This is a genomic window from Actinomadura barringtoniae (assembly GCF_017573505.1).
Classification (GTDB): domain Bacteria; phylum Actinomycetota; class Actinomycetes; order Streptosporangiales; family Streptosporangiaceae; genus Spirillospora; species Spirillospora barringtoniae.
The window spans coordinates 229,361-284,215 of the sequence record NZ_JAGEOJ010000008.1 but is presented as its reverse complement, the minus strand read 5'-3'; the positions used below and the strand labels follow the sequence as shown (position 1 = coordinate 284,215).

The 54,855-nt window shown below is 70.9% G+C and carries 59 protein-coding genes (2 of these 59 only partly in view); 31 read left to right on the top strand and 28 right to left on the bottom strand.

Annotated features, from left to right (window positions below; genetic code table 11):
* From J4573_RS21190 to J4573_RS21175, 4 genes are all read right to left on the bottom strand, one after another.
* Positions 1-53: the 5' portion of an ArsR/SmtB family transcription factor gene (locus J4573_RS21190; RefSeq protein ID WP_208257508.1), read on the bottom strand. 739 nt of this gene lie to the left of the window's left edge; the window shows 53 of its 792 coding nt (coding positions 1-53); its start codon is at positions 51-53; its stop codon lies off the left edge, out of view.
* A 141-nt stretch (positions 54-194) separates the two neighbouring features.
* Positions 195-602, bottom strand: coding sequence for a VOC family protein (locus J4573_RS21185; protein ID WP_208257507.1), 408 nt, complete (start codon positions 600-602; stop codon positions 195-197).
* A gap of 25 nt (positions 603-627) precedes the next feature.
* Entirely contained in the window at positions 628-1,098 is a 471-nt protein-coding gene (locus tag J4573_RS21180) for an SRPBCC family protein (protein ID WP_208257506.1), read from the bottom strand.
* Positions 1,095-1,445 carry an ArsR/SmtB family transcription factor gene (locus J4573_RS21175; protein ID WP_208257505.1) on the bottom strand — a complete coding sequence of 117 codons (351 nt, stop codon included), beginning with the start codon at positions 1,443-1,445 and terminating at the stop codon, positions 1,095-1,097. The genes J4573_RS21180 and J4573_RS21175 overlap by 4 nt, the downstream gene beginning before the upstream one ends.
* Positions 1,446-1,595: 150 nt before the next feature.
* Here J4573_RS21175 and J4573_RS21170 point away from each other — a divergent pair, with 150 nt between their 5' ends.
* Positions 1,596-2,768: an NAD(P)/FAD-dependent oxidoreductase gene (locus J4573_RS21170; protein ID WP_208257504.1), complete on the top strand. Its 1,173-nt coding sequence runs from the start codon at positions 1,596-1,598 to the stop codon at positions 2,766-2,768.
* A 28-nt stretch (positions 2,769-2,796) separates the two neighbouring features.
* On the opposite strand, the gene J4573_RS21165 is transcribed toward J4573_RS21170, so the two are convergent.
* Positions 2,797-3,375, bottom strand: a complete 579-nt coding sequence (locus J4573_RS21165; RefSeq protein WP_208257503.1) for a TetR/AcrR family transcriptional regulator — start codon at positions 3,373-3,375, stop codon at positions 2,797-2,799.
* A 73-nt stretch (positions 3,376-3,448) separates the two neighbouring features.
* Here J4573_RS21165 and J4573_RS21160 point away from each other — a divergent pair, with 73 nt between their 5' ends.
* Together J4573_RS21160 and J4573_RS21155 are read left to right on the top strand one after the other, a co-directional pair.
* Positions 3,449-4,267, top strand: a complete 819-nt coding sequence (locus tag J4573_RS21160; protein WP_208257502.1) for a class I SAM-dependent methyltransferase — start codon at positions 3,449-3,451, stop codon at positions 4,265-4,267.
* Positions 4,268-4,278: 11 nt separating this feature from the next.
* On the top strand, positions 4,279-4,920 hold the full coding sequence (locus tag J4573_RS21155; protein WP_208257501.1) for a nitroreductase family protein: 642 nt from the start codon (positions 4,279-4,281) through the stop codon (positions 4,918-4,920).
* Positions 4,921-4,923: 3 nt separating this feature from the next.
* Here the strand turns inward: J4573_RS21155 and J4573_RS21150 are convergent, their stop codons facing one another.
* Positions 4,924-5,865 carry a LysR family transcriptional regulator gene (locus J4573_RS21150; protein WP_208257500.1) on the bottom strand — a complete coding sequence of 314 codons (942 nt, stop codon included), beginning with the start codon at positions 5,863-5,865 and terminating at the stop codon, positions 4,924-4,926.
* A 252-nt stretch (positions 5,866-6,117) separates the two neighbouring features.
* Here J4573_RS21150 and J4573_RS21145 point away from each other — a divergent pair, with 252 nt between their 5' ends.
* Entirely contained in the window at positions 6,118-6,672 is a 555-nt protein-coding gene (locus J4573_RS21145; protein ID WP_208257499.1) for a hypothetical protein, read from the top strand.
* 88 nt (positions 6,673-6,760) lie between these two features.
* Positions 6,761-9,664, top strand: coding sequence for an AfsR/SARP family transcriptional regulator (locus J4573_RS21140; RefSeq protein WP_208257498.1), 2,904 nt, complete (start codon positions 6,761-6,763; stop codon positions 9,662-9,664).
* On the opposite strand, the gene J4573_RS21135 is transcribed toward J4573_RS21140, so the two are convergent.
* Together J4573_RS21135 and J4573_RS21130 are read right to left on the bottom strand one after the other, a co-directional pair.
* The gene (locus tag J4573_RS21135; RefSeq protein ID WP_243773332.1) at positions 9,595-10,602 is read right to left on the bottom strand and encodes a pyridoxal-phosphate dependent enzyme; all 1,008 of its coding nucleotides are present in this window, start codon (positions 10,600-10,602) and stop codon (positions 9,595-9,597) included. The two genes, J4573_RS21140 and J4573_RS21135, sit on opposite strands and share 70 nt — an antisense overlap.
* Entirely contained in the window at positions 10,599-11,576 is a 978-nt protein-coding gene (locus J4573_RS21130; protein WP_208257496.1) for an alpha/beta fold hydrolase, read from the bottom strand. The genes J4573_RS21135 and J4573_RS21130 overlap by 4 nt, the downstream gene beginning before the upstream one ends.
* Positions 11,577-11,760: 184 nt before the next feature.
* On the opposite strand from J4573_RS21130, the gene J4573_RS21125 reads away from it, so the two are divergent.
* The 6 genes from J4573_RS21125 (at position 11,761) to J4573_RS21100 (ending at position 16,944) form a co-directional block, all read left to right on the top strand.
* Positions 11,761-12,303, top strand: coding sequence for a carboxymuconolactone decarboxylase family protein (locus J4573_RS21125; protein ID WP_208257495.1), 543 nt, complete (start codon positions 11,761-11,763; stop codon positions 12,301-12,303).
* 64 nt (positions 12,304-12,367) lie between these two features.
* A complete protein-coding gene (locus J4573_RS21120; protein ID WP_208257494.1) occupies positions 12,368-12,853 on the top strand; it encodes a carboxymuconolactone decarboxylase family protein in 486 nt (161 codons plus the stop codon).
* Positions 12,854-12,866: 13 nt separating this feature from the next.
* Entirely contained in the window at positions 12,867-13,340 is a 474-nt protein-coding gene (locus tag J4573_RS21115; protein WP_208257493.1) for a hypothetical protein, read from the top strand.
* Complete coding sequence (locus tag J4573_RS21110; protein ID WP_208257492.1) at positions 13,337-14,806, top strand: MFS transporter; 1,470 nt, start codon at positions 13,337-13,339, stop codon at positions 14,804-14,806. Before J4573_RS21115 ends, J4573_RS21110 begins: the two co-directional genes overlap by 4 nt.
* Before the next feature lie 13 nt (positions 14,807-14,819).
* Entirely contained in the window at positions 14,820-15,977 is a 1,158-nt protein-coding gene (locus tag J4573_RS21105; protein WP_208257491.1) for an alpha/beta hydrolase, read from the top strand.
* Between the two features lies 1 nt (position 15,978).
* The gene (locus J4573_RS21100; RefSeq protein WP_208257490.1) at positions 15,979-16,944 is read left to right on the top strand and encodes a DUF6924 domain-containing protein; all 966 of its coding nucleotides are present in this window, start codon (positions 15,979-15,981) and stop codon (positions 16,942-16,944) included.
* A gap of 10 nt (positions 16,945-16,954) precedes the next feature.
* Here the strand turns inward: J4573_RS21100 and J4573_RS21095 are convergent, their stop codons facing one another.
* The 3 genes from J4573_RS21095 to J4573_RS21085 are packed head-to-tail and all read right to left on the bottom strand — an operon-like array spanning position 16,955 to position 18,605.
* Positions 16,955-17,431 (bottom strand): cupin domain-containing protein, encoded by a 477-nt coding sequence (locus J4573_RS21095; RefSeq protein ID WP_208257489.1) that lies wholly within the window; start codon positions 17,429-17,431, stop codon positions 16,955-16,957.
* Positions 17,432-17,442: 11 nt separating this feature from the next.
* Positions 17,443-17,769, bottom strand: coding sequence for a DUF397 domain-containing protein (locus tag J4573_RS21090; RefSeq protein ID WP_208257488.1), 327 nt, complete (start codon positions 17,767-17,769; stop codon positions 17,443-17,445).
* Positions 17,766-18,605: a helix-turn-helix domain-containing protein gene (locus J4573_RS21085; RefSeq protein WP_208257487.1), complete on the bottom strand. Its 840-nt coding sequence runs from the start codon at positions 18,603-18,605 to the stop codon at positions 17,766-17,768. The genes J4573_RS21090 and J4573_RS21085 overlap by 4 nt, the downstream gene beginning before the upstream one ends.
* 174 nt (positions 18,606-18,779) lie before the next feature.
* Between J4573_RS21085 and J4573_RS21080 the strand changes: the two genes are divergently transcribed.
* A complete protein-coding gene (locus tag J4573_RS21080) occupies positions 18,780-19,220 on the top strand; it encodes an ATP-binding protein (RefSeq protein ID WP_208257486.1) in 441 nt (146 codons plus the stop codon).
* Here the strand turns inward: J4573_RS21080 and J4573_RS21075 are convergent.
* Positions 19,147-19,929, bottom strand: coding sequence for an SDR family NAD(P)-dependent oxidoreductase (locus tag J4573_RS21075; RefSeq protein ID WP_208257485.1), 783 nt, complete (start codon positions 19,927-19,929; stop codon positions 19,147-19,149). The two genes, J4573_RS21080 and J4573_RS21075, sit on opposite strands and share 74 nt — an antisense overlap.
* Before the next feature lie 50 nt (positions 19,930-19,979).
* Here J4573_RS21075 and J4573_RS21070 point away from each other — a divergent pair, with 50 nt between their 5' ends.
* Positions 19,980-20,564 carry a TetR/AcrR family transcriptional regulator gene (locus tag J4573_RS21070; RefSeq protein ID WP_208257484.1) on the top strand — a complete coding sequence of 195 codons (585 nt, stop codon included), beginning with the start codon at positions 19,980-19,982 and terminating at the stop codon, positions 20,562-20,564.
* Here J4573_RS21070 and J4573_RS21065 read toward each other — a convergent pair.
* From J4573_RS21065 to J4573_RS21045, 5 genes are all read right to left on the bottom strand, one after another.
* Positions 20,548-21,588 carry a chitinase gene (locus J4573_RS21065; RefSeq protein WP_243773331.1) on the bottom strand — a complete coding sequence of 347 codons (1,041 nt, stop codon included), beginning with the start codon at positions 21,586-21,588 and terminating at the stop codon, positions 20,548-20,550. The genes J4573_RS21070 and J4573_RS21065 overlap by 17 nt on opposite strands.
* A 157-nt stretch (positions 21,589-21,745) precedes the next feature.
* Positions 21,746-23,125 carry an FAD-binding oxidoreductase gene (locus J4573_RS21060; RefSeq protein WP_208257483.1) on the bottom strand — a complete coding sequence of 460 codons (1,380 nt, stop codon included), beginning with the start codon at positions 23,123-23,125 and terminating at the stop codon, positions 21,746-21,748.
* Positions 23,126-23,153: 28 nt separating this feature from the next.
* A complete protein-coding gene (locus J4573_RS21055) occupies positions 23,154-23,705 on the bottom strand; it encodes a magnetosome magnetite crystal formation protein family (RefSeq protein ID WP_208257482.1) in 552 nt (183 codons plus the stop codon).
* Between the two features lie 60 nt (positions 23,706-23,765).
* A complete protein-coding gene (locus J4573_RS21050) occupies positions 23,766-24,314 on the bottom strand; it encodes a Clp protease N-terminal domain-containing protein (RefSeq protein WP_208257481.1) in 549 nt (182 codons plus the stop codon).
* 3 nt (positions 24,315-24,317) lie between these two features.
* Positions 24,318-24,551, bottom strand: a complete 234-nt coding sequence (locus J4573_RS21045) for a helix-turn-helix domain-containing protein (protein ID WP_208257480.1) — start codon at positions 24,549-24,551, stop codon at positions 24,318-24,320.
* 128 nt (positions 24,552-24,679) lie between these two features.
* Between J4573_RS21045 and J4573_RS21040 the strand changes: the two genes are divergently transcribed.
* A complete protein-coding gene (locus J4573_RS21040; protein ID WP_208257479.1) occupies positions 24,680-24,946 on the top strand; it encodes a hypothetical protein in 267 nt (88 codons plus the stop codon).
* Between the two features lie 255 nt (positions 24,947-25,201).
* Here J4573_RS21040 and J4573_RS21035 read toward each other — a convergent pair whose 3' ends face one another.
* Positions 25,202-26,215 (bottom strand): hemolysin family protein, encoded by a 1,014-nt coding sequence (locus tag J4573_RS21035; RefSeq protein WP_208257478.1) that lies wholly within the window; start codon positions 26,213-26,215, stop codon positions 25,202-25,204.
* Positions 26,212-27,618 (bottom strand): hemolysin family protein, encoded by a 1,407-nt coding sequence (locus J4573_RS21030; RefSeq protein WP_208257477.1) that lies wholly within the window; start codon positions 27,616-27,618, stop codon positions 26,212-26,214. The genes J4573_RS21035 and J4573_RS21030 overlap by 4 nt, the downstream gene beginning before the upstream one ends.
* Before the next feature lie 122 nt (positions 27,619-27,740).
* Between J4573_RS21030 and J4573_RS21025 the strand changes: the two genes are divergently transcribed.
* Entirely contained in the window at positions 27,741-28,700 is a 960-nt protein-coding gene (locus tag J4573_RS21025) for an MBL fold metallo-hydrolase (RefSeq protein WP_307796754.1), read from the top strand.
* Positions 28,701-28,702: 2 nt separating this feature from the next.
* Positions 28,703-30,265 (top strand): FAD-dependent oxidoreductase, encoded by a 1,563-nt coding sequence (locus J4573_RS21020; RefSeq protein WP_208257475.1) that lies wholly within the window; start codon positions 28,703-28,705, stop codon positions 30,263-30,265.
* Here the strand turns inward: J4573_RS21020 and J4573_RS21015 are convergent.
* Entirely contained in the window at positions 30,252-31,097 is an 846-nt protein-coding gene (locus J4573_RS21015) for an EamA family transporter (RefSeq protein WP_208257474.1), read from the bottom strand. The genes J4573_RS21020 and J4573_RS21015 overlap by 14 nt on opposite strands.
* Before the next feature lie 57 nt (positions 31,098-31,154).
* On the opposite strand from J4573_RS21015, the gene J4573_RS21010 reads away from it, so the two are divergent.
* Positions 31,155-32,129: an ArsR/SmtB family transcription factor gene (locus J4573_RS21010; protein WP_208257473.1), complete on the top strand. Its 975-nt coding sequence runs from the start codon at positions 31,155-31,157 to the stop codon at positions 32,127-32,129.
* Positions 32,130-32,189: 60 nt separating this feature from the next.
* The gene (locus tag J4573_RS21005) at positions 32,190-33,188 is read left to right on the top strand and encodes a hypothetical protein (RefSeq protein ID WP_208257472.1); all 999 of its coding nucleotides are present in this window, start codon (positions 32,190-32,192) and stop codon (positions 33,186-33,188) included.
* On the opposite strand, the gene J4573_RS21000 is transcribed toward J4573_RS21005, so the two are convergent.
* Genes J4573_RS21000 through J4573_RS20985 form a run of 4 tightly spaced genes read right to left on the bottom strand, consistent with a single transcriptional unit; the run spans position 33,175 to position 37,535 of the window.
* Positions 33,175-34,470, bottom strand: coding sequence for a glycoside hydrolase family 36 protein (locus J4573_RS21000; RefSeq protein WP_208257471.1), 1,296 nt, complete (start codon positions 34,468-34,470; stop codon positions 33,175-33,177). The genes J4573_RS21005 and J4573_RS21000 overlap by 14 nt on opposite strands.
* Positions 34,470-35,315 (bottom strand): carbohydrate ABC transporter permease, encoded by an 846-nt coding sequence (locus tag J4573_RS20995; RefSeq protein WP_208257470.1) that lies wholly within the window; start codon positions 35,313-35,315, stop codon positions 34,470-34,472. Before J4573_RS20995 ends, J4573_RS21000 begins: the two co-directional genes overlap by 1 nt.
* A gap of 31 nt (positions 35,316-35,346) precedes the next feature.
* Complete coding sequence (locus J4573_RS20990; protein ID WP_307796777.1) at positions 35,347-36,222, bottom strand: carbohydrate ABC transporter permease; 876 nt, start codon at positions 36,220-36,222, stop codon at positions 35,347-35,349.
* 5 nt (positions 36,223-36,227) lie between these two features.
* Complete coding sequence (locus tag J4573_RS20985; protein ID WP_208257468.1) at positions 36,228-37,535, bottom strand: ABC transporter substrate-binding protein; 1,308 nt, start codon at positions 37,533-37,535, stop codon at positions 36,228-36,230.
* Between the two features lie 146 nt (positions 37,536-37,681).
* Between J4573_RS20985 and J4573_RS20980 the strand changes: the two genes are divergently transcribed.
* From J4573_RS20980 to J4573_RS20940, 9 genes are all read left to right on the top strand, one after another.
* A complete protein-coding gene (locus tag J4573_RS20980) occupies positions 37,682-38,362 on the top strand; it encodes a FadR/GntR family transcriptional regulator (RefSeq protein WP_208257467.1) in 681 nt (226 codons plus the stop codon).
* 102 nt (positions 38,363-38,464) lie between these two features.
* Entirely contained in the window at positions 38,465-39,523 is a 1,059-nt protein-coding gene (locus J4573_RS20975) for a LacI family DNA-binding transcriptional regulator (RefSeq protein ID WP_208257466.1), read from the top strand.
* Between the two features lie 73 nt (positions 39,524-39,596).
* A complete protein-coding gene (locus J4573_RS20970) occupies positions 39,597-40,826 on the top strand; it encodes an extracellular solute-binding protein (RefSeq protein WP_208257465.1) in 1,230 nt (409 codons plus the stop codon).
* Complete coding sequence (locus J4573_RS20965; RefSeq protein ID WP_208257464.1) at positions 40,823-41,968, top strand: ABC transporter ATP-binding protein; 1,146 nt, start codon at positions 40,823-40,825, stop codon at positions 41,966-41,968. Before J4573_RS20970 ends, J4573_RS20965 begins: the two co-directional genes overlap by 4 nt.
* A complete protein-coding gene (locus tag J4573_RS20960; RefSeq protein ID WP_208257463.1) occupies positions 41,965-42,867 on the top strand; it encodes an ABC transporter permease in 903 nt (300 codons plus the stop codon). The genes J4573_RS20965 and J4573_RS20960 overlap by 4 nt, the downstream gene beginning before the upstream one ends.
* The gene (locus J4573_RS20955; protein ID WP_208257462.1) at positions 42,864-43,709 is read left to right on the top strand and encodes an ABC transporter permease; all 846 of its coding nucleotides are present in this window, start codon (positions 42,864-42,866) and stop codon (positions 43,707-43,709) included. Before J4573_RS20960 ends, J4573_RS20955 begins: the two co-directional genes overlap by 4 nt.
* On the top strand, positions 43,706-44,461 hold the full coding sequence (locus tag J4573_RS20950) for an SDR family NAD(P)-dependent oxidoreductase (protein ID WP_208257461.1): 756 nt from the start codon (positions 43,706-43,708) through the stop codon (positions 44,459-44,461). The genes J4573_RS20955 and J4573_RS20950 overlap by 4 nt, the downstream gene beginning before the upstream one ends.
* Positions 44,458-45,369, top strand: coding sequence for a 5-dehydro-4-deoxyglucarate dehydratase (locus J4573_RS20945; protein ID WP_208257460.1), 912 nt, complete (start codon positions 44,458-44,460; stop codon positions 45,367-45,369). Before J4573_RS20950 ends, J4573_RS20945 begins: the two co-directional genes overlap by 4 nt.
* A 35-nt stretch (positions 45,370-45,404) precedes the next feature.
* Positions 45,405-46,406: a mandelate racemase/muconate lactonizing enzyme family protein gene (locus J4573_RS20940; RefSeq protein ID WP_208257669.1), complete on the top strand. Its 1,002-nt coding sequence runs from the start codon at positions 45,405-45,407 to the stop codon at positions 46,404-46,406.
* On the opposite strand, the gene J4573_RS20935 is transcribed toward J4573_RS20940, so the two are convergent.
* From J4573_RS20935 to J4573_RS20925, 3 genes are all read right to left on the bottom strand, one after another.
* Positions 46,403-48,799, bottom strand: a complete 2,397-nt coding sequence (locus J4573_RS20935) for a YhgE/Pip domain-containing protein (RefSeq protein WP_208257459.1) — start codon at positions 48,797-48,799, stop codon at positions 46,403-46,405. The two genes, J4573_RS20940 and J4573_RS20935, sit on opposite strands and share 4 nt — an antisense overlap.
* Positions 48,796-49,491: an ATP-binding cassette domain-containing protein gene (locus J4573_RS20930; protein WP_208257458.1), complete on the bottom strand. Its 696-nt coding sequence runs from the start codon at positions 49,489-49,491 to the stop codon at positions 48,796-48,798. Before J4573_RS20930 ends, J4573_RS20935 begins: the two co-directional genes overlap by 4 nt.
* 61 nt (positions 49,492-49,552) lie before the next feature.
* Positions 49,553-50,659, bottom strand: coding sequence for a hypothetical protein (locus J4573_RS20925; RefSeq protein ID WP_208257457.1), 1,107 nt, complete (start codon positions 50,657-50,659; stop codon positions 49,553-49,555).
* Positions 50,660-50,815: 156 nt separating this feature from the next.
* Here J4573_RS20925 and J4573_RS20920 point away from each other — a divergent pair, with 156 nt between their 5' ends.
* A complete protein-coding gene (locus J4573_RS20920; protein ID WP_208257456.1) occupies positions 50,816-51,880 on the top strand; it encodes an Acg family FMN-binding oxidoreductase in 1,065 nt (354 codons plus the stop codon).
* Here the strand turns inward: J4573_RS20920 and J4573_RS20915 are convergent.
* Complete coding sequence (locus J4573_RS20915; RefSeq protein ID WP_208257455.1) at positions 51,852-52,529, bottom strand: response regulator; 678 nt, start codon at positions 52,527-52,529, stop codon at positions 51,852-51,854. The two genes, J4573_RS20920 and J4573_RS20915, sit on opposite strands and share 29 nt — an antisense overlap.
* 224 nt (positions 52,530-52,753) lie before the next feature.
* Here J4573_RS20915 and J4573_RS20910 point away from each other — a divergent pair, with 224 nt between their 5' ends.
* The 3 genes in view from J4573_RS20910 to J4573_RS20900 are tightly spaced (at most 52 nt apart) and all read left to right on the top strand, a layout consistent with a single transcriptional unit that may run on beyond the window.
* Complete coding sequence (locus J4573_RS20910; RefSeq protein ID WP_208257454.1) at positions 52,754-52,981, top strand: hypothetical protein; 228 nt, start codon at positions 52,754-52,756, stop codon at positions 52,979-52,981.
* Positions 52,968-54,122 (top strand): acyl-CoA dehydrogenase family protein, encoded by a 1,155-nt coding sequence (locus tag J4573_RS20905; protein ID WP_208257453.1) that lies wholly within the window; start codon positions 52,968-52,970, stop codon positions 54,120-54,122. The genes J4573_RS20910 and J4573_RS20905 overlap by 14 nt, the downstream gene beginning before the upstream one ends.
* Positions 54,123-54,174: 52 nt before the next feature.
* On the top strand, positions 54,175-54,855 hold the beginning of the coding sequence (locus J4573_RS20900) for a flavin-containing monooxygenase (RefSeq protein ID WP_208257452.1). It continues 786 nt past the right edge of the window; only the first 681 of its 1,467 coding nucleotides appear in the window; the start codon lies at positions 54,175-54,177; its stop codon lies off the right edge, out of view.

The window sequence follows — 54,855 nt, the reverse complement described above, 5'->3', positions numbered from 1 at the left end:
TCCAGCAGCCGTCGCCGGCTCGGATCGGCGAGCGCCTTGAAGACCTCGTCCATCGCTCCATCATCCACTAATGCAACCTTTTGGTTGCCTGTTGCTCTCCCGAGAATAGGCAGCCAAAAGGTTGCATGTCAATCGCCGGGAGTTCGGGGCCGGGATTCGGGGCCGGGATTCGGGACCGGGGGATCGCCGTCGGATCACTTCCTCCAGGGCATGTGCTGCAGGGCCCAGGTGTTGCCGTCGGGGTCGGCGAACCAGGCGTAGAAGACGCCGCCCAGGTCCTCGACCCGCGAGAGCTCCAGGCCGCGGTCGATGAGGCTCTGGCGGGCGGCCTCGATGTCGCTGACCACCAGGTGCAGGCCGCGGACCGAGCCCGGCTGGTTGTCGAGCTGCGGCACGCCCTCGGTCAGGCAGATCGAGCAGGCCGAGCCCGGCGGGGACAGCTGAACGATGCGAACGCCCTCGGCCGGGCGGACGTCGACGTCCACGTGGAAGCCGAGGCGCTCGGTGTAGAACTCCTTGGCCTTCTCGACGTCGCTGACCGGGATCGGCACGAGCTCCAGCAGGAACGCGCCGGGGGTGACGGGCAGGGTGGTGGGTTCCATGATCTGCGCCTTTCGGTGGTGGTGTTCAGGTGGTGGTGTTCAGGAGTTCGGCGAGGCGGTCGTAGGCCTCGCCCGCGCCTCGTTCCATCGGGGAACGCAGCACGAGGTCGCGGATCTCGCGGGAGGGGTAGCGCGCGGTCGTGGCCATGGCGGTCCGGCCGTCGCGCTCGTCGAAGACGGTGGTGATGAGGGCCGTGCCCTCGGTCCAGTCGTCGTGGGTCTCGGTGTTGACGATGCGGGTCGGCCGTTCGACCTCGCGGTAGAGGCCGCTCATCGTCATCTCGGCGCCGCTGTCCTGGTTGCGGGACACGAACCGCCACGCACCGCCGGGCCGCAGGTCCACCTCGCAGACCACCAGGTTCCAGCCGCGTGCGCCGTGCCAGCGGCGCAGCAGGTTGGGCTGGGTGAACGCGGCGAACACGCGCGCGGGCGGCGCCGCGAACGTCCGGGTGAGAACGACCTCGGTGTCGGACGGGGTGCTGACCGAGAGGCTCATGACTGGTCCTCTTCCCCGTCGTTCAGCTCGTTCAGGTCGCTCGGTTCGTTCAGTAGGAGGGCGTCGAGTCGTTGGTAGCTCTCCTCCCAGTAGTCGCGGTAGTCGGAGATCCAGTCCATCGCGTTCTTCAGCGGCCCCGCCTCCAGCCGGCAGGGGCGCCGCTGGCCGTCGCGGCCGCGCGAGATCAGCCCGGCGCGCTCCAGCACCTTCAGGTGCTTGGAGATCGCGGGCTGGCTCATGGCGAACGGGGCGGACAGTTCGGTCACCGTCGCCTCGCCCTCCGCGAGCCGCCTGAGGATCGCTCGCCGCGTCGGATCGGCCAGCGCGGCGAAGGTGGTGTCCAGCATGCACATAACCTCTCGGTTAAATAACTACTTGGTTTTCTATCCTGCTCAGGCCCGTTCGTCAAGGGGTGACCCAGGTCACATCGGACGGATGTCACGTCTACGCGGCCGTTCCAGTCCTTGGGGTCGACAGCACGAGCTAAGGAGCTGGAGATGAACACCCACCGCATCGTCGTCCTCGGCGCCGGCTACACCGGCATGATGGCCACCGCGCGCCTCGCGCACCGGACCCGCCGCATGGACGTTCGGATCACCCTGGTCAACCCCTCGCCCCGGTTCACCGAGCGGCTGCGGATGCACCAGATCGCCTCCGGGCAGGAGCTCGCCGACCACCGGATCGAGGACCTGCTCGCCGGCACCGGCGTCACCTTCGTGCAGGGCTTCGCCTCCGCGATCGACCCCGACACCCGCGAGGTGACGGTCGGCGACCGGGTGCTGCCCTACGACACGCTGGTGTACGCCCTGGGCAGCGCCACCGACACGAGCAAGGTCCCCGGAGCCGACGACCACGCGTTCACCCTGAACGGCATCGGCAACGCCGCGCGGTTCGCCGATCGCCTCGCCGAGGTGGCCGCGGCGGGCGGCACGGTGACCGTGAGCGGCGGGGGACTGACCGGCATCGAGGCCGCCGCCGAGATCGCCGAGAGCCACCCCGGCCTGAACGTCACGCTGATCAGCCTGACCGAGCCCGCCGCGATGATGGGCGCCAAGGCCCGCGCCTACCTGCTGCGGTCGCTGGACCGGCTCGGGGTCACGCTGAAGACCGGCGAGCGCATCACCAAGGTCCTGCCCGACGCCATCGAGATGGAGGGCGGCGAGCTGGTCCCCTCGGACGCCTCGCTGTGGACCGCCGGCGTCAAGGTCTCACCGCTGGCCGCGGGCGCGGGTCTCGCCGTGGACGGCCGCGGGCTGGTCGTGGTGGACGCGACGCTGCGTTCGGTCTCGCACCCGGACGTCTTCGCGATCGGCGACGCGGCGGCCGTGCGCCTCGGCTGGGGCGAGGTCCACGGCACCTGCCAGAGCGGCATGCCGACCGCCGTCCACGTCGCCGACGCCATCGTGCGGCGGCTGCGCGGCCGCAAGGACAGGCCGTTCCGGTTCGGCTACTTCCACCAGCCGGTGAGCCTCGGCCGCAAGGACGGCGTCATCCAGTTCACCCACGCCGACGACACCCCCGGCCGTTTCCACATCACCGGCCGCTGGGCCGTGATGTACAAGGAGATGGTGAGCGGCAGCCCGGTGAAGTTCTTCCGGCTGAGCAAGTGGGTGAACGTCAGCGCCACCATCACCAAGGGCGGCCGCGCCACCCGCCGCCCGGTCATGTGACTCCGGCCGACCCATGGCCACGGACCGCTCAGGTGACACCGGCGATGGCGGTCGTCACGAGCTTGGCGACCTCCTCCGGGGGCGTGCCCTCCCTGCCCGCGAAAAGCAGGTGGCCGCCCCCGACGAGGGCGAGTGCGAGCGCGTCGAGGTCGGCGCCCGCCGCGATCCGGCCGAGATCTTGTTCGGCCTTCAGATAGCCGGAGATCATGACCATCGCCTCGGTCGCCAGCGGGACGCCGGGCGGCCTGACCTTCCGCAGCCTGGCGCGCAGCTCGTCGCGGGCCGTGATGAGCGCGACGATCCCCACCGCGACCGACTCGAAGACCTCGGTCAGCGCGCCGATGAGGTTGTCCGCGACGCTCCCGCTCCCCGCCGCCGCGCGCAGCGCCTCGCCCTGGGCCTCGACCCGGGCGATCCGGTCCAGCACCAGCTCGGCGAGGAACGCGTCGAAGTCGGTGAAGTGGCGGTGCAGCACGCCCTTGGCGCAGCCCGCCTCCGTCGTCACCGCCCGGCTGGTCAGCGCGTTCGGCCCGTCCCTCAGCAGGATCCGCTCCGCAGCATCGAACAGCTGCTCGCGAGCGTCCCGCAGGGCCACCCCGGTCGGCAATGTGCGATCCCTTCCCCGGCTCTCTCCTCGCATGATTATCGACGAGTGGGCACGTGCCCACTAGAGTGGGCGCATGCCCACTCTACCTTCCGGCCCCTCACCCGAACCCGTCGGCGAATCCCACCGGCAGCGGGGCATGGCCGAGTCGTTCGGCATCGACGCCGAGCGCTACGACCGCACCCGCCCCCGCTATCCCGACGCCATGGTCGAACGCGTCGTCGCCGCCACCCCCGGCCCCGAGATCCTCGACGTCGGCTCCGGCACCGGCATCGCCGCCCGGCAGTTCCAGGCGGCCGGATGCCGGGTGTTCGGGGTCGAGCCCGACGCCCGCATGGCCGAGTTCGCCCGGGGCCGGGGCCTGGAGTCCGAACAGGCCACCATCGAGACCTGGGACCCGGCGGGCCGCCGCTACGACGGTTTCATCGCCGCCCAGACCTGGCACTGGGTGGACCCCGTCGCGGGCGCGGCCAAGGCGGCCGAGGTCCTGCGCCCCGGCGGCCGGCTGGCACTGTTCTGGAACGTGGCGCTGACTCCACCCGACGTGACCGAGGCGTTCGGCGAGCTCTACAACCGCCTGATGCCCGGCTCGCTGGCCGCCCGCGCCTACAGCAACGTGTCCGTGGAGGCCTACTCGGCCCCGCTGACCAAGGCGATGGACGGCATCCGCCAGGCGGGCGCGTTCACCGAGCCCGAGCAGTGGAAGTTCGAGTGGACCCAGCCGTACACCCGTGACGAGTGGCTGGACGTGCTGCCCACCCAGGGCGTCGCCACCCAACTCCCGGCCGACCGGCTCAACGAGATCCTGGCCGAGGTCGGCGCCGCGCTCGACCGCCTCGGGGGCGCCTTCACGATGAACTACACCACCATCGTGGTCACCGCGACGCGCATGTAATCATCAAGGTCATGACCACTCTGCCGCTGACGCCCGACGAGCTGCTGACCACCACCCGTACGGTCCGCAAGCGCCTCGACCTCACCCGTGACGTGCCCATGGAGCTGATCCGGGAGTGCCTGGAGATCGCCATGCAGGCGCCCAGCGGCAGCAACCGCCAGGACTGGCAGTGGATCGTCATCACCGACCCCGCCCAGCGGGCGGCGGTCGGTGACTTCTACCGGCGTTCGGTCGAGCGCTACCTGGAGTCGCAGTACTCGGCGGCCAAGCTGTTCGCCGACGACCAGGAGCGGTCGAAGGTCCAGCAGCGCGTCGGCGACAGCGTCGCCTACCTGGGCGAGCACATGGGCGAGGCGCCCGTGCTGCTGATCCCGTGCCTGAGGATCAAGCTCAGCGACGGCAACCAGGCCGGGGGATGGGGATCGCTGCTGCCCGCCGTCTGGAACTACATGCTGGCGGCCCGGGCGCGCGGGCTCGGCACGGCGTGGACCACCCTCCACCTGGCGTACGAGAAGGAGATCTCCGAGCTGCTCGGCATCCCCGACGGCGTGCACCAGGCGGCGCTGGTCCCGACCGCCTACTACACCGGCGAGACGTTCAAGCCCGCCCCGCGCCAGCCCCTCGACGAGGTCCTCCACATCGACCGCTGGTAGGAATCAGTCGTCGGTGTCGGTGTCGGTGTCGGTGTCGGTGGCCGTGTCGCCGGTGGCCGTATCGCCGGTGGCCGTGTCGACGGCGTCGGCGAGGGCGCGGATCAGTGGGTTGGTGTCGGTGGCGCGCCAGGCGAAGGCCCAGCGAATGGGCGGGGCGTCGCGGACGGGGATGTAGACCAGGTCGGGTCTGGGGTAGAAGTCGATGGCTTCGGCCGCAGTAGGGGCGACTGCCTGTCCGGAGCTGGCCGCCTTGAGCTGCCCTTCCCAGTCGCTGATGATCGGGCCGCGGGCGATCGGGCGCCCGGACGGCGTGTGGAAGGGCTGGAAGACCTCCTCCATGGACGCCGGGATCGGTGACCGGTGTCCCATGAAGGTCAGGTCGCCGTAGTCCTCCAGGCTGACGGACTCGCGGTCGGCGTAGGGGTGGGTCTTGGCCATGGCGAGAAAGGCCGGTGAGGAGTGGGTGATCGGGCCGACGGTGATGTCGGGTTCGTTGACCGGCAGCCACAGATGGGCAATGTCCAGCTCGCCCTCGCGCAGCGGGGTGAGCGGGTCGACGGGGTTGAGCTCGCGGTGCTCGAGCCGGGCGTCCGGGTGCGCGGCGCGGAACCGGTCCACGATCTCCTGGATCATCCAGCCCTGCACTCCCATGCTGCCGAGCCTGAGCACGCCGGTGACGCCCTGGGCGGCCAGCCGGGCGCGCTCCAGGCTGTCGCGCAGCCCCTCGTAGATGGGGTGAAGGTCGTCGCGGAGCTGGCGGCCGAGCGGGGTGAGGCGGATCTGGCGGCGGTTGGAGCGATCGAACAGGGCCCCGCCCAGACGGCGTTCCTGCTGGCTGATCGCCTGGCTGACGCGGGCCTGGGACACGTGCAGGCGTTCGGCGGTGCGGCCGAAGTGCAGTTCCTCGGCCAGCGTCAGGAAGATCTCGATGTCCCGAAGCTCCATCGGCCCTCACCTCCGTTCATAACCGGTGCCTTATCGGCACGGGCGCGAAGTCTACGTTGATCCAGTTCAGGGCTTTGACGAGAGTGGTCGGTGGCCACGGCGGCGACCCCGTCACCGGTCTGACGGATTCCACGGTGCCGATGTGACCGGCTGGGGTGCCCTGGATCTGACATTCCAATATTGACATGTCGTCTGCAGAGTGTCTATTTTTGACATGTCACAACTGGAGCGTTGAACGGAAGAGGCCGAACGATGTCGTACGTCAAGACCTTCCTGCCATGGATCATCTTCGCGGTCCTGCCGTCCAGCCAGTGGAAGTGGGCGGCGCTGGCCGGTCTGGTGGTCGCGGTCGTGGTGATCGTCCAGCAGCGCGCGGCCGGGGCGGGCTGGGACGCCATGATCATCGAGGTCGGGTCGGCGGTCTTCTTCGCCGTGCTGGCCGCGATCGCCTTCGCCGACCCGCACTCGCCCGTGCACGACTACTCCGCCGCCCTGTCCTCCGGCACGCTGGCGGTGATCGCCGGGGGTTCGCTGCTGGTCGGCAAGCCGTTCACGCTGGGCATCGCCAAGCAGACGACCCCGCGCGAGTTCTGGGACCAGCCGCTGTTCGTCCGGACCAACGTGATCATCACCGGCGTGTGGACCGCCGCCTTCGCCGTCACCGCCGTCGTGCTGGCGGTCTTCGCCCACGCGGGCAACGCGCACTCGACCCCCGCCACCTTGATCCAGGTCGCCGGCTTCGTGGTCCCGATGATCTTCACCGTCCGCTACGTCGCCGCGGTGCGCGCCAAGGCCGGCGCCCGTTGAGAGCCCGATGAGGGCGCACGAGGGGGAGAGCACGGTGACAGGATCGGGTCAGCCCGGCGACCGAGCGCGGTTCACGATTCTCGGTCCCGTGGAAGTGACGGCCGGAGAGCGGCCCGTGCCGGGCGCGACGCCGCGCCACCGCGCGGTCCTGGCCTACCTGCTCCTGAACGCCCGGACCGTGCTCAGCGCCGACCGGCTGATCGACGCGGTGTGGGGCCAGACTCCTCCGGACACGGCGCGAGCACAGATCCACGCGGCGGTGACGGCGATCCGCAGAGTGCTCCGAGCGGCCGGGGCGGAAGGCGTACTGGAGACGCGGGCGGCAGGCTACGTGGCGCAGCCCGCTCCCGGGCAGCTCGACCTGGATGAGTTCAACGCCCTGGTCACCGCCGCTCAGGCGCAGGGCGAGGGCGATCCTGAGGCCGCCGCCGCGCAGATCCGCACCGCGCTCGGACTGTGGCGGGGGGAGGCCTTCGCGGGGGTGAACGCCGACTACGTCGCCACCGCTCGGGCCCGTCTGGAAGAGCGGCGGCTGACGGCGATCGAACGGTTGGCGGACATCGAACTGACACTCGGCCGCCACGAGGCACTCATCGACGAACTGGGCGGGCCGGCGGCGGCCAACCCGTTGCGGGAGCGGCTCTGCGGCCAGCTCATGCTGGCTCTGCACCGGGCCGGACGGCAGGCCGACGCGCTGACGGCCGGACGATCCCTCCGTACGGCGCTCGCCGACCAGCAGGGCCTGGATCCGGGCCGGGCCTTCGTCGCGCTGGAACAGGCGATCCTCCGCGACGACGCGGGCGTCGCGACCCCGCGACGAGAGGCACCGGTCGCCGAACAGGCGGCTTCCATTGACTTCCCTGAGCCGAGAAGAGAGCGCCGGGGCGGATCCGGGCGCTGCTTCCTGCCCTATGACACGCCGGACCTCGCCGGGCGTACGGTCGAGCTCGACCGCCTCGTCCGGTCCTCGGCGGACGGGGTGCGGGTCGCGACGGTCGACGGCATGGCGGGGATCGGCAAGACGGCGCTGGCCGTACGCGCGGCACGCCGGCTCGCGGACCGCTATCCCGACGGTCAGCTCTTCGTCGACCTGCACGCGCACACCGCCGGCCACGCGCCGGTCGAGGCCGAGGCAGCGCTGGAGCATCTGCTGCGGCAGCTCGGCATCCCCGCCGAACGCATTCCGCCCTCGCTCACCGGCCGCGCCGAGCTGTGGCGGGCCGAACTCGCCGACCGCCGGGTCCTGGCCGTGCTGGACAACGCCACCGACGCCGAGCATGTACGGCCCCTGCTGCCCGGCTTCACCGACAGCCTCGTCCTGGTCACCAGCCGCAGACGGCTGACGGGCCTGGACGGGGTGCAGACCCTGTCGGTGGACCTGCTGCCCGCCAGGGACGCGGTCGAGCTGTTCACCCGCATCGTCGGAGACCGGGCGCACGCCGAGCCGATCGCGGTCCTGGACGTCCTGCATCTGTGCGGGTTCCTGCCGCTGGCCGTACGGATCGCCGCCGCTCGTCTTCATCATCGCCCGCAGTGGACCGTCGCCTACCTCGCCGACCGCCTGCGCGACCAGCGGCGCCGGCTCGCCGAGCTGTCCACGGCCGACCGGAGCATCGCGTCGGCGTTCACGCTCACCTATGAGCAGCTTCCTCCTGACCAGCAGCGCATGTTCCGGCTCCTGGGCCTGCACCCGGGCCACGACATCGAACCGCACGTCGCGGCGGCGCTGGCCGACCTCCCCGTTCACGAGGCCGAAGAGCTGCTGGAGAACCTCCTGGACGCGCACGCCGTGCTGCAGCGTGAGCCTGGCCGGTACGCCCTGCATGATCTGCTGCGCGAGCACTCCCGTTCCATCGCGGCCACGGAGGAGACCGACGCCGCGCGCGAGGCCGCGACGGCCCGGCTGCTCGACCACTACGTCGTCACCGCCCGCGCGGCGGTCGATCTCCTCTTCCCCCATGGCCGACCGCAGCGGCGGCACATCCCCGAGCTCACGGCGCCCGCCGTGCCGTTCCACGGCCCCGACGACGCGGCGGCATGGCTGGACGCCGAGCGCGCCAATCTCGTCGCCCCCCTCACCGACCTGGCCCACCGCGCCCGCCCCGACCACGCCGGCCACCTCGCGGCGATCCTGCGGCCCTACCTGGACGGGCACGCTCATCTCTCGGACGCGATCACGGTGCACACGCAGGCGCTGCAGGCGGGCAGGCGCGTCGGTGACCGGGACGGTGAGGCCGGCGCCCTGATCGACCTGGGCTGGGCGTACGTACGGCAGTGCCGCTACGAGCAGGCGTACGCGCTCTCCTCGGAGGCCTTGAAGGTGTGCGAGGAGGTCGGCGACCGCTACGGCGAGTCCCGCGCGTACAACACCATGGGCCGGGTCCGCGCACGGCAGCGTGAGCATGACCAGGCGTACCGGCATCTGCGGAAGGCCCTGGAGATCTGCCGCGAGATCGGCAACCGGGTGGGCGAGGCGCACGTACTGGACGCCCTCGGCATGGTCCATGAGCAGCAAGGCCGGTACGACCAGGCCCGCGACGACCTCCAGCAGGCCTTGGACCTGCACCGAGAGCTCGGCAACCGGGCCGGTGAGGCCCTCGTGCTGAACGGTCTCGGAATCGTGAGCAGGGGCCAGGAGAGGTACGAGCAGGCCCGCGACTTTCATCGGCAGGCTCAGGAGCTCTACCGCGAGCTCGGCAGCCGCAGCTTCGAGGCGTCCGCGCTGAACGGGCTGGGAGAGGCCGCCCACGCCGCAAAAGATCTCTCCCGTGCCGCCGACGAGTTCGAAGCCGCCCTGGCCATGGCCGAGGAGTCGGGCAACCGGCATGAACAGGCCCGCGCCCTCGCAGGGCTCGCCGGCGTCGATCGGGCCCTCGGCCGGACCCGTGACGCCCGCGATCACGCCGAGCGGGCACTCGACGTCTACACCGAGCTCGACCTGCCGGAGGCCGATGACCTTCGCGCCCTCCTGGCCGAGCTCGACGCGATGTGATCATTGAGATCGGCGGGGTCTGTGTTGGCTCCGCACAGGACCACCGCGACCCTCTCCCCGTGCCCGGGAACGTACGCACCCGAGATCAGCGCGGCGAGCGTGGCCGCGGAGCCGTGCTCGACCGCGAGCCTGTGCCGGTCCCAGAGCTGTTGCCGGGCATCGACGATCGCATCGTCGTCCACGAGCACCGAGCGGACGTCCGCCGTGCGCGCCCACGCGAGCGCATCGTGGGAAACGCGGAGGGCACCCAGTGAATCGGCGGCGACCGAATCCACGGGAACGTCCACGACCTCACCGGCCGCGAGCGCGGCGTGCAAGGCCTGGCAGCCGGTGGGTTCGACGCCGACCACGCGGACGCCGTGATGGTCGGCCGCGGCCGTGACGCCGGAGAACAGCCCGCCGGCGCCGACCGCGACGACGACCGTGTCCAGGCCCGGAACGGCGGCGATGATCTCGGGTAGCAGGGTGCCGGCGCCCGCCGCCGTGAGAACGTTGTCGAACGTGGAGGCGTCGATCGCCTCGGTGCGTACGGCGAAACGACGGGCCTCCTCGGCCGCCTCGGCCTGATCCGCCCCTTCCAGGCGTACGTGCGCGCCGAACATCCGCAGCCGTTCGGCCTTGGCGGCCGGAGCGTTCTCGGCCAGGAACGCGGTCACCGGCACGCCGTGCCGCGCGGCGGCCCAGGCGAACCCGAGGTCGGCGTTCCGGCCGGTCGACACGACCAGCCCTGTGGCCGGCAGCCGCCCGGCCTCCAGCAGCGCGGCCACGAAGTTCGCCGCCCCGCGCGCCTTGAACGAACCGCTGTGCTGCATGAACTCCAGTGCCGCGTGCACCCCCGGGCCGTCGACGAGGCCGGGATCGAGCGGCACGACCGTCACGGGCCGGACGGCACCGGCGATCCGGTCGGCCGCCGCCTTCACATCGCCGTACGAGATCAAGAGAAGAACTCCCGCAGGGACCGGATGACGAGCTGAGGCTCCTCGTCGCACAGCCAGTGAAGGGCCTCGAACCTGACGACGCCGCGCAGGTCGGTCGTCTCCTTCGGCAGCGTCCACCTGAACCAGTCGTAGGCGTGCGGGGAGGCCAGGCCCAGCAGGGGCGCGGTGATCTTGGAGTAGCCCTTCATGTCCTCGATGTCCTGCTGGATGGCCTTGTACCAGCCGTTGCCGCAGCGAACGGCGTCACGGGTGTCGTAGGCGTGCGCGAAGACCGCGCGGTCGGCGTCGGCGACGTTCGACTGGTCGACCAGGCCGATGCCGTAGTGCCAGTCGATCAGGTAGCGCGCCCGGCCCGCGATCAGCTGCTCGGGCAGTACCGGCACCTGGTTGAACGCGAACCACCACATGTTGATGTCGCCGCCCGGCGGCTGCAGCATCGGCATTGTGTAGAGGTCCTCGTCCGGGTGCAGGACGTCCAGCAGCGCCACCTTGCGCGTCGCCGCCGCGTGGTTGGCGGCGAAGCTGAACGCCACCATCGCGCCGATGTCGTGCCCGGCGATGTTCACGCTGCGGTAGCCGAGCTTGCGGACCAGCTCGTAGATGTCCCGCGCCATCGTCTTCTTGTCGAACCCGCCCTGCGGCTTGTCCGATCCGCCCATGCCGCGGATGTCGACGACGATGACGCGGTAGTGGCGGGCGAGGGCCGGCATGACCTTGCGGTAGCTCCACCACGTCGCGGGCCAGCCCGGCACGAGGATGAGCGGATCACCCTTACCGCCGGCCACATAGTGCAACCGCGTCCCGTTCACGTTCGCGTGGTGGCTGCGGAAGCCGCCGGGCAGCGACCGCGCCAGCCTGTCATCGCCGGGCACGGAACGCCCGGTCGAAGCCAACGCCTCCCCACGCGTCGTCACCAATGCGGCCGCGGCCGTACCGGCTCCGAGCGCCAATGCCTTACGCCGATCCAACGACATGCCGAGTCCCTTCGCCGATCCAGATCCGTCCAGATCGCAGACGATCAATCAATCCGGGCCCAGCATGAGGAACGCCGCTGTTAGATCCGCTATGCGTTCACGATGAGGCGGCGTGGTCATGCCGTCTCCGGCCTCATCGCGGACGCATCGCCGATCCATCAACGCGGCGGCACAGGCTTCAGCCATGCAAGGTTTTCCGCTGATCCAGCCAGAGACCGCCACCGGTGAGGCGGCGAGCCTGCTCGATGCCACCCAGCACGTCTTCGGCATCACCCCGAACATGATCAAGGCGATGGCCAACAGCCCGGCGGCCCTCCGGGGCTACCTGGGCCTGGCCGGTGCCTTGCGCGAGGGGAGCCTGCCGATGGCGGTCCGCGAACGGATCGCTCTGCTGGTGGCGCAGCACCACGGCTCGGACTACTGCCTGTCCGCGCACACCTACGTCGCCACCAAGCTGGCCGGGCTGACCGAGACCGAGGCCACCCGGGCGCGCAGCGGCGAGGCCGATGACCCGGTGGCCGCCGCCGCCCTGATGCTGGCCGCCGCGATGCTGCGGCGCAACGGCTCGGTCACCGCCGACGAGCTGTCGGCCGGCCGCGCGGCGGGCCTGGCCCCGGAACAGATCGTCGAGGTCGCCGCGCACGTCGCCCTCAACGTCTTCACCAACCACGTCACCAACGCCACGCGCGTCGCCGTCGACTGGCCGCTCGTCCGGCACACCGACTGACCACTCCCGTTCCACATCCCGTTCCACATTCCGTTTCACACGATCACAACCACATGGAGGAACCATGAGTTCACGCATGCCCAACCCCCAGCAGCTCGTTCCCGAACTCGGCGAGGTCGGCGGCGCGCTGTTCAAGGCCACCGGCAACGGCTCGATCCCGCGCACCACGATCGGGCTGGTCCAGCTGCGCGCCGGGCAGATCGTCGGCAACACCTACCTGACCGTTCTGCACACCGGGAACCTGCGCCGGGCGGGGGAGTCGGAGGAACGGATCACCGCCGTCTCCTCCTGGCGGGACGCGCCCTACTTCTCCGACGCCGAACGCGCCGCGCTGGAGCTGGTGGAGGCGGTGCTCACGCCCAACCCGCACGGTGAGCGCGTCTCCGACGAACTGTACGCGCGGGCGTCCGCCCTCTACGAGGACAAGGCGCTGGCCACCCTCACCATGGCCGTCGGCCAGGTGAGCTTCTTCATCGCGCTCGCGCTGACGGGCAGGCCGCTCCCGGGCGTCTCGCCCGACGAGCAGTGGCGTCCGGCCGCGGCCGAATAGCCGCGGAGCGTCCGTGACGACCGATCGCCTCATCGAGCCTGCCACGGCTGTGCCGTGGCAGGCCGGGACGCCGGGCGGGTGCTGCCTTCCCCGAAGCGGCTACACCGTCCGGATCGGCCGGGGTCCCGACCGCCGGCCCGCCCTGCAGATCCACGACGACCGCGACGGGCTGCTCGATGTGGCCGTGGCCCACTCGCTCGTCTCCATCCTGCTGCGTGGCGGCTTCCGCGCCAGGCGCGGCCAGGCTCCGTGGGCGCTGGCCTGGGGCCAGCTCCCGCCCGGCTGTGACCAGGTCGCCGTCCTGTTCGCGGGCCGCGCCGACGCGGTCCAGCCCGTCAGGCCGACCATCATCGCCCGCGCGTTCTGGGTGGCCGAGGCCGGCGGGGAGTTCCGCAGCGTCTCGGTCGCCGCCGACGCCGACCGCGCCACCCGCCGGCTACGCCGCGAACACCGACCCCCCAACCCGTACAGAGGAGAAGGCTCATGACCACACAGACCAGAAACGACCCGTCCGCCGCCCCGGACTCACCGCCTCCCGGTTCACCGCCCCAAGCGGGCGGGAGAAAGCTGGGCCTGGCCCTGCTGGTGATCGCAGCGGCTCAGCTGATGCTGGTGCTGGACGCCACCATCGTGACCGTCGCCCTGCCCAGCATCCAGAACTCGCTGCACATGGCGGCGGCCGACCTGAACTGGGTGATGACCGCCTACGCCCTGTCGTTCGGCGGCCTGCTGCTCGCCGGCGGCCGCGCCGGTGACCTCTTCGGGCGCAGGCGGATGTTCCGCGCCGGCCTGGTGGTGTTCACGCTGGCCTCGCTCGCCGGTGGCTTCGCCACCACGGGTTCGGTGCTGATCGCGGCCCGGATCGCCCAGGGAGTCGGAGCGGCGATCGCCGCGCCCACGGCGCTGTCGCTGCTGGCCACCACGTTCCCGGCGGGTTCTGAACGCAACAAGGCGCTCGGCGTCTACGGCGCGATGGGCGGGCTCGGGTCTGTGGTCGGCCTGCTGCTCGGCGGCGCGCTGACCGAGTACCTGAACTGGCGGTGGATCCTGTTCGTGAACGTGCCGATCGCCATCGCGGTGCTGGCCGGGACCACCGTGCTCGTCGAGGGCGACCGCGAGCGCGGCAAGATCGACCTGCCCGGCGCCCTCACCGTCATCCTGGGCCTCGGCTCGCTCGTCTACGCCATCAACGGCGCCAACGTGCACGGCTGGACCGACGGGACCTCGCTCGTCTTCTTCGGCGCCGCCGCCGTGCTGCTGATCGCGTTCGCCGTCATCCAGTACACCGCCGCCGCGCCGATGATGCCGCCCGCCATCCTGGCCGACAGGGGCCGTGCCGGCGCCAACCTGGTCAACTTCCTGCTGGGCGCGGGCATGCTCGCCACGTTCTACTTCCTCACGCTCTACATGCAGGTCGTCAAGGGCTACAAGCCGATGGAGACCGGCCTGGCCTACCTGCCGTTCGCCATCGGCATCGGCGTCTCCGCAGGCGGCATCGGCCCGCAGCTGCTGGGCCGCATGTCGGAACGTTCGGTCACCGCGATCGGGCTGCTGGTCGCCGCCATCGGAATGGGCTGGTTCGGTCTCCTGGCGCCGGGCCAGAACCCCTGGACGGTCCTGCTGCCCGCACAGCTCGTCGCCGGTCTCGGCCTCGGCCTGGCCTTCGTCACCGTGACCATCGCCGGAGTACGCGGCGTCGCCGACCGCGACACCGGCATCGCCTCCGGCCTGATCAACACCACCCTGCAGATCGGCGGCGCCCTCGGCCTGGCCGTGCTGGCGGCCATCGCCACCGAGGCCACCAAGCACCAGCTGCCCGGCCACCCGCTGCCCGACGCCCTCACCCACGGCTACACCACCGGAATCCTCGTCGGGGGCGGGTTCTACGTGGCGGCGCTCCTCATCGCACTCCTCACCATGAACCGCGCCGCCGATGCTCCCGCAGAGGCCTGACAAGGAGGCAGCCATGGATCGCTTTGAGCGCGGCGAGCACGAGTTCGAGCAGTTGATCGGTGTTCCGGCGGAGCCGGGTCTGGACAGGATCAAGGCCTCATCGCCGGATGTGCACGCGACGATGTTGGAGACGTTCGCGGGGCCGATGACGCACCCGGAGCTGAGCCGTCAGTCGCGGGAGCTGGCGAGTGTCGCGGTGATCGCGGCGCTGGGCGGCGCCGACGGCAAGCTCGCGACGCATGTGCGCGGCGCGCTGCACCAGGGCGTCGGTGCGGATGAGTTGCGGGCGCTGGCCGAGCATGTGGCGGTGTACGCGGGGTTCCCGCGCGGGCTGACGGCGCTTGAGGTCATCGACCGGGTGCTCACCGACGCGGGGATCTCGCAACCGGCCAGGCTGCACCGGGTGCGGCTGAACGATCACGAGACGGTGGTGGCGCAGCGCGGAGAGGCCGGTCCGGCCGTGTTGTTGTCGCACTCGCTCGGCCTGGACTGGCGAATGTGGGAGCCGGTGATGGATCGGCTGGCGGTCGGCCGCCGGGTGTTCGCCTACGACATCCGCGGGCACGGCTCGGCCGCCGGGTCGCCCACCCCGTTCACCATGGACCAGGCTGGCGATGACCTGATCGGGGTGATGGACGCGCTCGGCCTGGATCAGGCGCACGTCGCGGGCCTGTCGTTCGGCGGAGGCATCGCGCAGACCGCCGCCGTCGCCCACCCCGACCGGTTCGCCTCGCTCACCCTCCAGGCCACCACCGACTTCGCGTTCACCGAGGCGTTCGAGAACCGCGGCCGGTCGGGTGAGGCGGACGGGATGCAGGCACAGGTCGTCCCGACGCTGACGCGCTGGTTCACCGGGCCTGCGCTTGCCACCAACGACTGGGGTGTGCGCTACGCCCGCGAGCGGATCCTGCGGTTCCTGCCGCAGGACTGGGCCGCGGCCTGGCACGCGTTCAAGGACCTGAACGTGCAGGGACGCCTGTCCGACTTCAAGGCCCCAGTCCTCGTTCTGGCGGGGGAGTTGGACGCCTCCACCACGCCGGAGATCATGTCCGGGATCGCCAAGGCCATCCCCGGATCGACCTACGTGGAGTTGCCCGGCACACCGCACATGCAGACCCTCGAACAACCCGGCCTGGTCGCCGACGCCCTAGACACGTTCCTCCCGCGCTGAATTGTCCGACCCGGGCACCACCATGCGAGCCATGACTTTTCCCGAGCTTTTTCAGTCCGCGCCCGGCGAGGTGTTGTTGGTGTGCACGAGCTACGAGAACGGCAAGGCACGGTGGGGCCAGTTGCTAGGCGAGATCGGAGGCGGCAGGCAGGGTGACGTGCTCGTCCTGGGCGACGCGCGGGTGCGGTTGGTGGAAGGCCGTGGCTGGGACTACCTGCACGGTGGGAACGTCCCTGCGCTCGTTCCGGAAGGCGAATCCGCACCGGTCGTCGTCTTGGCCGACATTGCGGTGACCTATGGCGGGGCCGGGCCGTTGCTGGTGGATGTGGCCGTGGTGCCCGGACGCGGCGTCCGGGTGCCGTCGGCCCGGCTAGGCGAGGTCCTGACGGCCCTGCTCGGCGGCGCGCTCGGTTTCGACGATCTGGTGCGCGGCATGGACGTGCTCGGCGTTTACGAGGGCGACGGTGCCCGGCCGGCCTTCACCACGCCGACCACGCCACTCCGTCGAGATTTCCCGGCCTTGCCGTCCACCGACGCCGCGCTGCTGGTCCGCACATCGTTCGATGACGAGGCGGGATGGCAGGCGCTGCTCGCCGACCTGGGCGGCGTCGATGAGAGTGGCCGATGGGTCGGTGCTGACCTGGACCCGGACGAGATCGACGTGGACAACTATCCGCTCACGGCCAGGGTCGTCGACGACCGGGCGTTCAGCGATCTCCTGCCGGGCCAGGTTCCGGCGCTGACCGCGCCCAAGCTGCACACCACACTGGTCGCGCTCGCCGATGCCAGAACGTTCACCGAACCCGGCCGACCGCTGACCGTCGTCGATCTCTACGACACCCCTGGCCAGGCCATGCTCCTGCCCTGCCGCGAGGTCGGATCGCTGGCCTGCAACCTGGAGATCGGCAACATGGACTTCCACGAGTTCATCGCCCAGGAGGGCGAAGAGCCGTGGTGGAAGGAGTGAGGCAGGGCCGTCAGACCATGTACTGGTCGTGCTCGGCGTAGAGGGCGGTCCACTCCTCGTCGGTGAGGGTGCGGCCCGACTCGCGGATCTCGGCCAGTGCCTCGAAGTACTTCTCGCGGGGCGGCGCGGGGGCGAACAGGACCAGCATCTTGGCCTCCGCCTCGGCGGGGTTGCAGAACCCGTGGACGCCGCCCATCGGCACGTAGAAGAAGTCACCAGGGTTGGCCGTGGCCCACTTCTCGCCGTTGAAGAGTTCGACCTGCCCGCTCACGATGTAGAACGACTCGGAGAAGGTCTTGTGGAAGTGGCCGCCTGAACGCGAGCTCTGAGCGACCATGTTCCACTCGAACAGCCCGAACTGGCCCATGGTCGCCGACCCCGGCGCGGTGAAGACGGTCGTGGTGCCGTTCGGGTAGGTCAGCGACTTGATGTCGTCGGCGGTCCGCAGCACCGCGCTGATCTCGCCCGTGTGATCGACGTAGGACATGACCTGGGAGCTTAGCCGTATACGCCTGACTTGATGCTGGTGAAGAACGACCGCCACTCGCCCTGCTCAAAGCACAGCGCAGGCCCCTCAGGATCCTTGGAATCCCGAGCCGCCACCAACCGCCCCGAGGCACTCCCAACCTCAACACAGTCGCCCTCGTCGCCGCCGCTACGGCTGCTCTTGTGCCAAGCGGCCGCGACCTCGACGCACTGGCCTTCACTGGCGCCGCTGTAGCTGCTCTTCTGCCAGACGGACGCAACCTCTACACAGCTGCCCTCGCTGCCGCCGCTGTAGCTGCTCTTGCGCCACCAGGCGCCCCGCAACTCCGGTGCCTTCATGGCGTTGAGAGTATCCGGTCGACGACATTGAGAGAATGGGCTTCATCCAAGGTGCCGGACAGTAGATGGGCGAAGAGTTGTTCGTGGCTGGCGACCTCCTTCGGGTCCTCGACGAAAGAGCTTTGTTTGAAGAGTTCGAACACTGAAACCGTCAGCCGGCCAGGTGGCAGGAGTCTGAAGAGATCGAAGGGACCCGTCAGCCACAAGTGAGCACCTGCTGAGTATGGGAGGATCCGCACGGTGATGTGGCTTAGCTGTGCGGCCTCGCGTAGCTGCCGGAGTTGGGTGCGCATTGCTTCAGAACTGCCGACCTGCTGGTGTAGGGCGGCCTCCCCAATGACTGCGACATAGTTCGGGGGCTGAGCCTTCGAGAGAACACGCTGTCTCGCTAGCCGAAACCTCACGAAGTCATCTGGTCGCCGGTCCTCGTCATAAAGACTCGCGGCTATGAGGCTGCGCGTGTAGTCCGGTGTCTGCAGCAGACCAGGTATGAGGTTGGGCTGGAACGTACAGATCTCGGATGAGTCCCACTCCAGACTGGCCAGATCGAGCGATGCGGCGGATACATGGTTCTGGAACTCGCGTTCCCAGTTCTTCTTGCGGCCTTGGCGGGCCAGGTGAAGAAGGGATTCGCGGAGGATCGGGTCTTGCACTTTGTAAAAGTCGAGGAGGTCGCCGAGGTCGTCCACTCGGATGGGCTGGAGGCCGTTCTCGGTCGTGCTGATCCAGCCGGGGGAGCGGCCGTAGCGGCGCGCGGCGGCTTCTATGGTCAGGCCCGCCGCCTCGCGGGCCTGGCGGAGGGCGCTTCCGATGCGGCGGTACCGGACCGAGGGCATGTTGACACCGTTTCACGCTCCGTGCCCGGATGAGTACAGGATTCTCGGCGGCTGAATCTTCAATCCGATGACCTTTTAGCCCGTCGATCTTTTAGCCCGGGATCGAACGCGAGATGGCGATCACCGGGTGGGACGAACCTTCCGTGGACGACGCAAACGGAAGGAGAACGTGGCGTGACCGACGGACTGGTGGTGATCGGCACGATCACGCTGCTGGGTGAGAGCCGCTCGGTACGGCAGCTGCGGCAGTTCGCGGGGGATCTGCTGGGGGCGGACCATCCACGGCTGGACGACATCCAGCTGTGCCTGACCGAGAAGTTCGGCAACGCGATCCGGCACAGCCGGTCGGGTGAGGGCGGCTGGGTGACGGTCACCCTCTCGGCGGGCTCGGGTGTGGTCCGTACGGAGGTGACCGATGACGGCGGCCTGGGGCGGCCGGGCATCACGCGGGAGGTCGATCCACTCACCGAAAATGGGCGCGGGCTGATGCTGCTCGCCGCGTTGAGCGAACGGTGGGGTTATGACGGGGACGGCGAGGGTGTCACGGTGTGGGCAGAGTTTCCGACTCCGTTCGGATGCGACGGGCCGCGATCGATGCCACCAGGCGGCCTATGACCGGCAGTTCTAGGGGTGCGAGTGAATAGGCGGGGTGGACCATGCGCTGCTTGTTCTTGCGGAGTGCCTTGATGGTCGCGGCGGCCACTGATTCGGGCGGAACGGGCGGGAAGGTGCGGGGTGGCTTGCCGCCTCGCCAGGGGAGCAGGTCGATGTCGCGGAGTGGGGTGTCGGTCGAGCCGGGGACGATCTCCAGGACGCGGATGTCGGTGTGGCGGAGTTCGTGACGGAGGGCGCGGGTTGCTTGGGCGAGCGCCGACTTGGACGCGGCGTAGTAGCCGAGCAGGGGGAGCGGGACGGACTGCACCGTCGAGGTGACGTTGACGATCGTTCCGTTGCCGGGCATCGCGGGCAGGGCCGCGCGGGCGAGCGCCAGGGGAGTCCAGAAGTTGGTCTCGAACGAGGCGCGTGCCTCGTCGTCGTCGCCCAGGTCTGATTGGGGGGCGATCACGCTGACGCCGGCGTTGTTGATGAGGATGTCGATGCCGCCCATCGCGTGGGCGGCTCGTTCGGCCAGCGTGGCGGCGGCGCCGCGGATAGAGAGGTCGGCGGGCAGGACGTGCTCGGCGGGCAGCTTGCGCAGCTCGGGCTCGCGGCGGGCCGAGACGGCGACGCGCGCGCCGTGGCCTGCCAGGGCGATGGCCAGCGCGCGGCCGATGCCGCTGGACGCGCCGGTGAGCAGGATCCGTGACCCTCGGAGGTCGGTCATGACGGCTCCTCAAGTTGACTGATTATCAATCAGTACGGGAGACTAGCACCATGGTCGACCGGAGGGCACGGCTCATCGAAGCCGCGGGGGAGCTGTTCATCGAGCGCGCGTACGACGAGGTCACCACGACCGAGATCGCCAAGCGCGCCGGCGTCGCGTACGGGCTCATCGCCCATCACTTCGAGAACAAGCGGGGGCTCTACCTGGCCACCATCCGGGCGGCGGCGGATCGGCTGCGCGAGGTGCGGGACGCGCCGGTGGAGGGCGAGACGCCTGAGGAACAGCTGCGGAACGGGATCCGGCGGCACATCGAGTTCATCGAGGCCAACTCAGACGGGTTCCTCGCCATCGTGCGCGGCGGGCTGGGTTCCGATGCCGAGGTGCGGGAGATCGTGGAGGGTTCTCGCTGGGAGGGCGCCCAGCGGATACTGGGCGCCCTCTCGATCGGCGAACCCGTTCCGCCGCTGCTGCGGGCCACGATGCGCGCCTGGGTCGGCTACCTGGACGAGCTGATCCTCGACCGGCTCGCCCACGAGGACGTGCCGGTCGAACGGCTCGTGGAGTCGGCCGCCGCCACGCTGATCGCGGCCCTCGGGGTCGCGGGGGTCACGACGGAGGTCAGAAGCCTGCCGTGATCTTGGTGAACTCCCACTCGTCCTGGGCGATGCCGCTGCAGTTGGAGACCACGCCGCCGCCCGGGCAGGGCCGGTCGCGGTTGACCGCCCAGTAGGCCAGGCGCGCCAGCCCCTTGGACTTGGCCCAGTCGCGGATCTTCGTCCACGTCTCGGGCGAGGTCGTCTCCTGCTGGTCCGACAGCCCGTTCATGCCCGAGATGCCCATGTGCCCGTACGCGTCGGCGTCCGACCAGCCGTTGGCCGACTTCAGCGCGTCCTTCAGGCCCTCGGAGGCGTTGACGGTGCTCTGGTACATGTCCGAGCCGCCGCCGAAGTCGAACGGCATGATCGTGAAGATGTCCACGCCCGCCTGCAGTTCGGCGTTGCGCTTGATGAGGCGCGTGCCGTAGTAGTTCGGCCCGGTGGTCGAGGTGCCGAACGTCAGGATCGTGGTGATGCCGGCGTTCTGCTGCTTCACGATCTTCAGGGCGCCCAGGATGCGGTCCTGGACGGCCTCGTTCTCGAACTCGTCGGTGTTCTCGATGTCGACGTCGATCGCCTTCAGGCCGTAGGCGTCGATGACCTTCTGGTAGGCGCCCGCGAGCGACTGCTCGTCGGGGCAGTTCGGGCCGAGCTTGTTGCCCTGCCAGCCGCCGATCGAGGGCAGCACGTCGCCGCCCGCCGCGCGGATCTGGGCGATGGTCTGCTCGTCGGTGCCGCCGGCGAGCGGGCGGTTGCCGTCCCAGGCGGGGTTGCAGCCGCCGCTGGACAGGATGAACGCCATCGTGAACTGCTTGATGCCGGTCGCGTTCATCACGGTGGACGGGGCGGGCGGGTCACCCCAGCCCAGGAACAGGTAGGGCGCGGCGCCCGAGCCGGCCGCCAGCTTGGGAGCGGAGCGCGAGCCGGTGGTGTGCGAGCCGGTGGTGCTGGGAGCGGCGGCCGTGGGAGCGGCGGCGGCCCGCACTGCGGCGTGCGCGGTGGATGGGGTGAGGAGCGCGAGTGCCAGGGTGGCGAGGGCGAGGGGCGGGGTCGTGCGTCTCAAGGTCACTCCTGATGACGACGCGGATGGACGGGGTGGAAGCCGGGCTCCCCCGAGGCCCCGATGCGTCTGTCCGGCCTCCTGCTAATAGGAAACTTTCCTGATAGTGGGAGACCGTAACCCCGCCGCCGCCTTGGTCACAAGGCCTAAACGCAGAGCGTTAGGGCGTGCCGAAGACCTTGCCGGGGTTGAAGATGCCCGCCGGGTCCAGGGCGTTCTTGACCCCGTGATGCAGGGCCACGACGGAGGGGTCCAGCTCGGCGTGCAGACCACGGCGCTTCAGGAGACCGACGCCGTGCTCGCCGCTGACGGTCCCGCCGAGCGCGATCGCGTCGTCCACGATCTGGTCGAACGCGCGCTGTGCGCGGCGGCGGGCCTCGTCGTCGCCGGCCGGGGCGATGATCAGCGGGTGCAGGTTGCCGTCGCCCGCGTGCGCGATGTTGGCGATGTGGGTGTCGTTGTCGCGTGCGGCCCGTTCGATCCGGGTCAGCATCTCGGGCACCAGGGCGCGCGGTACGCACACGTCCTCGGTCAGCACGGGCCCGAGCCGTTCCAGCGCGGGGTAGGCCAGCCGGCGCGCGGAGAACAGCGCCTCGGCCTCCTCCTCGTCGGTCGACCGCGCGCTCCAGGTCGCGCCCGCCCGCTTGAAGCAGTCGACCATCGCGTCGGCCTCGCGGTCGCCCGCCTCGCCCGGCGCGTCGGTACGGCCGAGGAGCAGCACGTTCGCGTCGGCGGACAGGCCCATGTTCTTCCACTCGTCGACCGCGCGCAGGCAGTGCCGGTCGACCAGCTCCAGCGCGCTCGGCACGACCCCGGCCGCCGTCACCGCGCTGACCGCCTCGCCCGCGGCGGCCAGCGTGTCGAAGTAGCCGACGACGGTCTGCTCGGCGGGACGGGCGGCGCGCAGCCGGACGGTGATCTCGGTGACCACGCCCAGCGTGCCCTCCGAGCCGACCATCAGCCCGCACAGGTCGTAGCCGACCACGCCCTTGGCGGTACGACGGCCGAGGCGCACGACCTCGCCGCGCCCGACGACCGCCTCGACGGCCAGCACATAGTCGCGGGTCACGCCGTACTTGACGCAGCAGACGCCGCCCGCGTTGGTCGCCACGTTCCCGCCGATCGTCGACCAGGGGGAGCTGGCCGGGTCCGGCGGATACCACAGGCCCTGCTCGGCGCAGGCCGCGCGCAGGTCGTCGTTCACCACGCCGGGCTGTACGACGGCGAGGCGCTCGTGCGGATCGATCTCGACGATCTCGTTCATCGCCTCGAGCGAGAGCAGTACGCAGCCGTCCAGCGCGTTCGCCCCGCCCGAGAGGCCGGTCCCCGCGCCGCGCGGCACGACGGGCACGGACCGCTGCGCGCACGCCCGCACCACCGCGCGGACGTCGGCGGTCGAGCCCGCGCGGACGAGGACCGCAGGGGCGCCGTGGGGCGCCCATTGCGCCTCGTCATGGACGTAGGCGGCGACCACGTCGGGGTCGGTCACCACGCGTTCCGCGGGAATGGACGAACGCAGGGCGTCGATCAGTGAGGCCATGCCCTCACGTAATCACGGAACCCTGAGCTCAGTGCAGGGGGAGCCAGGCGAACGGCTTCGGGTGCTCGTAGGGCTGGAGGCTCTGCGCGGCCCGGATCGCCTTCAGGGACGGGTAGATCGCGACCAGAGCCACCAGGATCGGATAGAGGGTGAGGACCCGGCCGTCCACCTCCGACACCCGCAGCACGAGCTCGATCACGAGCGCGTAGCCGGTGAGGACGGCGGAGAACGAGACGGCCTGGGCCAGATGGCGGCGCAGCAGGCCGACCTGGTCCCGCCTGCCGAAGAAGAGGAACAGGCCGGCGGCCGGGACCCACATCAGGGGGAGGAAGGCCAGCGCGCCCAGGACGGTGCCCGCGTGGGCGAGCGTCGCGTAGGTCTTGACGTCCTGGGCGGTCAGCGTGCCGGGCTGCTGCTCGCCCGGCGAGATGGTCGGCTGCTGCTCGGTCGACGCGATGCCCGGTTGCTGCTCGGTCGGTTGCTGCTCGGCCTGGAACTGCTCGGTCCGCTGGTGATCGGGCTGCTGGTGATCGGACGGTGCGCCGGGAGGCTGCTCGAACTGTGTTTCGTCGGCGTTCATCGCACATCCTGGTGAATCAGAGGGTTGCGCGATTGTGCCACGAAATGATGCGAATGATGCTCAGGCGGCGGACTTGATCCGGCTGGCCACGTCCGCCCGGAGCGCGCTGAGGTCGGCGCCCGAGGTGACCAGCATGATCGACGCCGGTGCGCGGTCGTCGTGGATGACGCCCAGCAGCACGTGGCCGTCGCTGATGAACTTGTGCTTCAGCCGGATGGCGTGACGAAGGCTCAGCTCCAGTGCCTTCTTCGACGTCGGCTCGAACGGGATGTGGCCCTGGGGGGTCCGGCCCGGAGGGGAGTCGAGCGCGCCTTCGCCGAAGGTCTGCTCGGTCGCATCGCGGACGGCCTCCAGATCGATCCCGATGGTCTTCAGTGCCTCGGGATCGAGCGCGTCGGGGCCGCCCGAGGAGCCGACCCGGATCACGTACTCCCGGATCCTGGCCGCGTCCACGCCCTGCGCGTGCAAGGCGTCCGCCGCGACTCCGCCGCCCTCGGCCAGGGCCAGCAGCAGGTGCTCGGGGCCGATGCGGTGGTGCTTGAACGTGCGGGCGTCTTCCTGCGCCCGCGCGACGGCCGTCCGGGCCTCGTTGGTGAACCGCTCGAACATCCTCTAACGCTCCTTCTTCAGAATTCGCCGGCCGGCGCCGTGCTTCTTGTGGACGGCCTGGCGGCTCACGCCGAGACAGACCGCGATCTCCTGCCAGGACCAGCCCTGGTCGCGCGCGTTGGCGACCTGAAGGGACTCCAGCCGTTCGGCGAGCTCGCGCAGGGCGCGCACCGCCCGCAGCCCGACGGCCGGGTCACGGCTGCCCGCCTCCTGGGCGAGCTTCACTCCATCGCTCATACCGTCAACCTACGTTGACATCTCACGAGTGTCAACCAAGGTTGACGCGAGCCTTGCGCGGCCAGGAGATCATCGGATTGTTACTGTGTGTGATCATCCGCTGTGACCGACGATCTGGAGCGCCATTGATGATGCGACCCGCCAACCTCCTCGCGACCGTGGTCGGAGCCGCCTGCCTCGCGGTGCACGCCCCGGCCGCGCGCGCCTCGGCCGCACCCGCCGACCCGCAGCCGTCCGGCGGGCTCGGCATCCTCACCGGCCTCACCCTGAACGTGCCGGTCAACCTCCCCGTGGTCGCCTGCCTGAACCTCGGCGTGACCACCGGCAACCCGGCGAACAACCCGAACGAGCCCTGCGTCAGCAACCCGGGGCGGTCGCGCCCAAAAGGCCGGTAGGCAGGCCGCCCGCCCAGGCGCCTGCCGCAGCCCCGGCGCTCGCGGCGCCTTCACAGCCCGCGGCGCCTTCACAGCCCGCAGCGCCCTCAGAGCCCGCGGCGCCCTCAGAGCCCGCGGCGCCCGAAGGTCACGCCAAGCACCACAAGAAGTCGCACCACCACAAGCCGCGCCGCCCGTCGTGCCGGCTGGCGGGGCCCATCGACGGCTGCGCGATCCCGCCTCGGCCGCCGGTCGTCGCCCCGGAACCCGAGCCCGCTACGCGGGCGCCAATAGTGTGGTCAGGAGATCATCGAGGCTGATCAGGCCCGCGATGTTCCCGTCGGTGCCGCGCACCATGCCGAGATGGCTGTGGCTCTCGCGCAGCGTCGCGACCGCGTCGGCCACCGGCGTGTCCACCGACAGCGTCGGAACGGGATGGGCCAGCTCGCCCGCCGGGGTGGTCCGGCCGCGCGCCCTGGCCAGGTAGGCGTCCCGCACGTGCACCATCCGGGCGCGGGCGCCGCCGCCCCGCAGCATGATGCGGGTGCGGCCGGTGCGCACGGCGGTGTCGATGACCTCCTGCGGCCCGGCCGAGGGCGGCACGTCGACGATCTCGTTCACCGGTGTCACCAGCTCGGCGAGCGGCGCCACCGGGGCGTCCAGCGCGGCCTTCAGCACCTTGACGTCGGACTCCTCGATGAGGCCGAGGCGCCGCGACTCGACGACCAGGTCGCGCAGCTGCTCGGGCGTGCGCGACACGCTGAGCGAGTCGCGCGGCGGCACGCCGATCGACCGCAGCAGCAGGTTGGTGATCGCGTTCAGCGACGCCAGCACGGGCCGCACCACCTTGGTGAACCCGCGGAACGGCGGCGCCAGCAGCATCACCGAGCGCTCGGGCCGGGCGATCGCCCACGACTTGGGCGCCATCTCGCCGACCACCATGTGCAGGAACGTCACCAGCGCGAGGGCCAGCACGAACGCCACCGCGTGCGCCCCGGCCTCCGGCAGGCCCGCCGAATGAAACCACGGCGTGATGGTCTCGGCGATGACCGGCTCGGACACCAGACCAAGGCCCAGCGAGCACATGGTGATGCCGAGCTGCGCGCCCGCCAGCATCAGCGACAGCTCGCGGATCCCGGCGACGGCGGACGCGGCGGAACGGCTTCCCTCGGCCGCCAGCTTCTCCAGCCGGGGCCGCTTGGCCGCCACGAGCGCGAACTCGGCCGCGACGAAGAAGCCGTTGCCGAGCAGCAGCGCCAGGGTGAGCGGCACGCCCACGGACAGATTCACGCGCCGTCCCCCTCTTTCTCTTTCTCGCCGTCTGCGTCGTCGCCGTCGTGCTTCGGATCGGGCTGATCGGGCTGATCGGGCGCGGCGTCGACGGCGCGGATCCGGATCAGTTCCGGTACGTGCCGGTGAACGGTCAGCACCTCGACCACGGCCTGGCGCGCGGGCTCGTCCATCCGCGTCGGCGGCAGGTCCACGGTCACCACGTCGCCCGGTTCGGCGACGCGGCCGAGCCGCTGCAGCAGCAGCCCGGCGACGGTCTCGTAGTCGCCCTCGGGCAGCGCGATGCCGGTCTCGTGCGCGACCTCGTCCATGCGCAGTCCCGCGTCGGTCGTCCACCACTCGCCGCGCCGGATCGCCAGGTCCTCGCCGACGTCGTTCTCGTCCTCGATCTCGCCGACGAGCTCCTCGGCGACGTCCTCCCAGGTGATGAGCCCGGCGAAGCCGCCGTACTCGTCCACCACGCACGCCATCGCGGCGCCGCCGCCGCCCTGCAGCTGCGCGACGACCTGCGGCAGCGGCAGCGAGTCGGGCACCAGCACCGCGGGCCGCGCCAGCTCGCGTACCGGGGTGCGCGCCGCCTCGTCGGGCGACAGCAGGATCAGCTCGTCCAGCCCCACGACCCCGATGACGTCGTCGACGCTGTGGCCGACCACGGGATAGCGGGTGTGGCCGTGCGCGGTGATGATGTCGGTCAGCTCGGCCGCCGCCGCGTCCGCCGGCACCGTGACCACGTCCACCCGCGGCACCATCACCTCTTCGGCGTTGCGCTCGGAGAACGCCAGCGCCCGCTCCAGCAGGTCGGCGTGGCCGTCCTGAAGTTCCTCGCCGGACTCGCCGATGATGTGGCCGAGCTCCTCCAGCGTCGCGCCGTGGTGCAGCTCCTCGACCGGCTCGATCCCGACCGCGCGGAGCAGCCGGTTCGCCGAGGCGTCGAAGAACTTGATGAGCGGCGAGGCCAGCATCATGTAGATCAGGGTGGAGCGGGCCAGCGCGCGGGCCATCGGCTCGGCCCGTGCCAGCGCCAGGTTCTTGGGGAACAGCTCGCCCAGCACCATCTGGATGATCGTGGCCAGCGCGAAGCCGAGCGCGACCGCGATCCCGCCGGAGGCCGCCTTCGGGATCCCCACCAGCTCCAGCCCCGGCTCGATCAGGTCGGCCAGCGCCGGCTTGGCGATGAAACCCACGATCAGCGCGGTGACGGTGATGCCGAGCTGCGCGCCCGACAGCATGAACGACAGCCGTTCCATCACCCGCACGGCCCGCGCGGCGGCGCGGTCGCCGTCCTTGGCCTGATGCTCCAGGGCCAGCCTGTCGGCGGTGACGTAGGCGAATTCCTGCGCCACGAAATAGCCGGTCGCGGCCGTCAGCACCACGACGGCCACCAGGCCGAGCACGACGTTCACCGGGAAACGCTCTCCTTCCGCCCCTCCATCGAACAAGATCCTTCTTACCCCTGCGGGCCGACGATTACCGGGCCCGCACGGGTGGAATGAACCCGCATAAACCACGAACGAAAGGGGCAAGGGTGCCCAAGCCGTTCGCCTCCTCCGCCGACCTGAGCGACAAGACGCCGACCCTGGAGGTCCTGGCCGACGGGGTCTACGCCCTCACCGCCGAGGGGGATCCTAACGTCGGTGCGATCGAGGGCGAGGACTTCCTGGTCTGCTTCGAGGCCCTCGCCACCCCGGTGGCCGCCCGCGACTGGCTCATGGTGCTGCGCGCCTACACCGACAAGCCGATCCGCTACCTGGTCCTGTCGCACTACCACGCGGTCCGCACGCTGGGCGCGAGCGCGTTCGGCGCCCGTACGATCATCGCGCACGACCGGACCCGCGCGCTCATCGCCGAGCGCGGCAAGCAGGACTGGGAGTCCGAGCTCGGCCGGATGCCCCGGCTGTTCAAGAACCCCGGGTCGATCCCCGGCCTCACCTGGCCGACCGTCACGTTCTCCCGCACCCTGTCGATCGACCTCGGCGGCGACCGGGGCGAGCTGGACCTGGCGTACTGCGGGCGCGGCCACACCGAGGGCGACATCGTGGCGTGGCTGCCGCGCCAGCGCGTGCTGTTCGCCGGCGACCTGGTGGAGACGCAGGCGGCGCTCTACACCGGCGACGCGTTCCACCGCGACTGGGCGGGCGAGACGCTGGAGCACGTCGCGGGCCTCCCCGCCGAGGCGCTGGTCGGCGGGCGCGGCGCGGTGGCGCACGGGCGGGACGAGGTACGGGCCGCGATCGGCCAGACCCGCGACTTCCTCGACGTGATGATCCGCGAGGTGACGGCGGTCAAGAAGCGCGGGGGAGCGCTCAAGGACGCCTTCCAGGCCGTGCACGGGGCGCTCGCCCCGCAGTACGGCGGCTGGCCCATCTTCGAGCACTGCCTGCCGTTCGACGTCTCGCGGCTGTGGGACGAGCTGAACGGCGTCGAGCGGCCCCGCATCTGGACCGGCGAGCGCGACCGCCAGGTGTGGTCCGAACTGCAGGACTGAACGTGGGAACGAGCACGGACCCGGTCGTGGTGATCGGGGCGGGACCGGTCGGGCTGACGGCGGCGCTGTCGCTCGCCCGCCGCGGCCTGCCGGTGGTCGTCCTCGAACGCCGCCTGACCCGCGACCTGGCGGGCTCGCGCTCGATCTGCCAGCAGCGCGATGTCCTGGACATCTGGGCGTCGGTCGGCGCGCGGGCGATCGCCGACGAGGGGCTCACCTGGACCACCGCGCGCACCTACTACCGCGACGCCGAGCTGTTCGCGTGGCGCTTCGCCGACGCCGGGCCGCTGCCGCCGTTCGTCAACCTCTCCCAGACCCGCACGGAGGAGATCCTCGACGCCCTCGTGGCCGAGTCCGACCTGATCGAGGTGCGCCGCGGGCACGACGTGATCGGCCTGAGACAGGACGCGGCCGGTGTCACCCTGCGAAGCGCCTCCGGTGAGGAGACCCGCGCCTCGTACGTCATCGCGTGCTCGGGCGGCCGGTCGGAGACGCTGCGCGAGACGCTCGGAGTCGGTTTCCCGGGCAAGACGTTCGAGGACCAGTTCCTGATCTGCGACCTGCGGTTCGACATGCCGGGCTGGGAGCAGGAGCGGCGGTTCTTCTTCGACCCGCCCTGGAACCCGGGCCGCCAGGTGCTCATCCACCCGTGCCCGGGCTCGCACTACCGGATCGACTGGCAGGTGCCGCCCGACTACTCCCTCGCCGACGACGAGGCGAGCGGCGGGCTCGACCGGCGCATCCGCCAGATCATCGGTGACCGCCCGTACGAGGTCGTCTGGAAGACCGTCTACCGCTTCCACTCACGAGTGGCCGACCGCCTGCGGGTGGGGCGCGTCCTCCTGGCGGGCGACGCCGCCCACCTGCTGTCGCCTTTCGGCGCCCGAGGCCTCAACTCGGGCGTTCCGGACGCCGACAACGCCGCGTGGAAGATCGCCTTCGTGGCCCGAGGCTGGGCGCCCGAAGACCTGCTGGAGACCTACCACCAGGAACGCCACGCCGCCGCGCTCGAGAACCTCGCCGTCACGACCGACACGATGCGCTTTCTCGTACCGCAGAACGACGAGGAACGAGACCTGCGCCGCGCCGCCCTGGACCGGGCCGCCGCCGACCCGTCCGCCACGGCGGCGGTCGACTCCGGCCGCCTCGCCGAGCCGTACTGGTACGCCGACTCGCCCCTCACCACGCCCGAGCCGACCCGGCCGCCGACCGGCCGCCCGTCCAAGGGCGCCCTGCAACCGCCCGCGCCTGGCGTCATCGTCCCGGACGCTCCGATCAACCACCCCCACGCCACCCGCCTCCGCGAGCTCCTCCGCGACGGCTTCACCCTCATCCAGGCCGCCGACACAGGCGACGTGACCCCTGAGACCGACCTGCCGTTGACGACCCTGCACCTGCGTGACCTGGACCCGACCGGCGCGCTGGCCAAGGCGCTCGACGTCCGTCCGGGCGAGGCCTGGCTCGTACGGCCCGACGCCCATCTCGCCGCGATCCTGCCCGCCGCCGGCCCCGCCCGGGTCTCGGCCGCTCTTCGCAGGGCGGTCAGTGCGTTCAGTGCGCCGTGATCAGCACGACCCCGGCGGCGACCACGCATGCCGCGACGATCCGCCGCGCGCCCATCCGCTCGGAGAACACGACCGCGCCGATGATGGCCCCCGAGATCACACCCGTCTCCCGCAGCGCCGCCACCGACGCCAGCGCGCCCCGCGTCTGCGCCCACAGCACGATCCCGTACCCGGCCATCGAGATCACCCCGCCGGTCAGCCCGAGCGCCCACTCGCGCCGGGCGATCCCGGTGAACGGTGACCGGCGCCCGACCAGCAGCCAGATCCACGCGATCGTCAGCGGGCCCTCCAACGCGAACAGCCACGCCGAGTAGCCCGCCGCACCGCCCGACTCGCGCACCCCGATCCCGTCCATGAGCGTGTACGTCGCGATCGACAAGCCGGTGAGCAACGCCGCGACGACCGCCCTGTCGTCCGAGGCGGCGCGCAGGCCACCGCCGGCGAAGGCGAGGGCGACGAGGCCGCCACAGACCGCGGCGACGCCCGTGAACTGCGCCCAGGACAGGTGCTCGCCGAGGGCCAGCGCGGCGACCAGGGCCACGATCAGCGGCGCGCTGCCCCGGGCCAGTGGGTAGACCTGGCTGAAGTCGCCCAGATCGTAGGACTTCAGCAGCAGCGCCATGTAGACGAGGTGGACGAGGATCGAACCCGCCAGCCAGGGCCAGGCAGCGGGGTCCGGGGCCTTGGCGAACGCCAGGACGGGGAGCATGAGCGTGCCCTGGGCGAGCGCGATCAGGGCGAACGAGGCGCGGCGGTCGGTGGCGCCTTTGGCGATGGCGTTCCAGGTGGCGTGGAGCACCCCGGCGAAGATCACGGCTAGTGCGGCGGTCATGCCGTCCACTCCACCCGCGATGGCAGTAAGGGGGATAGACATTTAGGCTATGGCTAAATGATTGAGCTGAGGCTGGAGGTCGAGGACCTCGCGGACACGCGGTTCGCCGTCTCGCCGCTGGCGGAGGCGGTGCTGAGCCTGCGGATCTGGCTGCTGCCGGGCTACTACGTGCTGCATCTGCCGTGGCTGCGGCGGGCTCGGGCCGATATGGGGGACCTGGACATCAGGCTGCTGCTGGCGCTCGTCGGCCCGCACCGGACCGTGCCGGACTTCCTCGCGACGCGGCCGGACGAGCCCGTACCGGAGTTCGCCGAGGAACTGGCGCGAGTGCGGACGGTGCCGCCCGCCAAGGTCGCCAGGGACATCGTCGCCGCACAGGTCGGCGGGCGCGTGCCCGCTCTGCTGGAGGAGGGGCTCGGCCGGCCGGGGCGGTTGCGGGATCGGATCGTACGGCTGCTGGAGGACTACTGGGAGACCATCTTCGTTCCGCAGTGGCCGCGCATGCTCGGGGTGCTCGAAGCGGACATGCTGTATCGCGCGCAGCAGCTCACGCGGGGCGGGGCACGTGCCCTGTTCGCCGACCTGCATCCGGCGATCGCGTGGCGGCGGGGGATTCTGCGGCTTGAGGTGACGCAGCCCCATCGCGAGCAGCGCATCCCCATCAGCGGGCGCGGCCTCAGCCTGATGCCGACGCTGTTCGTGAAGACGCCCGGCCTGCCGCTCAGCCCGAACGAGCCTCCGCTCGTTCAGTATCCGGCGCGCGGCCTCGCGACGCTCTGGGAGGCGGCGCCGCCACCGCCGCCCGGCGTGCTGGCCGACCTCGTCGGGCGGCCGAAGGCCGAGATCCTCGCAGGTCTCGACCGTCCCGCCTCCACCACCGACCTGGCGCGGCGGCTGGGCGTCACGGCGGGCGCGGTGTCGCAGCAGCTGGCGGTGCTGTACGGCGCGGGGTTGGTCAGCCGTGCGCGTGCGGGACGTTCGGTGCTGTACGCCCGGACGGAAATGGGAAACGATCTGTTGCGCGGGCGGTAACCCGTGATAGGCACGAAGGCACGATTGGGTTAACGGTTTCCCTTTGCGGTGGGAGAGCCAATGACCGACGACAGCCGGCCCCGGCCCGTCTTCGACCCCCTCATTCCCACCGGCGATCGAGCGCTCCTGGCGGCCAGCCCCGAGCGCCTGGTCGCCGCGAGCCTGCCGGCCCCGCACGCGCCGCACGTGGGCGCGGCCACGATCGTCGCACGGTCGGTCTGGATCCCGATGTTCGCCTTCTTCTACGGCGTGCTCCCCGGCGGCTGGTTCCGGCTGTTCTTCCTCGCCTCGCTCGACGACGACACCCTGATGGACGGCGCGTTCCGGTGGGGCCGCACGGCGACGCTGGCGATGATGGCGACGCCCGCCGTGCAGATCCTGCTGATCCTGCTCGGGCAGGGCGAGGCCGCCGCACTGCTGGCCGCGATCAGCTTCGGCGGCTGGGTCGCGGGTGCGCTGCGGCATTTGCGCGAGGCGCCCGCGGAACGGTCCGTACGCGAGCACCACGGGCGCTACCTGCTGCCAGGCGACTTCGACGGACCGGCCGTGCGGCTGCTGGTGCGCGCGCAGCGGGCGATCGACGCGGTGCTCGGCTCGGCCGCGCACCGCGCCGGGCTGCTGGACGACGTCAACAACGCCGTCGTGCTGCCGCGCCAGGAGTGGGAGATCGCCTCGGCGCTGGCCGAGCACACCCGGCTGCGCCAGGAACAGCGCGCACAGCGGCCCGAACGGCTCACGGCGCAGGTGCGCGAGCTCCTGGAGCCGCAGCGCCGCGCGCTGGAGCTGTCGGCCGCCGCCATCACCGCCCGCATCGAGGCGCTGGAGACCTACGCGCGGCACGCGCGCGACGCCGACGACGCCTACCACGAGTGGCAGGTCCTGCAGCGGCTCCCGGAACAGAACGAGCGCTACCGGGACCTGCTCGCGCGCACGGTCGGCCACGACACCGCCAGCGAGGAGATCCACCGCCTCGCCGACGACGCGCAGTGCGCCGAGTCGGCCCTGCGCGCCTCGGTCGGCACCGCGCTGCAGGCCGGAAGGGCGCTCAGCCTGGCCTGAACGACGGGGGAGCCGACAGCAGGCGCCGGGTCGTCTCCAGCCCCCACTCGTCGAGGTCGCGGATGCGGTCGGACGAGGCGCGCAGGCCTCCGTAGCGTTCGACCGTGCGGGCCCAGGCCTCGCGTTCCCGCATCGCGGGACGGGCGACCAGGCAGTCCGGGTCGTTCACCCACAGCCGCCCGTGCTGCCACGCGCGCGCGACCGTCGTCGCCGTGGCGGCGCGCTGCGACGGCCGCGACATGTCGCCCTGCGGAGGCTCGACTGTCAGGCCGACGTCGGGACCGACCCGCATCGCGTCCACCAGCCCGACGCTCGGCAGGATCGGCGCCCCGCAGCCCAGGACGTACGGCTCGGGCCCGATCGCCTCGCGGATGAGCCCGAGCCCCTGCCGGTAGGCGACCACCCCGGGCATGTCCTCGTGCCTGCGGCCCTCCAGGGCCCCTGCGTAGAGGAAGTCGAGCTTGAAGTAGTCGAAGCCGAGCTCGCGTAGCCCTGTGAAGACCCGCCGCAGATGGTCACGCGCACCCGGATGCGTCACGTCGAGCCCGTAGAGCCGCTGGCCCCAGTTGTGCCCCGCATCGCCCGCGAACCACTCCGGATGCGCGCGGGCGGTCACGCTGCGCGCCCCGCCGAGGAACGGCGCGACCCACACCCCGGCGCGGCGCCCCTCCTCGTGGATCCTGCCGATCAGAGCGCGCAGCCCGGCGAACCGTTCGGAGAACCTCAGCCAGTCGCCGATCTCGGCCTGCCACCCGTCGTCGATCTGAATGACGTCCACCGGCAGCTCGTACGCGCCGATCGCCCCGAGGTTCTCGGCGACGTCATCGGCGGTCACCGAGCCGAAGTAGTGGTACCAGGAGCACCACACCGCCGGCGCCGCGCGCTGCGCGACCGCGATCCCGTCCCCCCACGCGGCGAGCGCCGCCTCGATGGTCCCCTCCTGAACGATCCGGTCGACCTTCCCGTCCGCCTCCACCAGCAGCCGGTCGTCCACCAGCCGGGCCCGGATCGACGGCACCTCGTTCCGCCCGTCGGGCGCGGCGAACAGCCGTACGGGCCCGCCGTCACCGGGATCGACCACCAGCAGGCCCTCGCCCTGGAACCCGTCGGCCGGCGCGGGACGGCCCGGCCGCCAGCACATCGTCTGCATGACCGCCGGATCCATGCGCGGCCGTTCGCCCGCCGCGCTGATCGAATACGTCGCCGTCGGGCTCCAGCTCTGCCACCCGTGCTCGTACACCCGGCCGCGCCCCGGATCGACCGGGATCTCCTCGATCGGCATCATCCCTTGGTCGCGCCTCCCGTCAGGCCCTTGACGAACTGCCGCTGGAGCAGCAGGTAGAAGATCAGGACCGGCAGGGTGGCCAGGAACATCATGGCGAAGACGCCGCCGAGGTCGGCCTGGTACTGGCCGATGGAGCGGTAGACGCCGGTGGTGATCGTGGTGCCCTGGCCCGGGCCCAGGATGATGAGCGGGTCGAGGAAGTCGTTCCAGATCCAGACGCCGAGGAAGATCAGCACGCTCGCGGTCGCCGGGCGCAGGAGCGGGAAGACGACCTGCCAGAAGACGCGCTGGCGCCCGGCGCCGTCGATCGCCGCGGCCTCCTCCAGCTCCACCGGGATGGAACGCATGAAGCCGGCGAAGACGAAGACGCCGAACGGGATGTAGTAGCCGACGTTGAAGAGCACCAGACCCTGCACGGTCGTCATGAGGTGGAAGACGTTCAGGACCCGGGTCACCGGCAGCAGGATCACCTGCGGCGGGATCATGAGGCCGCAGAGGAGCAGGAGCATCAGCGCGCGCGACCAGCGGCCGCCCGCGCGGACCAGGTAGTGGCCGAGCATCGCCGACAGGACGGTGAGGATCACGATCGACAGGCCCGTCACGATGACGCTGTTGGTGAGGCTCACCCAGAAGAGTTGATCGGGGCGGCTGAGGACGGAGTGGAGGTTGCCCAGCGTGGGCGGGATCGGGAGCGAGGCGGGGGAGCGCGCGATCTTCGGGCCGTCCTTGATGACGTTCGCGCAGGCGACGTAGAGGGGGACGAAGAAGACCGTGCCCACCGCGAGCGCGATGAGGGGACGTACCCAGGGGGCGCGTTCGCCCCGCATGCCGGAAGAGGTCACGGCCGCCTCCCGCACATGGCTGAAACCCGGCTCACAGCTGCACCTCGCGTCGTTGGAGGATCTTCAGGGCGATCCCGCTCGCGGTCGCGATGATGACGAGCATCACGATCGCCATCGCCGAGGCGTAGCCCTGGCGGTTGGCCACGAAGCCGGTCTGGATCACGTTGTAGGCGACCGTCGCGGTGGTGCCGGTCCCGGGGCCGCCCTTGGTGATGACCTGCACGTGGTCGAACACCTTGAACGCCGAGATCAGCATGACGACCGTGTTGATGGTGAGGGCGGGCGCCAGCATCGGCCAGGTGATGTGCCGGAAGCGTTCGAGGGGGCCGGCGCCGTCGATCGCCGCCGCCTCCTGCAGCTCGTTCGGTACGCCCTGGAGCCCGGCCAGGTAGACCACCACGCAGAAGCCCAGCATCTGCCACGACAGCACGATCGCGAGTGAGTAGAGCGCGTACGAGGGGTCGGAGAGCCAGCCCGGCGGGCTGGCCACGCCGATCCCGCGCAGCGCCTGGTTGATCAGCCCGTCGTCGGCCATCAGCCGGATCCAGATGATGCTGACGACCACCGTGCTCAGCACGACCGGGGTGAAGAACACCGTCCGCAGCGCGTTGTAGAACCAGCCGCGCCGGTCCAGCAGCAGCGCGATCGCCAGGCCCAGCACGTTCGGCACGATCACCACGATCACGGTGAGGATCGTGGTGACGCGCAGCGACAGCAGGAACTCCGAGTCCTGGAACAGCATCCGGTAGTTGCGCAGCCCGACGAACCTGGTCGGCGGGTTGAACGGGTTGTAGTTGGTCAGGCTGTAGCCGAAGCTCAGCACGATCGGCGCCAGCACGAAGCACACGTACACCGTGATGCCGGGCGCGCCGAAGCTGAGGAAGTGCCACAGGCGCTGCCGGAGCACTCCCCTCAAGACGTCTTCGCCCATTCGCCGTCGAGGAACTTGGCCACGTCGTCGGGCGACTTCTTGCCGGTCACCAGGTCCTGGGCACTGGAGTCCCACTTCTCGACGACGCCCGCGGGCATCCCGTCGTCGCCCGCCTCGAACCCGAACGCGGGCACGACGGCGCCCGCCTGGGCGGCCTGCTGGTACTGGTCGTAGCCGTCCTTGAAGACCTTCCCGACGGTGGCCGGCGGGCTGTAGCCCTTGACGGCGGGGAACAGGCCATCGTTGCCGGTGGAGGCGTCGAGGTTGGTCTTGTCGAGCTGGAACGCCAGCGCGAACTTCTTGGCGGCGTCGAGGTTCTTGGCCTTGGCGCTGACCAGCAGGCCGCCGCCGGTGAACGCGGGCACGACCTGCTTGCCGTCGTCGGACGGCCAGAAGAACTGGCCGATCTCGAAGCCGGGCTTGCTCTTGGGACTGTCGGCCGCCGCGGCGAACCAGTTTCCCATCGCGTACATGGCGCCCTTGCCGCTGAGGAACGCGGCCTGCGTGGCGTCGTAGTCGCGGCCGAGGTCGCGCTTGTTGATGTAGCCCTTGCTCGCCAGGTCGGACAGCTTGCGGGCGCCGCTCACGAACTCGGGGCTCGCGAACTTCACCTTGCCCGCGCGCCGGTCGTGCATCCAGTTGGGGTTCTCGGCGTAGACGTCGGTGCCGAGGATGCCCGCCCACGTGGGGCCGAGCGCGTCGTGGCCGCCACCGGTCACCAGCGGCGTGACGCCCTTGCCCTTGAGCTTGGCGCAGTCGGCGAGGAAGTCGGCGTAGGTCTTGGGCGGCGCCGAGATGCCGGCCTTCGCGAACAGCGTCTTGTTGTAGTACACGACCGGGATCGTCTGCGTGTTGGCCGGGAGCTGGTAGATCTTGCCGCCGACCGCGCCGTTGCCCGGGTTGGTGAAGTTCTTCAGCTCGCCCGGCTGCCAGGCGTACAGGTTGCCGCTCTCGGCGAAACCGGCGGGAGAGACCGCGATCATCACGTCGGGGAACTGGCCAGAGGTGAGCAGCTGCTTGGCGTAGGCCGTACGGTCCTGCGTCGGTGCGACGATCTTCTTGACCGAGATGTCGGGATACTGCTGGGTGACGCGCTTGATGCCCGCGTCCCAGACCTGCGGCGTCAGGTTCGGCGTCTCGAACACCAGGAAGGTGATCTGCTTGCCGCCCGAGCCCGTACCGCCGGAGTCGTCCTTGACCGAACAGGCGCTCGCCGCGCCCGCACTCAGGCCGAGTGCGGCCACCATGGCGACCGCCGTCGCCGACCGGAAACGCGGGATGCTTGTCATGACCGCGTCCTCCCTCTCGCATCATGGATGGATGGAACTGGGTGGCCGGTAGGCGCATTAGATCCGACGTCTATGGCCGTGTCAACGGGGGAAGACCGACGATGTGGCATTCTTCTGGGAGAGACATCTGACCTTTAGGGGGGAGCATGGCGGTCACCGACGAGGCGATCGAACGCATCAAGGAGATGATCGTCTCCGGTGCGCTGCGGCCGGGTGAACGGCTGCCGCGCGAGGCCGATCTGGCCGCTCAGCTGGGCCTTTCCCGCAGCTCGCTGCGCGAGGCGGTGCGCGCGCTGTCCCTGATGAAGGTGCTGGACGTGCGCCAGGGCGACGGCACGTACGTCACCAGCCTGGAGCCGAGCCTGCTGCTGGACGCGCTCAGCTTCGTGGTGGAGGTGCACCACGACACGACCGTGCTGGAGTTCTTCGAGGTGCGGCGGCTGCTGGAGCCGCACGCGGTCGCGATGGCCGCGCTGCGGATGGACGAGCCGCAGATCGCCGAGCTGCGCGCGCACCTGGAGAAGGTCGGGCCCGACTCGTCGGCCGAGGACCTGGTCGCCAACGACCTGGAGTTCCACCGCGCCATCGCCGACGCCTCGGGCAACTCGGTGCTGTGCTCGCTGCTGGACAACCTGTCGGGGCCGACGATGCGCGGCCGGATCTGGCGCGGGCTGACCCAGGACGGTGCGTGGGGCCGCACCCACGCCGAGCATCTGGCGATCCTCGACGCGATCGCCGACCGGCAGCCCGACGTGGCGCGCGGCTGGGCCACCGTCCACGTGGCGGGCGTCGAGCAGTGGCTGCGCAGGTCATTGCTGCAGCCCTGACCGTCCGGCGGGGACGCCCGAACGATCCCCGTCCGTAACATCGAGAAAGCGTTTTCTCGGAACCCATTGACGTGTGCCACAAACGTTTTCATAATCTCCGGCATGGGTGCCCCTGACGATGGCTCCCGGGCGACGATCCGGGCGGTGGCGGCTCTGGCCGGTGTCTCCCCGTCCACGGTCTCGCGCACGCTGAACAACCCAGAACTCGTGAACGCCGAGACCCGGCGGCGGGTGCTCGACAGCGCCGACCGGCTCGGCTACCAGCCGAACCGCGCGGCGCAGTCGCTGGTGCTCGGCCGCACGATGAGCGTCGGCCTCATCGTGCCCGACATCGGCAACCCCTTCTTCGCGCCCTTCATCAAGGGGGTGGAGGCCTACTTCCGAGACAAGGGCTACGCGGTCTTCCTCGCCGACACCGACGAGGACGCCGTGACCGAGGTCGCGCTGGCCGAGGCCATGATCGAACGCGCCGACGGCCTGATCCTGTGCTCGCCGCGCATGTCGGGGACGCGGCTGCGCTCGCTGGCGGCCAAGACGACCATGGTCATGGCCAACCGCCTCAGCCGCACCGTCCCCTCCATCTCGATGGACGTGCGGCCCGGCATCGAGCAGGCCGTCAGCCACGTGCACGCCCTCGGGCACCGGCGCTGCGCGTTCCTCGGCGGCCCGCGCGACTCCTGGTCCAACCGCCAGCGGCGCAGGTTCCTGGAGGCCGGCTGCGCGGCGCGCGGCATCGAACTGGTCGAGCTCGGCCCGTACGAGCCGCGCTTCAGCGGCGGCTTCCGGGCCGCCGACGAGGTGCTGGCCGCGAACGTCACCGCGGTCTTCGCCTACAACGATCTCGTCGCGCTCGGCGCGCTGTCACGGCTGCAGGCGCGCGGCGTCGCGGTGCCCGGCGAGATCGGCCTGGTGGGGTTCGACGACATCCCGATGGCGTCGATGGTCTCCCCGCCGCTCACCACGATCGCGGTCCCGATCCCGGCCGTCGCCCGTACGGCCGCCGCCATGCTGCTCGCCCTGCTCGGCAAGGAGGCGGGCCTGCCGTCGGGACCCGCCGCCCTCACCTCCGCTTCCGCCGTGTCCGCCGCGGCACCGCCCCCACCCTCGGCGCCCGAGCTGGCGACACGACTCGTCATCCGGAGCACCACCGGGCCCACCTAATCCGGAGCACCACCGGGCCCACCCAGCGGGACCGGCCCGGCCCGACCCTGTTGCCAGGGAGGATCCCACCCCCATGAGATCTCCGCGCACCTCCGTCCTCGCCCTCACCCTCGCCTCCGGCTGCCTCATGGCCGGTCTCGTCTCCTGCGGATCGCCCGACTCGGGGGGCAAGGCGGCCGCCGAGCCGTCGCCCGCGGACGTCAAGATGCCGAGCAAGCCCGTCACCCTCAACATCATCGACGTGGCCGGCAACCTCCAGCTCACGCAGCCGATCTTCGACAACTACAAGGCCCAGCACCCCAAGCTGGTCAAGAACATCACCTACACCAAGGTCACCGCGCCCGAGCTCGCCGGGAAGGTCAAGGCGCAGCAGGACGCCGGGCGCCTCGACATCGACCTGGTGCTGACCGGCACCGACGGCCTGTCGGCGGGCCTGGAACAGAACCTGTGGATCGACCTGATGGGCAAGTACGCCGACAAGCTGCCCGCCATCAACACCCTCTACGACGACCCGGTCGCCAAGATGCAGGAGCTCGCCAAGGGCAAGGGCATCGTCGTCACGTACTACCCGTCCGGGCCGCTCATCGAGTACAACCCCAAGACCGTTCCGAACCCGCCCAAGACCGCGGAGGACCTGCTCGCCTGGGCCAAGGCGCACCCCAAGAAGCTCATCTACGCCCGGCCTGCCAACTCAGGCCCCGGCCGCACCTGGCTGATGGGCCTGCCGTACATCCTCAAGGACTCCGACCCCAAGGACCCGGTCAACGGCTGGACCAAGACGTGGGCCTATCTGAAGGAGCTCGGCAAGTACGTCGAGTACTACCCGACCGGCACCGCCCAGACCATGAAGGAGCTGGGGGAGGGGTCGCGCGACATCACCCTCACCACGACCGGCTGGGACATCAACCCGCGCGTGCTCGGCCAGGTGCCCAAGGAGATCAAGACCCAGTCGCTCAACGGCTTCACGTGGGTCACCGACGCTCACTACATGGTCGTGCCGAAGGGCATCTCCGGTGAGAAGCTCGCCGTCCTCACCGACCTGATGAAGTTCGCGCTCACGCCGCAGCAGCAGGCCTACACCTACGACAAGGGGTACTTCTACCCCGGTCCCGCGGTGAAGGGCGTTCCGCTGTCGATGGCGCCGGCCGACAGCCAGAAGGTCATCGCCGAGTACGGCCGGCCCGAGTACGACAAGCTCATCGCCGACAACCCCAAGGCGCCGCCGCTCGAGCCGACCGACATGGTCAAGGCGTTCGACACCTGGGACCGCGAGGTCGGCGGCCAGAAGGTCAAGAAGTCATGACGCCTTCCCCCGAGAGAGTGCTCACCCCCGGTCCCCGCGCCGCGTTCGGCCATCTGCGGATGGACGGCGTGACCCGCCGGTTCGGCGGCGCGGTGGCCGTGGACGCGCTCGACCTGCGGATCGAGGGGGGCGAGTTCATCGCCCTCCTCGGCCCGTCCGGGTGCGGCAAGTCCACGGCCCTCAACTGCCTGGCCGGGCTGCTGCCGCTGTCGGACGGGTCCATCTGGGTCGACGACGAGCGCATCGACGGCCTCCCACCCGAGCGGCGCGGCTTCGGCATGGTGTTCCAGAACTACGCGCTGTTCCCGCACCTGCCGGTCCGCAAGAACGTCGCGTTCGGGCTGTCGGTGCGGCGGGTCGGCAAGGCCGAGATCGCCGAACGGGTGAACGAGGCGCTGCGGATCGTCGAGCTCACCGACCACGCCGACAAGCTGCCCGGCCAGCTGTCGGGCGGCCAGCAGCAGCGCGTCGCGATCGCCCGCGCGATCGTGCTGCGCCCGCGCCTGGTGCTGATGGACGAGCCGCTGTCCAACCTGGACGCCAAGCTGCGCGTGCAGATGCGCACCGAGATCCGCCGCCTCCACCAGGACCTCGGCCTCACCACCGTCTACGTCACCCACGACCAGGAGGAGGCGCTCGCGCTCGCCGACCGGATCGTGGTGCTGCGGTCGGGCCGCGTGCAGCAGATCGGCACGCCCGAGGAGGTCTACACGTTCCCGGCCACCACCTACGTCGCCGGATTCATGGGCTACCGCAACCTGCTCGAGCTCCCTGTAGTCGGGAGTGAGGGGAAGCGAATCACCGTCGGGGACGGCGACCTGCGGCTCACCGGCGTGCCGCAGCAGGAGGTGACCGGCACCCGCGCGGTCGCCGCCGTACGCCCCGAGGACTTCCGCGTCGCGACCGGCTCGGCCGGCGGTTCGAACGCCGCCAACGCGCTGAGCGTGACCGTCGACGTGTCGGAGTTCCACGGCCGCGAGGTCGCCGCCGAGGGCGTGACCGACGGCGGCACGGTCATCCACTTCCGGCTGCCCGGACGCGTCGCGCCGGGCGAACGGGTCGAGCTGACCGTCCCGGTCGAGCGCGTCCTGGTCTACGGGAGCTCGGCGGGGGAGGACTCGGCGGGGGAGGAGAAGACATGACCGCCGTCCTCGCGCGCCCGGTGTCGCTGCGGCACCGGCTCGCCGAACGCGGCGTCGACCGGGTGCTGCTCCTGCTGCTGCCCGCGCTGATCGTGGTGGTCGGGCTGTTCGTCTACCCGATGATGTACGGCGTCGGGCTGTCGGTTCAGCCGAAGAACGGCGGTGGCGCCCTCGCCAACTACCGCGCGTTCTTCAGTGACTCCTACCAGAGCAGCACGATCTGGAAGACGCTCCGGCTGGCGCTGCCCGCGGCGCTCATCAACGTGGGCGCGTCCGTGCCGATCGCCTACCGGCTGCGCGGCAGGTTCCGCGGGCGGCGGCCGCTGACGGCCGTCCTGGTCCTGCCGGTCACGCTCGGGACGGTCCTGGTCGCCGACGGCCTGCTGCGCTACCTCGGGCCGAAGGGCTGGTTCAACCGCGTCCTGCTCGACCTGGGCCTGATCGACCACCCCGTGCGCCTCATCTACAACTACTGGGGCGTGCTGTTCTCGCTGCTCATCACCGGCTTCCCTTTCGCGTTCCTGCTCGTGCTCTCCTACATGTCCGGCATCGACCCGACGCTGGAACGCGCCGCCGCCACCCTCGGGGCCGGGCCCTGGCAGCGTGTACGCCGCGTACTCCTGCCCCTCCTCGCACCAGGCCTCGCGACCACCTTCGTCCTCGCCTTCGTCCTGGCCTTCTCGGTCTTCCCGTCGGCCAACCTCGTCGGTGAACCGCAGGACCAGACGCGCGTGATGGCGATCGCCGCCTACCAGGCCGCGTTCGAGAAGTACGACTACTCGATGGCCTCGACCATCGCCGTGCTGATGGGCGCGTTCGAGCTGCTGGTCATCTCGGTCACGCTCGTGCTGCGCGGCCGCCTCTACACCGGACCCGCCGCCGGAGGGAAGGGCTCATGACCGCCGTGAACAGCAGGCGCCGCCTGCCCGCCACCGGATGGCTGGTCTGGGGCTGCGTCGGCTTCTTCCTGCTCAACCTGTTCGCGCTGATCCTGTCCGTCGTCGTCAACTCGTTCGGCACCACCTGGTTCTCCGGCTGGCTGCCCAAGGGCTTCACCACCGCCTGGTACTCCGACGCGTGGAAGGAGTTCGGGCTAGGCGAGGTCCTGCAGTCCACCCTGGAGATCACGCTCGCCGTCGTGGCGCTCTCCCTCGTCCTCGGCGTCCCCGCCGCCTACGCCCTGGCCCGCCGAGACTTCCCGGGCAAACGCGCGGTCCTCCTGCTGCTCCTGCTCCCCGTCCTCCTCCCTCCCATCACTTACGGCATCCCGCTGGCGACCGTCCTCTACAAGTTCCACCTGGCCGGAACGATGACCGGCGTCGTCGCCGCCAACCTCGTCCCCGCCCTCCCGTTCGTCATCCTGGTGATGACCCCGTTCGTGGAGCAGATCGACACCAACGTCGAGTCCGCCGCCCGCATGTGCGGAGCCAGGACCCGCCAGGTCTTCACCCGCGTCCTCGTGCCGCTGCTGCTCCCCGGCATCCTCGCGGCCGGGATCCTCGTCCTGGTCCGCACCGTGGCGATGTTCGAGCTGACCTTCCTGGTCGCCGACGCCGACAGCCAGACGCTGATCGTGGCGCTCTACAGCGCCGCGTTCACCCCCGGCATCCGCGCCGCCCAGGCCATCGACGCGATGGCCGTCATCTACATGGCGCTGTCGGCGGTCCTGCTGATCGTCGCCCTCATCTTCGTCAACCCGACCCAGATCGTCGCGCAAGTGAAGGAGGCGAGCGCCGAATGAGCGCCGTACGGTTCGACTACTGGGGCGAACGGGTCCTGATCACGGGCGCCGCGGGCCTGATCGGCCGGGCCCTCGTCGCCCGCTTCACCGAGTGCGGCGCCGACGTCATGGCCGTCGACCGCGACGCCGACGGCCTGAAGGTCTTCCGCCACGTTCCCCGCGTCACCACCGTCGCCGGCGACCTGGCCCGCGAGGACGTCGCCGACGACGTCTTCGCCCGCCTCGACCGCGTCGGCGGCCTGGACGTCCTGGTCAACAACGCTGCCATCACCGAGGTCCGCACCCCGTTCATCGACATCGACGCCCCGCTCTGGGACTCGGTCATCGCCGCCAACCTTCGCTCGGCCTACCTGCTGTCCGTCCGCGCCGTCCGCCGCTGGAGCGACGCAGGCCGCGGCGGCACCATCATCAGCCTCTCCTCGCCCGGCGGCTCCCGTGCCCACGACGACCAGAGCGCCTACGACGTGACCAAGGCCGGCATCGAGGCCATCAGCCGCGCCATCGCGGTCGAGCTCGGCGGCCAGGGCATCCGCGCCAACTGCATCGCCCCCGCCAGCGTCGTCGGCGAGATCCGCCCCGCCACCGACCTCCCCTCCGGCCGCACCACCGCCCCCGAAGAGGTCGCCGACGCCGCCCTCTACCTCGCCTCACCCGCCGCCTCCCAGCTGAACGGCCACGTCCTGCGAGTGGACGGCGGCCTCCACGCCCGCCTCCGCACCGACCCCTCCCAAGAGCAGCTGAGGGACGCATGAATCTTCAGGGAGTCCTGTTCTTTCCGGTCACGCCGTTCGGGGCTGATGGGCGGCCTTCGGTGGAGGTGCTCGCTCGGCACGTTCGCGATGGGCTGGCGCATGGTCCCGGCGGGGTGTTCGTGGCGTGCGGGACGGGAGAGTTCCCCGCCTTGTCGGTCATCGAGCATGAGCAGGTCGTCCGCGCGGCGGTCGACGAGGTGGCCGGCGACGCGCCCGTGATCGCGGGCGCGGGCGGGCCGTACGGTGCGGCCGTACGGCAGGCCGCGCTTTCTGCGGAGGCCGGGGCGGACGGGCTGCTGCTGATGCCGCCGTATCTGGCGCAGGGGCCCAAGAGCGGGCTGCTCGACTATGTGCGGGCCGTTGTCGAGGCGGCGGGGTTGCCGGTGATTCTGTATCAGCGGGGTGGGGTGCTGCTGGAGCCTGCTGAGGCGGTCGCGTTGGCTCGGATTCCCGGGGTCGTCGGGCTGAAGGACGGGGTCGGGGACATCGATCGGATGGCGCGCATTGTCGTCGCTGTGCGTCAGGCGGTCGGGGCGGACTTCACGTTCTTCAACGGGCTGCCGACGGCCGAGCTGACCGCGCCTGCGTATCGGGCGATCGGGGTCGATCTGTATTCGTCGGCGGTCTTCGCGTTCGCGCCGGAGATCGCGATGGCGTTCCGGACGGCGTTGAGCGAGGGCGATGGGGAGACGGTCGCGAGGCTGACCGGGCAGTTCTACGCGCCGCTGGTCGAGCTGCGGAGCAAGGTCCCTGGGTACGCGGTGTCGCTGGTCAAGGCGGCTGTGCGGATGAGGGGGCTGGACGTCGGGTCGGTTCGGCCGCCGCTTTCCGATCCGGGGGCTGAGCATCTGGAGGAGCTGGAACGGATCGTCAAGGCCGGGCTGGCGCTGGTGGGGGCGGACGCGTGATCGCCGGGCTGCGGAGCACGCTGCACCGGGTTCCGATGGCCCGGCCGTGGAGCCCCGAGATGACCCACATTCATGTTGTGGTGACCGAGGTGACCACGGATGAAGGGGAGACGGGAGTTGGATTCTCGTGGGCTCCCTGGGTCGGCGGGGCGGCGGTGCATGCCTTGCTGGAGACCGATATCAAGGAGCTTGCTCTAGGGCTGCCCGCGCATCCGGAGGTCGTTTTCGACGAGCTGTGGTGGCGGCTGCACGAGGCTGGACGGGGCGGGCTCACGACCACTGCCCTCGCGGCTCTGGATCTCGCGTTGTGGGACCTGCGGGCGGTCGGCGGGCTGGTGGACACGCTCGGGCGGCGGCGGGACAGCGTCGAGGTCTACGGGAGCGGGGTCAACCGGCACTACACGCTGAAGGAGCTGGTCGCCCAGGCCGAACGGTGGTCGGCTCGCGGGCTGACCGCCGTGAAGATCAAGGTGGGGCGGCCCGATGACGTGGTGCGGGTGGCGGCCGTGCGCGAGGTCATGGGACCTGGTGCGAAGCTGATGCTGGACGCCAACCAGCTGTGGGATCTGCCCAGCGCGCTGCGGTCGATCGACGCGTTGCGGCCGTACGACCCGTACTGGATCGAGGAGCCGATTCCGGCGGCGGACATCAACGCTTATGCGCGGTTGCGGGCCAGCGTGGACGTGCCGGTCGCCTTGGGCGAGAACACCTATACGACGTATGAGTTCCGCGATCTGCTGGTGGCGGGCGCGTGCGACATCGTGCAGCCGAACGTGGTGCGGGTCGGGGGGATCACGCCGTTCCTGCGGATCGTGGAGCTGGCGAGGGCGTTTGATGTCCCTACGTATCCGCATCTGCTGATGGACATCTCGGGGCAGCTGGCGTGCAGCCTGCCGAACGAGGCGATGGTCGAGGACGTCGAGGACGCCTCGTTCGCCGACCTTGGGTTGCTGTCCGCGCCGTTCCCGGTACGGGTCGACGGCAATGTGCTGACGCCCGGCGGGCACCGGGGGCTTGGGCTGAGGTTCAAGCTCTAGAGGCGCAGGGACGGGTGCAGGCGCTTCATCGTCCACATGCGGTTGCCGCGCGCCGAGAGTGTAGTGAGGGCGAGGGCTCCGATGAGGAACGTCAGCAGAACGAGGGTGGCCTTCCACACGGCGGTGAGGTCGCCGCCGCTGACCAGGTGACGCATGCCCTGGACCACCCACGGCATGGGCAGGAACGGCTGGATCTTCTGGAAGAACTCCGGGCTGGTCTGGATCGGGTAGGTGCCCGCGGACGAGGTGAGCTGCAGCATCAGCAGGACCAGCGCCAGCACCTTGCCGATCGGGCCGAACTTGGCGTTCAGGAACTGCACGATCGCCACGAACGTCGCGGTCGCCAGTGCCAGGAAGGCCACCAGCCCGAACCAGTGAGCCGCTTCCAGGCGCAGGCCGATCCGGAAGAGGTCGAAGAAGGAGAAGCCGCGCAGGACGGCGAGGACGATCAGCATCTGCAGCACGCCGATCAGGGCGGCGGGCAGCCATCCGGCCAGGGCGATCCGCCAGGCGGGCGCGGTCCCCGCGAGCGCGCGCGGGTTGAGCGGGCGCAGCAGCATGTACGTGATCATCGCGCCGACCCAGAGCGACAGCGGCACGAAGAACGGCGCGAACCCGGTGCCGTAGTTCGGCGCGGTGTTCTGCTTGCGGAGGTCGAGGCGGACCGGGTCGCTCATCATGGTCGCGCGGTCGCGGCGTTCGGAGGCGCTGTAGCCGGGGACCTGCTCGGCGCCCTGGTCGAGGCCGTCGGCCAGCCTGCCCGCGCCTCCGGCCAGCTCGCCGATGCCGGTCTGGAGCTGGCCGCTGCCGCTCACCAGCCCGCCGAGGCCCGACTCCAGGCTCCCGGCGCCGCCCGACAGCCGGCCGAGGCCCGACTGGAGATCGTTCGCGCCACCGGCCAGCCGGTCGAGACCGTTGCCGAGCCTGCCCGCACCGCCGCTGAGTTTGTCGAGGCCCGAGTGCAGGCTGCCCAGGCCGCCGGTGAGCTGGTCGGCGCCCGACAGCGCCTGGCCGGTGCCGTCGGCGAGGCGTCCCGCGCCGTCGGCGACCTGCTGCGCGCCGCTGTTGAGCTTGTCGACCTGGCGCTTGGCGGCGACGACGATGCCCGCCAGGTCGGGGATGGCCGCGAGCTGCCGTGACATCGCGGCCAGCTTGCGGGCGTCGACCGAGAGATGCGCGAGCTCCTTGGGGTGGGCCTTCACGTACGCGTAGACCGACCCGGCCACGCGGACGACGGAGTCGGCGGACTGCGTGAGCTCGCGCTTGAGCTTGGGCGGCAGGTCCTTGCCCGGACCGGCGAGGTAGGCCTTGAGATCGTCGCGGGCCTTGACCGCCCGTGCCACCGCCTCGCGGGTCTCCTGCGGGAGCTTGACGGACTCCTCGGCGAGAACGTCGGCACCTTCGGCGACGGCCAGCGCGGAGGTACGGATCAGGGTCGGGTAGCGGCGCAGGATCGGCACGACCTCGGCGCTGGTCTTGTCGACGAGGCCGGTGATCTTCTCGACGCCGCCCGCGACCTTGGCGCTGCCCTCGGCGAGCTTGGCGGCGCCGCCGTCGAGGGTGTCCAGACCGCCGGAGAGCTTGCGGCTGCCGGACTGGAGCCTGCCCGCGCCCTGGCGCGCGTCGCCGAGCCCGTCATGCAGGGTCGCGGCGCCGTCGCGCGCCTTGCCCGCACCGTCGGCCAGCCTGCCCGCACCCGACTGGGCCCGGTCGGCGCCGCCCGCGAGCTTGCCCGCGCCCGACTGGGCCTCCTCGGCGCCCTGCCCGAGCTGCGCGGCGCCGTCCTGGGCCGACTGCGCGCCGTCGGCCAGCCTGCCCGCGCCGCCCGCCGCCTCGCGGAGCTTGTCGCCGAGCGTGCCGAACGCCATGAAGATGTTGTCGAAGTAGCCCTCGCCCGCCTTGTGCGCGGCGGCCGCGCTGACCTCGTTGAACGCCAGCTGCGCGATGCTGGAGATGATGTAGCTGTTGGCGCCGTTGATGTGCACGTTCAGGTACGCGGGGGACGGCGTGCCGTCACCGCTCGGGGACGCGACGCGGGCGCTGAAGTCGCGGGGGATGGTCAGCGACATGTAGTACTTGCCGGAACGGACCCCATCGGCCGCCTGCTCGGAGCTGACCACGTCCCAGCCGAACAGCTTGCGGTCCTGGAGCTCCTTGGCCAGGTCCGCCCCGGCGTGGATCTCCTTGCCGTCGGCCTTGGCCGGCTGGTCCTCCACCACCATCGCGACCGGCAGGTGCGAGAAGCGGCTCGCCGGATCCCAGAACGACCACAGGTACAGCCCCGCGTACAGCAGCGGGAGCAGCACCAGACCCGCGACGGCGACGCGGGTGAGCCTGCCCCGGAAGAACCGGCGCAGCTCAAGCCGTCCGAGCGTGAGCGAGGGCAGGCTCACCGGGCCAGCTCCCCCCGGGCGAGCGGGAGCCGCACGACGTCGGCCTGAGGCTGGTCGCGGGCCGCCTCATGGCAGGTCGCCAGGACGGTGACGCCCTGGCCGGCGATCGCGTTCAGCCGCTGCCACAGCTCGTAGCGCCGTTCCTCCGACAGACCGGCATCCACGTCGTCCAGGAGCAGCAGCTCGGGATCGCCGACCAGCGCGAGCGCGGCCCCCAGCAGCTGGGCCTCGTCGGGCAGAAGGTCGTAGACGTGCGTGCGGGGCGAGACGTCCAGGCCGACCCGTTCCAGCGAGTCGGCGATCGCCTGCCTGCGGGCCCTGCGCCGCATCGAGCCGAAGACGCCGAGCGACATCTCCAGGGCCTCGGTGAGCTGCTCGGCGACCGTGAGGTTCGGCTCCAGGTCGTTCACGCCCTCGATCACGCCGAGCCCGGCGACCGCCTGGATCTCGCGGCGCTGCCTGGGCATCGCGAACCCGTTGACGAGCGCGATGCCGCCGCTCTGCCGCATCCGGCCGCCGAGCGTGAGCAGCAGCGCCGTACGGCCCGTACCGGCCTCGCCGACGAGCGCGGTCAGCCTGCCGGGCCGAGCGCTGAACTCCACGTCCCGGTAGACCCAGCCGCGCGAACCCTCCAGCGACAGCCCGTACGCCTCCACCGTGGCGCCGTCCGGCTCCGCCGTCTCACCTCCCATGCCACGGCGGATACCCGCTCAAGATCACAACCACACCCGTGTAATTACCCTCCGTAGCCGACTATCCGGGCGTTCCGGCGGGCGCGCAGCGCTTGTCGGACGGCGGTTGAGGCGGGGCCGAGGGCGTCGATGACGGCGGAGTGGTCGATGGTGATGGGCTGGTCCGGCGTGCGTTGTGGCGCTTCATGACCGCCTGGAGGTCGGGGTGACCGGCCGTGCCGTCGGCGTCCTTCAGCGTCGGGCACGCCCACTCGTCCTGCCGCCCCCACGAGTAGCTGATGTCGAACGCGGGGGAGGGGACGAGCCGATCCCAGCGGTTGAGGATGGCCTGCAACTGCGCGGCGGCGGGCAGCTTCCAGTTCTTCTCGCCGCTGCTGCACGACTGGCCGAACGTCTGGAACACCGGCACGATCATCCGCTTGGGGAACCCGGCGCGGGTCGCCTGGCCGACCATCGTGTCGATCGCCTTCAGGTCGCAGCCGCCGCCCGAGTCGGCCCGGCACGGGTACGGGTCCAGGCCGATGAGGTCCAGGTGCGTGGCCGACGGCGCGAGCGGCGTCATCGGCCAGTCGGTCAGCGACGCGAACGCCTTCTGCCCCGGCGCGTACCGGTGGATCACGTCCGCGCGCTGCCGGATCTTGGCGACGATGTCCGGGCACTCCCTGGGGTTGGGCTCGTCCGACAGGTACCAGCCGTACACGCGCGGGTTGCCGGCCAGCCGCTTCACGGTCTGCGCGAACGCGTCGTCGGCGAGCTCGAAGCCCCCGCAGGTGGTGTTGCCGACCCACAGCAGCGCCTGGCCGCCCGCCGGCAGTGACGCGATCTCACCCTCGTCCGGGTCCACGTCGAAGAGGTTGTAACCGAGGGCGGCGGCCTTGGCGCGATCCTCGGCGGGCATGTTCAGCGCCACGTGCCGCGTGCGCAGCGAGTCCGGCGCGCCGCGTGCCCCGCCTGCCCCGCGTGCTCCGGGCGTGCCGTGTGCTCCGGGCGCGCCGCGTGTCCCGGGCGCCCCGCGTGCCCCACTTGCGTCGGCGACCGCACGGGGGACGGCCGCCATGGCCGTGGTGCCTCGCGCGGAGGCGTCTCCCGGCGATGGGTCGAGCAGGTATCCGGTCAGCGCGCCCGCGATCGAGGCGGCCGCGGCGACGGTTGCCAGATGCGCTTTCATCGGGTCTCCCGATATCGCTGATGCCGTAAGAGTGGATGTGCCCTGACCCCGCCGCGCCGGAATCATGCCCATACCGCGTGGGTGGTGCCGGAGGTCCCTGTCCTCTGCGGACCTTCGTCCCTGGGCCGCGCGGCCTCGCGGCGCTGAACTTGAGGCATGATGCTGAACCGGACGCCCGGCCGGGGCGGGGAACAGGATCTGCAGGCGCTGGACGCGAGGTCGGCGGTCGAGGCCGCTGCCTGGGCACCGTCCGTGCACGACGCGCGCCCGTGGCTGTTCACCGTGGAGAACGACCGGATCAGCCTCCGCGCCGATCCGGAACGGCGGCTCGACGTGTCCGATCCTGAGGGCCGGGAGATGCTGATCAGCTGCGGGGCGGCGCTGTTCACCCTGCGCGTGGCGATCAGGCGGCTCGGCTACGAACCGCACGTGCGGCTGCTGCCCGACCGGGACCGGCCGAACCTGCTGGCGGACGTCCACCTGGGCGTACGCCTGCCCGAGGCGGCCGAGAACCGGCGGCTGTACGGGCAGATCCGCCGAAGACGCACGCACCGCGGCGGCTTTCAGGCCAGCCCGGTGCCGGCATGGGTGCTGTCCGCGCTGCGGCAGGAGGCGCAGCGCGAAGGAGCGACGCTCCGGGTGATCGTGGACCCGCACGCCAAGGGCGCGCTCGCCGCCCTCACCATGGCGGCCGAGCACGTGCACCGCCAGATCCCCTCGTACGCCGGAGAGGTGGCCCGCTGGGCGGCCTCCCAGAACGGCAACGGCCACCAGAACGGCAACGGCCACGCGCAAGGGCGCCGGCTGCCGGCCGTGGACTGGCCGGACGAGCCGTCCACCGGCGTCGCCTGCATCCTGACGACGTCCGCCGACGGCGCGGGCGACTGGCTGCGCGCCGGGCAGGCGCTGCAGCGCCTCCTGCTGCGCGCGACCGCCGAGGACGGCGTCTCAGCGGCCTTTCACGCGCAGGCGCTGGAGGTCCCCGAGCTCCGGGAGTTCATCCGGGTGCGCTTCGCCGCCGGCGACCACCCGCAGCTGATGCTGCGCCTCGGCATCGGTCAAGGACCGGACGTGCAGGACGACCAGACCGGCGACGACGAGGCAGATCAGGCAGGCCAGTCCGATCAGGCAGACCGGTCCGATCAGGCCGATCGGCGGGAGACGACCCTGGACGGGGCGCTGAAGGGGAGCTTCAGCGCAGATCCCTGTCGCGTGTCTTGAGCTGGGTGGCGAACGCGGCGGCCTGCGTGCGGCGGCTCATGTTGAGCTTGGCGAACAGGCTGGACACGTAGTTCTTGACCGTCTTCTCGGCCAGGAACATCCGCTCGCCGATCTGCCGGTTGGTGAGGCCCTCGCCGATCAGCTCCAGGATCTGGCGTTCCTGGTCGGACAGACCGGCGAGGGGGTCGCGGTGCTGCCGGCGTTCACGCAACCGGCTCAGCATCCGGGTGGTGCTGCGCGGGTCGAGCAGCGACTGCCCCGAGGCGACCGTGCGGATCGCGCCGACCAGGTCCGAACCGTGGATCTGCTTCAGGACGTAGCCGGAGGCGCCCGCCATCACCGCGTCGAACAGCGCGTCCTCATCGTCGAACGAGGTGAGCATCAGGCAGGCCACCTCGGGCATCGCCGAGCGGACCTCGCGGCACACGGTGACGCCGTCGCCGTCGGGCAGCCGCACGTCCAGCACCGCCACGTCGGGCCGGGCCGCCGGGATCCGGGCGATCGCCTGCTCGGCCGTGCCCGCCTCGCCCACGATCTCGATGTCGTCCTCGGCGGACAGCAGCGCGGCGATGCCCTGCCGGACGACCTCGTGGTCGTCGGTCAGGAACACGCGGATGGGGCCCTGCCCTGCGGGGTTCGCGCCTGTCATCAATGCTCCTCGCTGTCGCTACAGACGCTAACCATGAGGCGCCCGGATCCGGTAGGGACCAACGTCCCGAGGCGGGCTTTCCTTCGGAGCCTTCTCGTGCGACTTTCGGGGGAACACTCGCGCCGAAAGGAGGCGCGTTCGGTGTTCTCCCTGCATGCTCCTCGGTATGCGGTTCACAGGCCCGGCCGCCTGCTCGCCGAACCGGCGGAAGCGTCCTCATCACCTTGATCGCGCACGCCGCCGAGGGCGTCGTCAACGTTCACGACCTGTGGCCCGAGGGCGCCGGCGACACCCGCCAGGCCTGGACGTACACCCTGGTGTGGGCCGCCGTCGCCGTCGGCGTGGTCGTCTTCGACCGCAAGGCCTGGATCCGGGCGCCCCGTTCCGCGACCGACCTCACCATCGCCGAGACCGATCACGCCGGATATCGTCCGAGCCATGGCGTCAGGTGAAGAGTTGATCGATCGGGCGAGGGTGCTGGCGGCCACGCTGGCCGATCGGGCTCGCGAGGCGGAGGAGCTGCGGCGGCCGCCGGACGAGACGATCGCCGACCTGGCCGCCGCCGGGTTCCTGGAGACGCTCGTTCCGAAGGCGCGGGGCGGGCTTGAGCTTGACCTGGCCACGCTGTCGGGCATCTCGCGGGAGCTGGGCGCGGGGTGCGCGTCCACCGGCTGGATCTCGGCGATCTACATGCTGCACAACTGGCTGATCGCGCTCTACCCGCAGAAGGCCCAGGACGAGGTCTTCGCCGGGCGGCCCTACGCGTTCATCCCCTGCACGCTCGCGCCCGTCGGCCGCGCCGAGGTGGCCGACGGCGGCTACCGGGTGACCGGGCGCTGGTCGTGGGGGACCGGCGTGATGCACGCCGACTGGGTCATGGTCAGCGCGATGTCGAATGCCGGGCCGCTGGTCTGCCTGCTGCCCGCGGCCGAGGCCGTCGTGCACGACGTCTGGTTCACCAGCGGGATGCGCGGCACCGGGAGCAACGACATCGAGGTGCCGGACCGGTTCGTTCCGGGGCACCGCTGCGTGCCGCTGCTCGACCTCGCGCGGGGCAGCACGCCGGGCCGTGACCTGCATGACGGGCCCGCGTACCGGTGGCCGCTGGTGCCGGTGCTGGCGCTCGCCGGTGCGTCGCCGATCCTCGGCGCGGCCGAGGGGCTGCTGGTGACGTTCAAGGAACGGCTGCGCGAGCGGGTGCTGGCCTACTCGGGCGTCAAGCAGGTCGACCGGGTGCCCGCGCAGATGCGGCTGGCCAAGGCGACCGCCGAGCTCGCCGGGGCGCGGCTCCTGCTCGACGACGCGATCGCCGCGCTGCAGCGGACGTACGAGGGCGGCGGCCGCTACACCCTGGCCGACCGGGCGCGGTCGCGGCTGGTCGGCGCCCAGGTGGTCACGACCGCCCGGAACGTGGTGAACGACCTGTGCCTGGCGGCGGGCGCGAGCGCCCAGTTCGAGCACATGCCGTTCCAGCGGGTCCAGCGCGACCTCGCCACGATCTCCGGCCACATCGTGTACGACCTGGACGAGACCTACGCCATGTTCGGCCGGGTCGATCTCGGCCTCGAACTGGACGCCGCCACCCTGGTCTGAAGCGGCGCAGATCACGCGACCACTTTATTGGACTCTGTGTAGAATACGGTCCATGGACCATGAGGTGATCATCGTCGGGGCCGGGTTCGCCGGGATCGGCGCGGGCATCGCGCTGAAGCGGGCGGGCATCGAGGACTTCGTGCTGCTGGAGCGCGCCGGGGACATCGGCGGCACCTGGCGGGACAACTCCTATCCGGGGCTGGCGGTCGACATCCCGTCGCCCACCTACTCCTTCGCCTTCGAGCCGCGCCCGACCTGGTCGCGGATGTACGCGCGCGGTCCGGAGATCAAGTCGTACGCCGACCACTGCGCGAGCAAGTACGGCATCCGCCCGCACGTCCGGCTGAACTCCACCGTCACCGGGGCGCGCTTCGCCGAGGACGAGGATCTCTGGCACGTCGAGCTGGCGGACGGTGCGACCCTGACCGGCCGCTACCTGCTGTCCTGCCAGGGCGCGCTGACCACCCCGAGCGTCCCCGAGATCGAGGGCCTGGACGACTTCACCGGCCACACCGTGCACACCGCGCGCTGGGACCACGACCACGACCTGAAGGGCGAGCGGGTCGCGGTCATCGGCACCGGCGCGACGGCCCTGCAGCTCATCCCCGAGATCGCCAAGGACGTCGCGCACCTGGACGTCTACCAGCGCACGCCGATCTGGGTCTATCCGAAGGTCGACCCGAGGATCCCGCGTCCGGTGCAGGAGCTGTTCCGGCGCGTGCCCGCCACCCAG

Coding starts and splice junctions, on each gene's coding strand:
- J4573_RS20955 (WP_208257462.1), top strand. CDS start 42,864: ATGACCGCCGTGAACAGCAGGCGCCGCCTGCCCGCCACCGGATGGCTG.
- J4573_RS20930 (WP_208257458.1), bottom strand. CDS start 49,491: ATGGGAGGTGAGACGGCGGAGCCGGACGGCGCCACGGTGGAGGCGTAC.
- J4573_RS21145 (WP_208257499.1), top strand. CDS start 6,118: ATGTCGTACGTCAAGACCTTCCTGCCATGGATCATCTTCGCGGTCCTG.
- J4573_RS21045 (WP_208257480.1), bottom strand. CDS start 24,551: ATGAGCGATGGAGTGAAGCTCGCCCAGGAGGCGGGCAGCCGTGACCCG.
- J4573_RS21015 (WP_208257474.1), bottom strand. CDS start 31,097: ATGACCGCCGCACTAGCCGTGATCTTCGCCGGGGTGCTCCACGCCACC.
- J4573_RS21085 (WP_208257487.1), bottom strand. CDS start 18,605: ATGCCCTCGGTCCGGTACCGCCGCATCGGAAGCGCCCTCCGCCAGGCC.
- J4573_RS21005 (WP_208257472.1), top strand. CDS start 32,190: ATGACCGACGACAGCCGGCCCCGGCCCGTCTTCGACCCCCTCATTCCC.
- J4573_RS20915 (WP_208257455.1), bottom strand. CDS start 52,529: ATGACAGGCGCGAACCCCGCAGGGCAGGGCCCCATCCGCGTGTTCCTG.
- J4573_RS20950 (WP_208257461.1), top strand. CDS start 43,706: ATGAGCGCCGTACGGTTCGACTACTGGGGCGAACGGGTCCTGATCACG.
- J4573_RS21155 (WP_208257501.1), top strand. CDS start 4,279: ATGACCACTCTGCCGCTGACGCCCGACGAGCTGCTGACCACCACCCGT.
- J4573_RS21130 (WP_208257496.1), bottom strand. CDS start 11,576: ATGTCGTTGGATCGGCGTAAGGCATTGGCGCTCGGAGCCGGTACGGCC.
- J4573_RS21110 (WP_208257492.1), top strand. CDS start 13,337: ATGACCACACAGACCAGAAACGACCCGTCCGCCGCCCCGGACTCACCG.
- J4573_RS21090 (WP_208257488.1), bottom strand. CDS start 17,769: ATGAAGGCACCGGAGTTGCGGGGCGCCTGGTGGCGCAAGAGCAGCTAC.
- J4573_RS20960 (WP_208257463.1), top strand. CDS start 41,965: ATGACCGCCGTCCTCGCGCGCCCGGTGTCGCTGCGGCACCGGCTCGCC.
- J4573_RS21010 (WP_208257473.1), top strand. CDS start 31,155: ATGATTGAGCTGAGGCTGGAGGTCGAGGACCTCGCGGACACGCGGTTC.
- J4573_RS20925 (WP_208257457.1), bottom strand. CDS start 50,659: ATGAAAGCGCATCTGGCAACCGTCGCCGCGGCCGCCTCGATCGCGGGC.
- J4573_RS21050 (WP_208257481.1), bottom strand. CDS start 24,314: ATGTTCGAGCGGTTCACCAACGAGGCCCGGACGGCCGTCGCGCGGGCG.
- J4573_RS20905 (WP_208257453.1), top strand. CDS start 52,968: ATGGCGTCAGGTGAAGAGTTGATCGATCGGGCGAGGGTGCTGGCGGCC.
- J4573_RS21055 (WP_208257482.1), bottom strand. CDS start 23,705: ATGAACGCCGACGAAACACAGTTCGAGCAGCCTCCCGGCGCACCGTCC.
- J4573_RS20970 (WP_208257465.1), top strand. CDS start 39,597: ATGAGATCTCCGCGCACCTCCGTCCTCGCCCTCACCCTCGCCTCCGGC.
- J4573_RS21175 (WP_208257505.1), bottom strand. CDS start 1,445: ATGCTGGACACCACCTTCGCCGCGCTGGCCGATCCGACGCGGCGAGCG.
- J4573_RS21070 (WP_208257484.1), top strand. CDS start 19,980: ATGGTCGACCGGAGGGCACGGCTCATCGAAGCCGCGGGGGAGCTGTTC.
- J4573_RS20980 (WP_208257467.1), top strand. CDS start 37,682: ATGGCGGTCACCGACGAGGCGATCGAACGCATCAAGGAGATGATCGTC.
- J4573_RS20965 (WP_208257464.1), top strand. CDS start 40,823: ATGACGCCTTCCCCCGAGAGAGTGCTCACCCCCGGTCCCCGCGCCGCG.
- J4573_RS20975 (WP_208257466.1), top strand. CDS start 38,465: ATGGGTGCCCCTGACGATGGCTCCCGGGCGACGATCCGGGCGGTGGCG.
- J4573_RS20945 (WP_208257460.1), top strand. CDS start 44,458: ATGAATCTTCAGGGAGTCCTGTTCTTTCCGGTCACGCCGTTCGGGGCT.
- J4573_RS20920 (WP_208257456.1), top strand. CDS start 50,816: ATGATGCTGAACCGGACGCCCGGCCGGGGCGGGGAACAGGATCTGCAG.
- J4573_RS21040 (WP_208257479.1), top strand. CDS start 24,680: ATGATGCGACCCGCCAACCTCCTCGCGACCGTGGTCGGAGCCGCCTGC.
- J4573_RS21075 (WP_208257485.1), bottom strand. CDS start 19,929: ATGACCGACCTCCGAGGGTCACGGATCCTGCTCACCGGCGCGTCCAGC.
- J4573_RS21160 (WP_208257502.1), top strand. CDS start 3,449: ATGCCCACTCTACCTTCCGGCCCCTCACCCGAACCCGTCGGCGAATCC.
- J4573_RS20985 (WP_208257468.1), bottom strand. CDS start 37,535: ATGACAAGCATCCCGCGTTTCCGGTCGGCGACGGCGGTCGCCATGGTG.
- J4573_RS21125 (WP_208257495.1), top strand. CDS start 11,761: ATGCAAGGTTTTCCGCTGATCCAGCCAGAGACCGCCACCGGTGAGGCG.
- J4573_RS21180 (WP_208257506.1), bottom strand. CDS start 1,098: ATGAGCCTCTCGGTCAGCACCCCGTCCGACACCGAGGTCGTTCTCACC.
- J4573_RS21060 (WP_208257483.1), bottom strand. CDS start 23,125: ATGGCCTCACTGATCGACGCCCTGCGTTCGTCCATTCCCGCGGAACGC.
- J4573_RS21095 (WP_208257489.1), bottom strand. CDS start 17,431: ATGTCCTACGTCGATCACACGGGCGAGATCAGCGCGGTGCTGCGGACC.
- J4573_RS21105 (WP_208257491.1), top strand. CDS start 14,820: ATGGATCGCTTTGAGCGCGGCGAGCACGAGTTCGAGCAGTTGATCGGT.
- J4573_RS21000 (WP_208257471.1), bottom strand. CDS start 34,470: ATGCCGATCGAGGAGATCCCGGTCGATCCGGGGCGCGGCCGGGTGTAC.
- J4573_RS21170 (WP_208257504.1), top strand. CDS start 1,596: ATGAACACCCACCGCATCGTCGTCCTCGGCGCCGGCTACACCGGCATG.
- J4573_RS20940 (WP_208257669.1), top strand. CDS start 45,405: ATGGCCCGGCCGTGGAGCCCCGAGATGACCCACATTCATGTTGTGGTG.
- J4573_RS21120 (WP_208257494.1), top strand. CDS start 12,368: ATGAGTTCACGCATGCCCAACCCCCAGCAGCTCGTTCCCGAACTCGGC.
- J4573_RS21150 (WP_208257500.1), bottom strand. CDS start 5,865: ATGGAGCTTCGGGACATCGAGATCTTCCTGACGCTGGCCGAGGAACTG.
- J4573_RS21185 (WP_208257507.1), bottom strand. CDS start 602: ATGGAACCCACCACCCTGCCCGTCACCCCCGGCGCGTTCCTGCTGGAG.